Here is a 53806-nt window from a genome sequence, read left to right as displayed (position 1 = left end):
GATCAAGGGCCAGGAGCCGGCCATCCAGTTCTTCGTGGTGTCGGTGTTCGCGCTGGGCGTCTATACCGGTTCGCGCGTCTGTGAACAGGTGCGCGCCGGGATCACGGCCTTGCCGCGCGGCCAGCGTATGGCCGGCCAGGCCATGGGCTTCACCCTGCCGCAGACCTATCGCTACGTGCTGCTGCCCGTGGCCCTGCGCAACATCATCCCGCCGTTGACTTCGGAGTTCCTGATCATCTCCAAGAACTCGGCCGTGGCCTCGACCATAGGCCTGCTGGAGCTCTCGGGCCAGGCGCGCCAACTGGTGGACTACACCTCGCAGCCCTATGAGTCCTTCATCTGCGTGACGCTGGGCTACATCGTGCTGAACTTCCTGATTATTCGCCTGATGAGCTGGGTCCGCAAAACCACTCGCCTGCCAGGCCTGCTCGGAGACTGACATGCTGGAACTCGATTGGAGCGCGCTCTGGGATTCGCGCCATCTGCTGGCCGCCGGCATGTGGATCACGGTGCAGGTCACGGCCGTGGCCATTGTCTGCGGGCTGGCCTGGGGAACGGTGCTGGCGGTGTTCGCCATTTCGGGCAATCGCTGGCTGCGCGGTTTCTCGCAGGCGTATGTGACCTTTTTCCGGTCCATTCCCCTGGTCATGCTGCTGCTGTGGTTCTTCCTGATCGTGCCGCAGGCCCTGAAGGCGGTGTTCGATCTGTCGCCCAGCGTGGACATCCGCCTGGTGTCGGCCATGGTGGCCTTCGCCCTGCTGGAGTCGGCTTTTTTCTGCGAGATCATGCGCGCCGGCATCCAGAGCCTGTCGCGCGGCCAGCTGCATGCGGCGCGGGCGCTGGGCATGACGCCGCTGCAATCCATGCGCTATGTGATCCTGCCGCAGGCCCTGAAGGCCATGACGCCCATCATCATGACCCAATGCATCGTGATCTTTCAGGACACCTCGCTGGTCTCGGTCATCGCGCTGGGCGATTTCTTCCGCCGCGCCACCGCCATCGGCGAGCGCGACGGCACGCTGATCGAAATGCTGGTGTTTGCCGGCGTGACTTATTGGATAATCTGTTCGTTGTTGACGGCCTTCGTCAAACTGATTCAAGCAAGGACGCAGAATGGTTGAGCTCAAGAATGTATCGAAGTGGTATGGCAAGTTCCACGCCCTGAAGGACTGCAGCGTGCGGGTCGAGAAGGGCGAAGTGGTGGTGTTCTGCGGTCCGTCCGGCTCGGGCAAGTCCACGCTGATCAAGACCATCAACGGCCTGGAGGAAATCCAGGAAGGCGAGATCCTGTTCAACGGCCAGTCCATCCATGCCCCCGGACGCAAGATGTCCGAGCTGCGCACCAGGATCGGCATGGTGTTCCAGCATTTCGAGCTGTTTCCCCACCTGACGGTGCTGGACAATCTGTGCATCGCTCAGGTCAAGGTGCTGGGCCGCGACCGCAGGCAGGCCGAGGAGAAGGCCCTGAAGCTGCTCGAGCGAGTCGGCCTGGCAGCCCATGCCCACAAGCATCCCGCCCAGCTGTCCGGGGGCCAGCAGCAGCGCGTGGCCATTGCGCGCGCCCTGTCCATGGACCCGGAGATCATGCTGTTCGACGAACCCACCTCGGCGCTGGATCCGGAGATGATCAACGAAGTGCTGGCCGTGATGGTGGAGCTGGCCCAGGAAGGCATGACCATGCTGGTGGTCACCCATGAAATGGGTTTTGCCAAAAAAGTGGCCGACAAGGTCGTGTTCATGGACCAGGGCTCCATTGTCGAAGTCTCCGACAAGGAGTCCTTCTTCAGCCAGCCCAAGTCCGATCGCGCCCAGGATTTCCTGAAGAAGATCATCCACTGAACGTCGACTGTCCTGCGCTTTGCGGCCCGGCCCGCCTCTGGCGCGCCGGGCCGTTCGTCCAAGAGCGCGTTCAGCGCAGGTGGCGGGCGAAGAACTCCAGGGTGCGTTGCTGGGCCAGCTCGTAGGAAGGCGCGTGGAAGTCGGCGCGCTGCTGGCAGCCGAAACCGTGGCCGGCTTCGTCGTATTCATAGATGTCGGCCTGCGGCTGGGCGGCGCGTATGGCCTGCACGGCGCTGGGCGGAATGGAGTGGTCCTGAACGCCGAAGTGCATTTGCACCGGCACCCGAGGTTTCAGGTCCGCCGCCTGGGCGATCTGGGCGCCGTACCAGCAGCAGGCGGCCTGCAGGCCCTCCAGCTTGCAGGCCGCCTGCCAGCTCAGCGAACCGCCCCAGCAATAGCCCACGATGCCCACGTGGCGCTGGCCCAGCGCATCGATGGCGGCCTGCAGGTCCAGCAGGGTCTTTTCAAGGGGAATGGCGCCGCGCAGGGCCAGGCCGCGCTGCACGTCCCGGGCGGTGTAGCCCATTTCCACGCCGCGCTCCCGGCGGTCGAACAGGGCGGGCGAGATCACCCGGTAGCCTTGCTGCGCAAAGCGCTCGCACGTGGCCCGGATATGGTCGTTCACGCCGAAGATTTCCTGCAGCACGACCAGGCCGCGCGGGGAATGCTCGTCGCCCGTGACATAGGCCTGGAATTCGTGCTGGTCGGCGCTGGTGATGCGCTGTGTGCTCATGGCCCTATTCCTTCATGGCTGAATGAATAAACCCCATTTATAGCAGGCGGCGGGGACTGGCGGCCAGCACGAGCTCTGAACAGTTGCGAGCCGTCTTGCATCGGGGAACGCGTGGAAGGCCGCATCTGCCTTTACAATTGCCCGGACACCAAGCCCATGAATCGACTGCGCCCGCCATGCTCGCGCAGTCGATTCATGGGCTCCCGATGTTGCATGGTCCGTCATGGGGGCGGGCTGTCTGCGGGCCTATGGCTCTTGTTTTGGCGGAAATTTGATGCGTGAAATTTTGACGGATGGTCTGTTCTGGACCATTGTGATGCCCTGGGCGCTGTTCATCGGACTGTTCCTGGTGCCCAGGAATCCCGCCTGGTTGCGGCGCTATGCCTTTCCAGGCTTTTTCTTTGTCATCGGCGCCGTGCTGATCGGCATGGTGGCGGTAGGCGTGGGCATTTTCAGCCTGGTGCTGGGCTTGATCGCTTTCTGGGTGGCGTACGAGCGACCCCGCGCCGCGGTCTGATCTTCCCAAGGAAAAAAAGCCGGCCAGACATAAGCTGGCCGGCTTTCTTCATTGCCCGACTATTTCTCATGCCGCTTGCAATGCATGCACGCCATAGCGCGCCGCCACGTTGCGTTCGCCAATGGCCAGGCCCGTGGTCATGCCCAGGCCCGTGTGCATCACCGTGACCAAGGTGCCGGCGTCGGCCCGCAGCACGGAGAAGGGCGCCGGGCCCTTGGCGCCGTAGACGCCCTGCCAGCGCTGCAGCACCTGTACGCGGCAGCCGAGCACGGTCTGCGCCAGATCCAGCATCAGTTGATCGGTCTCTTCCTGGTTGAAGGGGCTGGCCTGCTGGCCGTAGTCGTGCGAGTCGCCGATGATCAGGTCCCCGGCGGGCGTGGGGCTGATCAGCAGGTGTATGCCCTGGTCCAGCAGCTTGCCATGGCGTTGCTGCACCTGCTCGCGCAGGGCCTGGGCCAGCGGCAAATCGCTGAAGGCGCCGTAGTGCAGGCAGGACAGGCCGGTCAGCAGGGGACGGTCCAGCTGCCAGCCGGCATCCTCGGCGCGCACTTTGAGCATCTGCAGGCGGGTGACCGAGGGCTTGACACTTTGCAGCAGTCCGCGGTGCAGGCTGACGTAGTCATGGCCGGGGCAGACATAGATGCTGTCGGCGGTGAAATCGCCGACGGTGCTCTGAACCCGTCCGTCCTGCGCGGCGTGGACGTGGGCGTTGGTATGGACCGTCACGCCCATGGCCTGCAGGCTGGCCGTGATGGCGGGCAGGGCGTCGCGCGAATAGATCTGCAGATCGTCCAGGCCTTGCAGTGCTCCGTGGTGGTGCGCCAGCCGCCCTTCGAAGAAACCGGCCAGTTCACGGCCATCCAGCAGGCGGCAGGCCACGCCCAGCTCCCGGGCGCGGCCGTGGGCGAACTGCGCCAGCACGTCCAGTTCCTGCCGGTTGCGCGCCAGCACCAGCGAGCCCTTGCTGCGCACGTGGAAGCCGGCCTGGGCGGCCAGTTCCAGCCAGAGGCGGCGGCTCTCGCGCGCCAGCTCCATCATCACGCCCGGGGCCTGGCCGGTGACCAGCACCTGACCGAAATTGCGTATCGTGGCGCCCTGGGCCTGGTGGCTGCGCTCGAGCACGGCCACGCTCAGCTTGCGGCGGGCGGCCGCCCAGGCATGCGCCATGCCCAGGATGCCGCCCCCCACGACGATGACATCGTAGTGTTGAGCCATGATTACTTCTTGGCTTCCGATTTGCCGTCGTAGCGCTTGGTCCATTCCTGGATGACGCGTTCGCGGTTCTCGGCGGCCCACACGAAATTGTTGTCGATCAGGCGCTTGTTCAGGTCGGCCGGCAGGTGGGGGTTGGCCGTGGCGATGGACGGGATGGCCAGCACGGCGAAGTTGGTCTTGTACAGGTGGTTGGCGGCTTCGCTGGCGGAGAAGTCGGCCAGTTTCTGGGCGGCTTCCAGGTTCTTGGTGCCTTTCATGATGGCCGTGGCCTCGATCTCCCAGCCCAGGCCTTCCTTGGGGAACACCAGTTCCAGGGGCGCGCCGTCTTCCTTCAGGCGTGCGCCGCGGTAGTCGAAGGACACCCCGATGGCGTACTCGCCGGCCGCCGCCATGTTGCAAGGCTTGGAGCCGGAGTGCGTGTAGGCGCCGATGTTCTTGTGCAGGCCGTCCATGAAGGCCCAGCCTTTTTCTTCACCGAACAGCTGCAGCCAGGCGCTGACGTCCAGAAAGCCCGTGCCCGAGGAGGCGGGGTTGGGCATGACGATCCTGCCGGCGTACTCGGGCTTGGTCAGGTCCTCCCAGGAGGCGGGCATGGGCAGCTTGTGCTTCTGCAATTCCACGGTGTTCACGCACAGGGCGGCGGCATAGCCGTCCATGCCGACCCAGCTGGGCGGGTTGCCCTGGTCGCGCATCTTGGCGTCGATCCTGTCCAGGCCCTTCGGCGCATAGGGCTGCAGCATGCCCTGGCTGGCCATCAGGCCCAGCGAGGAGCCGGCCAGGCCCCAGATGGCGTCGGCCTTGGGGTTGTTCTTTTCGGCCAGCAACTTGGCGGTGATGATGCCGGTGGAGTCGCGCACCCACTGGATCTTGATGTCGGGGTTCTCTTTCTCGAAAGCGGCCTGGTAGGCCTTGAGCTGGTCGGCTTCCAGGGCCGTGTACACGGTCAGGGTGGTGGCGGCCTGGGCCAGGGAGGCGGCGCCCATCAGGGCGGCGGCCAGGGAACTCAGAACGATGGTCTTCATGCGGAAAGCTCCGTTTTGTGTCGGAAAGGGGTTCAGGATTGGACGGGGTCGGTGGGCAGCGCGCCGGCCGCCAGGCGGTGCTGGATGTCTTGCAGCACGGCGGGCAGGTCGGCCACGGTGTCGATCAGGTAGTGAGGGCGCACGGGGGCGAAGGCGGCGGCGGCCCGTTCGCGGGCGACCTGCCGGGCGGCCTCGTCCAGGGCGTGGAATTCCGCCTCGGTCAGGCCGGCGGCGTTGCCCGAGAGCAGCAGGCCCACCGTCCACATGCCGGCGCCATGGCCTTCCTCTATGCCCACCGGCGTGTCGTCGATCTTCACGCAGCCGGCCACCTGGCTGACTTCCAGGCGGATCACGTTTTCCAGGGCCATGGCCGGCCAGGGGCGCGCCAGGGGCACCTCGTCGAAGGCAACGTGGTGGTCCACGAAGACCTGCTGCCGGTTGGCGTGCTGCAGCAGATTGTTCAGTACGGCGCGCGGGTAGCCCGAGCAGGAACCGATCTTCAGGCCCTGGCGGCGCGCCCAGGAAAGGGTCTCGCGCACGCCGGGGATGGGGGCCGAGAATTCGCCCACGCGCTCGGTCTGCAGCGGCAGGAAGGTGTTGTAGATCCGGTCAACGTCGCTGTCCTCGGGTTCGCGCTGATGCAGGGCGATGAATTGCGCATGGACCTCGGGCAGCGCCAGCATGGCCTTGATGTGGTCCCATTTGCCTATGCCCATGGCGCTGCGGGCCTGCTCCAGGTTCAGCCGCAGGTCGAAGCGGGCGAAGGCCTCGACCAGGATCTGCGTAGGGGCGAAGGAGCCGAAGTCCACCAGCGTGCCGGCCCAGTCGAAGACCAGGGCTTCCAGGCGGACGGCTTGGGTGGAGCGCCCGTCCAGGCGCGTGATGGCGGGGGTCAGGGGTTGCATGGCTATCCTATCGTGTCGGAGAAAATGGGGAAGAAGAGCGCCAGGCCTGGGTGCGGCGCAGGGCGGCGCGGCTCAGCAGGTGGGCCAGCAGGCAGAACACGGCCGAGCTGAGCATGATCAGGGTGCACATGGCGGCGGCAGCACTGATGAAGCCGGCGTCATCCATGTTCAATACGGCCACCGAGGCCAGCACGGTCTGGGGGCTGTACAGGAAGACCACGGCCGACACGGTGGTCATGGCCGAGACGAACAGGTAGCGCGCCACCGACAGCAGGGCGGGCAGGCACAGCGGCACGGTCACGCCGGTCAGGGTGGCCAGGCGCGGCGCCTTGAGGGAGGCGGCCGCCGCTTCCAGCTCGGCGGGGATGGCTTTAAGGGCGGTGACGAAGGTCAGGTGCGCGCTGGTGTACAGGTGCACCACGGTGCACAGCACCAGCAGCGCCATGGAGCCGTACAGGCCGCCCAGCGGGTTGTCCGGATGGTTGAAGAAGAAGATGTAGCCCAGGCCCAGCACCAGGCCGGGAATGGCCATGGGCGTCAGGGCCAGCATGCGCAGCAGGCTGTACAGGCCTTGCTCGGCGCGGCCGCGCGCCGGCAGCTTTTCCAGGATCCAGGCGCCCAGGAAGATCAGGGCGGCGCCCAGCAGGGCGGTGCACAGGCTCATGAACAGGCTGTTGCGCCAGGCCAGCCAGCCGCCGCCGTCCATATTGTCGAAATCGTAGGACTTCAAGGACAGGCTCAGGTTGTAGGGCCAGAACTTGATCAGGGAAGCCCAGACGGCCATGCCCACGATGGCCAGGATGGCCAGCGACACCAGCGTCAGCACGGTGCCGAAGAAGCGGTCGCGGCAGGCGTGCGGCTGGGGGATGTAGGCGCTCAGCTGTCCTTGCGCCTGGGCGCCGGCGCGGGCCCGCAGGTGGCGGTCCAGCAGAAAGGTCAGCACGGCGGGCACCAGCAGCAGCATGCCGATGGCGGCGCCCTTGGAGAACTGCAATTGGCCGACCACGGCCTTGTAGGCCTCCATGGCCAGCACATTGTAGGAGCCGCCCACGACCTTGGGCACGCCGAAGTCGGTCACGGTCAGGGTGAAGACCAGGCAGGCGGCCGAGAATACCGCATAGCGGCTGGCCGGCAGGGTGACGGTCAGGAAGCGGCGCCAGGCGCCGGCGCCCATGGCGCGGGCGGCGTCGTACAGGCGCGCATCGGCCAGCGCCAGGCCGGTGCCCAGGATCATGAGCGCATGGGGAAAGGTATAGAAGGCCTCGCCCAGCACGATGCCCCAGAAGCCGTAGATGGTATGGCCGCCTACCCAGTCGCGCAGCAGCCCCTGGTTGCCGAACAGATAGATCAGCGACAGGCCCGGCATCAGGGACGGCGCCAGCAGCGGCAGCAGGCCCAGGGCGCGGAACAGGCCGGCGCCGCGAATGCAGCAGCGCTGCAGCGCGAAGGCGAAGGCGTAGGCGGCGGGAACGACGATGGCCAGCGTGGTCAGGCCGACCAGGACGCTGCGGCCCACCATGGGCATGAAGCCGGGAGCGCCGACAATGCTCCAGAACTGCGTCAGGCCCGTCAGCTTGCCGTCGCCGTCCTGGACGGCGCGCAACAGGATGAACAGCATGGGCAGGGCCAGGAACAGCACCAGCAGAACGAGCAGGGCCAGCACCAGAGTGCGGCGCGCCGCATACCCCATCCAGGAAGGCAGGGCCTGGCGGGCCAGCTTGCGGGCCGCAACGGGACGCTCCTCGGATTGCATGCGGCTGCGCGCGGCCGCGGCCTGGCACAGCGGTGCGGCGCGGCCGGAGGTGGTCAGTTCAGGCATGGGCATGCAGGGCCTCGCTGGGGAGCTGGACGCGGCAGCGGCGCGCGGCCAGGGGCGCGAGCAGGCGATCGCCTTGTTCAGGGTTGACGATGGCCTGCACGGTCAGCCCGTCCATGCCTTCGGGGCGCAGGATCAGCTTGTAGTGGCGGCCCAGGAATACGCCGTCCACGATGTCGGCCAGAAAGGTGTTGGCGGCTGCGGTCGGGCTGGCGCTATCGAGCACGCGGATGTTCTCGGGGCGGATGAACAGGCGGCCGGGTGCGACGGGCGCGTCCCGATCCAGGTCCAGGCGGGCGCGCTCGACCAGCACGGCCGCGTCCTCCAGGGGCGTGTAGGGCAGCCAGTTCGCTTCGCCGATGAAGCCGGCCACGAAGGGATCGGCGGGCGAGCGGTACAGCGCCTGCGGGCGATCGAACTGCACCAGCCGGCCTTTTTCCATCACGGCGATGCGGTCGGCCATCACCATGGCTTCTTCCTGGTCGTGGGTGACCATCAGCGTGGTGATGGACAACTGTTTCTGCAGGGCGCGCAGCTCGATGCGCAGGCGCTCACGCACCTGGGCGTCCAGGGCCGACATGGGCTCGTCCAGCAGGAGCAGCGAGGGCGAGGGCGCCAGGGCCCGGGCCAGGGCGACGCGCTGCTGCTGGCCCCCGGACAATTGGGCGGGATACTTGTCTTCCGAGCCGGAAAGGCCCACCAGGTCCAGCATCTCGGATACGCGCTGGCGCACCTGGTCGGCCAGGCGGCGGCGCGGCGACAGGCCGTAGGCGATGTTCTGCGCCACGGTCAGGTTGGGGAACAGTGCGTAGGACTGGAACAGGATGCCATAGTCGCGCTGTTGCGGCGGCAGGGGGCTGATGTCGCGTCCGGCCATGACGATGGCGCCGCGGTCGGCCTGCTGCAGGCCGGCAATGCAGCGCAGCAAGGTGGTCTTGCCGCAGCCCGAGGGGCCCAGCAGGCAGACCAGTTCACCCGCCTGTATGTCCAGGCTGACCTGGTCCAGGGCGGTAAAGGAGCCGAACTGCTTGTGCAGTCCTTGTATCGATAGAAAGGCAGGGTTGGCGCTCATCCCGTGGTTCCGACTCGTCATGAATGTCATGGTCGCCAGTATGGGAGCCGCACATGATGGCTCTATGACAGAACATCAAATTTCTGTAATACGAGAATTGGATAATTTGGGCTTCGACTATTGAGGAGGAGAGTCGCGCCATGCTGGCTCTGGAACTGAAGTCCTTTCATGCCATCGCCCACAGCGGCTCCATTACTAAGGCCGCCCAGCAACTGGGCATCAGCCAGCCCACGGTCACCTCGCACCTGCGCCAGCTCGAGGCGCGTTACGGCATCGAATTGTTTTATCGCCAGGGCAAAGGAGTTTATCTGAGCGAGCAGGGCGAGCGCCTGCTTCCCCAGGTCGAGGGACTGATGCAGCAGGCCGCGCAGATCGACTTCAGCCTGCGGGACCTTCGTGACCTGAAGAGCGGCAAGCTGCGCGTGGGCGCCACCGGCCCTTACTACATCATGGATGTGTTGCGGCGGTTCTGCCAAGCCTATCCCGGCGTGGAAATGAAGCTGAGCATCGACAATTCGCAGCGCGTGCTCAGCAGCCTGCTGGACTATCAGCTCGATGTGATCGCCTCGTCCTTCCTGGTGGACGATGAGCGCATCATCCGCGTGCTGCTGGCTTCCGATCCGCTGGTCGTGGTGTTGCGGCGCGATCACCCGCTGGCCGCGCGCAAGCGCGTGCGCATCGCCGAGCTTTGCCGTCATGCCATCCTGATGCGCGAGGCCGGTTCCATGACGCGCGAGCTGTGTCAGCAGGTGTTCCGCCAGGCGGGCCAGGAGCCCGGCCAGGTATTGGAGATCGGCAGCCGGGAAGCGATCTGCTGGGCCATCGTCTGCGGGCTGGGGGCCAGCCTGCTGCCCATGCGCGAGGTGCCCGCGCACCCGGACATCGTCACCCTGTCCATCAGCGACGTGTCCATGCATCTGAACGAATATGTGTATTGCCTGAAGGAACGCGCCCATGGCCACGCCATCCGCGCATTCCTGGACCAGGTCCAGGCGGACTTGCCCGCTCTTTGAGGGCCCGTTCAGCGCCCCGGCGAAGCAAGGGGCGTCATGCGAAGCGCGTGAACGGGGCCCGGGAGCGGGGCAGCGTCAACCCTGCCGGGACAGGGCGGCCTGGAAGGCGTCGCGCGCCTGGCGTACCGCCTGGCGGCGTTCGTCCAACGTCTTGCGTTGGGCCGCGATCTGGTCTTCCTGCTGGGCCAGCTGTTCCGTGAAACGCTGGCCCAGCGTGCTCTGGGCCGTGACCGCGCCCAGGTTGGCGCGTATGCGCTCCTGCTCGGCCACGGTCTCGTCCAGGGCCTGCTGGGCCTGTTGCTGCAGGTCCTGCGCCTGGCTCAGCCGGCGGCGCAGTTCGATCAGCTTGTCCAGCTGTTCGGCCTGCGCCTTGTCCGCGCCGGCGCCGCGCCATTGCGCCAGCAGGTTCTCGTCGATGTCCTCCAGACGCAGCTCCATCTGGTCCTGGAAGCTCAGGTCCGCGGTCACCGTCACGGTCTTGCCCTTGGGCACCTTGACCTTCAGGCGGTGCTCCTGCGCCGTGTCGCTGTCGTGCGCGTCGGACTTCAGGGTCCAGCCTTCCTGGCGGGGCAGCTGGATCATCACGGTGCGGTCCTCGTCCGCCGCTCCCTTGATGTCGAAACGGTGGTGCCGGATGCGGGTCCAGTCCGAGCGGGCGATGCCGTCGCTCACGCGCGTGCGGGACAGGCGGTGCTCCTCGGTCTGCTCGGCGCGGACCTGCACTTTGCTGTCGCGCGCGAAGTAGATCAGACGTTGCTCGCCGGCAGGCAGGCCCGCCAGTTCGGCATCGCCCACGTGGCCGTCGCGCTGGTTGAAGACGGTGATGATGCCCGGCGGCAGCGTTCCGGCCTGCTGGTTGTCCAGCAGGATGGCGGCAGTGGGATGGTCTCCGCTCTGACCGCTTTGGTAGACCGACAGGGATTCGGCCTTGAGCTCGGCGTCGACGAAGGGCACGGATACGGTCTGTCCGGCCGGCACGTCCAGGGCCTGCGGGAGGCTGTAGCGCACCTGGGTCAGGCCTTCCTGGACACGCGCCGCGGGCTCGGGGCTGTAGGGCTGGGCCCAGGCGCGGTCCTCGGCCATTTCAGCCATCACGGGCGCGGCGGCGGGCATGGCCATCCTGGCCACGTTGCCCGCCGCCGCAGTCGCCATGGCGCGGCTCTTGGCCGTGGCCGACTGGGTGTCGGCCGCCGGCGCGCGCGAACTGCCCACCGCGACCGGCAGTTCGGGGCGCTCGTTCCAGTAGCGCTCCAGCAGCCGCTGGCGCAGCACCACGGGCGAGCCGGAGCTGAGGGTGACCTTGACGTTCTTCCAGTCCTCGCCGCTGGTGTTCTCGAAGACGGCCCAGGCCTGCAGACGGGCCTTGCCGCCTTCCATCATCAGGCGATAGGTGCTCTTCCAGACAGGGGCGGGAATCAGGTAGGACAGGCGGGCCGGGCCTTCGCCGCCCTGGCCCAGGACGATATGGATGTCGCGTGTCTGGTCATTGTTCTGGCTGGCCAGCACCTGGGCGGCCTGTTGCAGCTTTTTCTGCAGTTCGCCGTCCAGCAGCTCCAGGTTTGCGTCCGGGCCGAGCTCCAGCGTCTGGATCTGGCCGTTGCCGGCCAGCACGGACAATAGGGTCTGCGCCGGCCTGTCGCGCGTGGGCGGCGAGCTCTGCACGCCCAGCACGGCGCCGCTGACGTTGCGCCCCTGGGAGCTGGCCTTCACCTGCACGCCGCGCAGCGCATGGGCCAGGGCGGCGGGCGAACGCAGGTCCTCGGCGGAGAAGGGCAGGTTGTCGAAGGTCTCCTTGAGCGGCGCAAGGCCCGAAAGAGTGACCGATTCGATGCGGTGCTTGCCGTCGATGGCCATCAGCGTCTTGAGCACGTCGTCGACCTGGTTCAGGGGAACGCGGATCTGCACGGCGCCGTCGCTGCCGGCCTGCACGCTGCGTTCGATCTCGGCCATGCCGGCGGTGGACAGCGTGATGGTCTGGATTTCATCGGCCCAGGCGGCGGCGCTGCCGGCCGCCAGCCAGAGGGCCAGCAGGGCGCGGCTCAGGATGCGCAGGCGGGGAGCATGACGACGGGCTGGCGCGGAGTGGGTCATTGGGCGTTTCCTTGTTCTTGCGTTGGCGAGTGAGGCTGTTGGACGCATTATGCCCAGCCTTGGGCGTGCCTGTCTGTGATACGGGTAACAAAACATGCCCCCACGCTGCGCAGGCCGAAGGCCTGCTTGCTGCCCTCCAAGGGGGCCATTCCTGCCTTGGGGCGGCCCGGCGGCAAGAAATGCCCCCATGCTGCGCAGGCTCCGCCCGCTTGCTGCCCCCCAAGGGGGCCATTCTTGCCTTGGGGCGGCCCGGCGGCAAGAAACGCCCCCACGCTGCGCAGGCTCCGCCTGCTTGCTGCTCCCCAAGGGGGCCATTCTTGCCTTGGGGCGGCCCGGCGGCAAGAAACGCCCCCACGCTGCGCAGGCTGAAAATGGCGCGCCGGTCATCAAAATGCCCTCGGCCTCTGCTAGCATCCCCGTGAGCGGCCGACACCGGGGCTGCAATGCAATTCGAGGAAGGACGAATCATCATGATGTGGACGCAATGGGGCGGGGCCTGGGCGGGATCGGTGGCGGCGGTGGGCATGGCGCTGCTGCTGGCGCGGCCAGCCGGCAGCCTGGCCTGGGCGTTGCCCGTCGAGCTGGAGCCGGAACTGGAGCGGCGGTCGCGCGATCGCCATCGCCGCTGGCGGCTTCTGTTCCAGGCGGCGGCCCTGGTCTTGCTGGTCCTGGCGGGATGGCGGCTGCGCCTGACGCCGGCTCTGCTGGGGGCCTGCCTGTTCATCATAGGCGGCCTGCTGCTGGCCTGGATCGATGCCGAGACCGGCTACCTGCCTGATCGCCTGACCCTGCCCTTACTGTGGCTGGGCCTGCTGACCAATCTGGGCGACACCTTTGCGGCGCTGCCCATGGCGGTCCTGGGGGCGGCGCTGGGCTACACGGCGCTCTGGGCGATCAATCAGGCTTTCCTGCTGTCCACCGGCAGGCATGGCATGGGCTATGGCGACTTCAAGCTGCTGGCGGCGCTGGGGGCCTGGCTGGGGGCGCCGGCTTTGCCCACCGTGGTGCTGGCCGGCTCCCTGCTGGGCCTGCTGGCGGCGCTGGTCCTGCGCCTGACCGGACGCATGCAGGCGGGGCAGGCCTTGCACTTCGGTCCTTATCTGGTGGCGGGCGGGCTGTTTGCCCTGTTTACGTCGACCGATTTTTTGTAAAAAATTGTCTTAATTTTTCAACATATCGACAAAAACATCCATGTGCCCCATTCCCTGCTGGCATAGTGAGCGACTGCGGGAATGTGCATGTCGGGGCCGTGCCCGCGCTCGGACAACTGCCCGCGCCTACAGACACAGTGTCGTTCCGTCAAGACGTGCTGTCCGAAGCCTTCTACCGGCAGTTGATGCGCGAGGAGCTGAGCGCCGAGGAGCGTCTGCGTTTCTTCCATTCGCGGGTGCCCTGGGCGCGCAGCGCGGCCGGCATCGGCTTGCACGTGGAGGCCGGCTATACGGACGGCCTGCGGCGCATGATCGAGCTTTGGACTCGCATGGGGGTCGTGGTAAAAAGGCCGGGGCCTGCGGACCTGGCGGGAGTTCCGGAGCAGTTGTACGTGGAAGTGCAGCGCGGTTCCATGGATATCGTCCCGCCGCTGTCGCAGACCGGGACCTGAGGATTTTTTTCATGATTATTGTTGTAGGCGCCGGCTTGGCCGGCCTGGTGGCGGCGCGCCGTCTGAGCATGCAGGGCCACCGGCCCGTGCTCGTCGCTTGCGGCGGCCCGGCCGCCGCCCTGGGCGAGACCTTGTCCGAGCGCGGTGCGCGCTTCCTGGATGTGCTGGGCTGGGCTGATTGCCTGGACGAGTCCGTGGCCCTGGCCGGCCAGGGCCGTTTTTCCGCCTGGGGCGGAGCGGGCCTGCGTACCGTGCAGGATGAAGACGGGCAGGGTTATCTGGTGGACAAGGCTCGCCTGGAGCAGGTCTTGGCCGAACGCCTGAAGGGTGACGATCTCGAGTGGCGGTCCGCTCGCGTGCTGCGCCTGGAGCACGTGCCGGACGGCGTGCGCGCCATGCTGGACGATGGGGCGGCGCTGGAAGGCCAGGCCCTGATCGATTGCACCGGCAGGGCGGCCCTGTCCGCCGGCGAGCTGGCCGATCGCCGCCGCCTGGACCGGCTGGTCGCCGCCTGGCGCGTGTTCGATCTGCCGGAAGGCGCCGAAACCTTGGCGGCCACCCTGGTGGAAGCGGTGGAACTGGGCTGGTGGTATATGTCGCCCATGCCGGGCCGGCGCATGATGCTGGCGCTGTTTTCCGATTCCGATCTGCTGCCCGATGGCCTGAGCCGGGACGGCCAGGTCTGGGCTGGTCTGGCGGCCTGCACGGATGCGGTGCGGGTGCGGTTGGAGAGCCTGGGATTGGACAAAGCCTTGGATGGTCAGGCTCCCGCCGTGGCGGCGGCGGCGACCTGCCTGGTGTCGCGTTTCATCGAGGGCCGCATTCTGCGCGCCGGCGACGCGGCGGCGGCCATGGACCCCCTGGCCGCCAATGGATTGGCCACGGCGCTGTGGAGCGGCGTGCACGCGGCCGATGCGGCGCTGGCCCTGCTCAAAGGAGATGCCGAGCCGGCGCGCCGCTACGAAAAAGATTATCTGCTGGGGCTGGTGCGGCATCTGAATTCCCAGCATGCCCTGTACGGTGCGGAGCAGCGCTATGCCGCCCAGCCATTCTGGCAACGCCGCCACCGGGCTTTGGACTAGGCTGCAGTCATTCAGCCGGCTGGCGGAAGCGGCGGTACAAGGCCAGCAGCCATGCCGCCAGGCCGGCCAGGAACACTCCCATGCCGATCAGCATGGACGTGGATTCCAGTTGGGCCGGTACGTGCTGGTTGGCGCGCAGCACCAGCCAATGCACGAAAGCCAGCAGGGCCACCACCAGCAGCGACAAGGACTGCAGCCAGCCGGATAGATAGCGCAGGCTCTCGGGCCGGCGTTCCTCGCTCAGCCAGTAGTCGCGCTGCGGGATATTGATGGCCTGCGCAGGCAATTTCTGAAACAACGCACCCAGCAAGGCGGCGCCCAGGGGCAGCGCGGCCATCAGAATCATCATCAGGGTCACATAGACGGAGCGTTCCAGGAAAGCGTCGGGCCGCCCCTGCATATCGAAATGCGAAGCCACGACGGCGGGCAGGGCGTGCTGCGTCCACCATACATACATGATGGCGGCAAAGCTCGGGATCAGGGTCAGGTGCATGGGCGGCTCTCCAAAACCGCAGTGTATCGCCAGCTGCGTCCAGCGTGCGTGAAGAAATATCGACGATCATGCCCGACCTTTCTCGTCCTCGCGCAAGGTGCTCAAGCACCTTGCTTGCTGGGCGGAACAAAGCAAAAAGCCGGCTGTCTTTCGACAACCGGCTTTTCGAGGAATTTGGTGCCCAGGAGAGGACTCGGTCACACGGGCGCGACCCCGGCCGGGCCTGCATGCCCGGCCTTTCTCGTCCTCGCGCAAGGTGCTCAAGCACCTTGCTTGCTGGGCGGATCAAAGCAAAAAGCCGGCTGTCTTTCGACAACCGGCTTTTTGAGGAATTTGGTGCCCAGGAGAGGACTCGAACCTCCACACCTTGCGGCACATGGACCTGAACCATGCGCGTCTACCAATTCCGCCACCTGGGCATTGAGTTTTGATCTGCATCTCGACTCAAGAATTAAATTATAGACTCGAATTTTCATTTTTGGCAAGCGTAGTCTGACCATATTTTTTCTTTTTGAGAAAAAAGTTTGATTTTGAGCTGCATTATGTTTACAGTTATATCGTACGATATAACTTAAGAGGGAAAGCATGGAACTGAATCCGATGGAGGCCGAACGCATGCTGCTCGACTTCGGGCAGGGGCGGAAATACACGGCCAGGGCCATGCAGCTGATGCTCATGGCCATGTTGCGGGACGGGGAGACGCACGGTTATCAATTGATCCGGCGTTTTGCCCAGCTCAGCCACAACAGCTACGTCCCCAGCGCCGGAGCGGTGTATCCGGCCTTGTCCTATTGCGCTGGACAGGGGTGGGTGCATGTGCAGGAACAGGGCCGCCGCAAGCTGTACAGCCTGACCGAAGAGGGCCGCCGTTATCTGCAGGGACAGCAGGACAAGTGCGACTACCTGCTGCAGTCGCTGGCCTATCGCGCCCGCAAGCTGGTGTGGATGCGCCAGATGCTGGCCGAACAGAGCGACCCGGACGACCTCCAGGCCGCGCAGGAGCAGACCGGCTGGCTGCCTGAGTTCGTGCAGATCCGCCATACCTTGAAGAACACTTTGTTTGAACAGTCCACGGCCAGCTTTGAGCGTCAGCGCGAAGTCGTCGCCATCCTGGAGCAGGCCGTGGCGCAGATACGGAATCTACCTAAGGAGTCGTGAAGATGCAGCCCCATGAAGACACGCAAAAAGTGTCGCACCCCTTGAAACTGCGCCTGTTGACCGTGACCGCGCGCCGCATGCTGGGCCCGGATCTGGTGCGCATCACGCTCAGCGGTTCCGATCTGGTCGGCTTCCATTCGCCGGGCTTTGATGACCACGTCAAGTTGATTTTTCCCGATCCGGGTCAGAAAGTTCCGCGCCTGCCGCAGCTGGGCGAACGCGGCGTGGTGTTCCCGGCCGGCCAGCCCAAGCCCGTTATGCGCGACTACACGCCGCGCGCCTGGCGTGCCCATGAGCAGGAACTGGATATCGACTTCGTGCTGCACGGGGAAGGCCCGGCCTGCCAGTGGGCGGCCGCCGCACAGACCGGCGACAAGCTGGGCGTGGCCGGCCCGCGTGGTTCGTTCCTGATCTCCACGACCTTTGACTGGCATGTGCTGATCGGTGATGAAACGGCAGTGCCCGCCATGGCGCGCCGCCTCAAGGAACTGCCGGCCCAGGCCAAGGTGCAGGTGTTTGTGCTGGCGCGCAATCTGTTGACGCTGGGCGCGCTGGAGGCGCCGGAGCATGTGCCCGTCAACTGGGTTCCGTCGCTGGCCGGGCAGGCCGGCTTGCTGGACGCCGTACGCGCCGCGCCGGTCCTGCAAGGGCGGGGCTATGTGTGGATTGCCGCCGAATCAGCGGCAGCCAAGGCGTTGCGCCAGTACTGGGTGCAGGAGCGCGGACACGACAAGAATCTGGTCCGCGCCAGCAGCTATTGGCGTCAGGGCGATGCCGCGGTGCATGAGCACCACGATTAAGCTGCCTGGCGATCCTGGTCGGGCAGGGCGCGCAGTCGCCCGTCCAGGTTCAGGACCGGCTCCAGGTCTGTGTCCAGTTCCGTGTCCACATCGGACAGGCGGTGGCGGTCGATCAGGCGGGCGATGGCGTCCATGTTCAGCAGCAACAGGCTGTCGATCTCGGCGCGGAACGTGGCCCAGTAGCCGCCGCGGCAGCTCGAGCCAAGCCAGCGCGGTTCGTAGGCGCCCAGGACGACGGGCTGGTGTTCCTTGAGAATGGCCAGACGGGAACAGCCAGGACGGGCCTGGATGCGGTAGCGGCGCTGTCCCAGCGTCAGGTGGTAGTAAAACGGTGCAGGCATGAAACGCTCCTGTTTAGCTCTTGGAAGGATTTCCGGGTGAGCAAGTTGGATTAAAAGACCCGTTGGAAGCGCCGGGCGCATCCAATAAAAAAACCCGCCGGCGGCGGGTTGCTGTGCAGATCCCGTGAATTGCCGAAAGGCCGTATCCTGTATCCACCTTGTGCGGGTACACAGGTTGGCATGGGTGGTCCCAACTCTTGATACGGGAATAAGCATAGAAGCGTTTGTGCGCAGGCGCAAGGCATGCTGGTATCCGTATGTGAAAAACTGGAACTCCTGAAAAATAAAGTTTGCTTTCTTTGAAAATCATGTTATAGTTCTTTTCTGCCTAGCTGATTGGCGCTTTTCTTGAAAAGTTGACAAGCAGCGGTCAGAGCCCAGGTGGCGGAATTGGTAGACGCGCATGGTTCAGGTCCATGTGCCGCAAGGTGTGGAGGTTCGAGTCCTCTCCTGGGCACCAAATTCCTCGAAAAGCCGGTTGTCGAAAGACAGCCGGCTTTTTGCTTTATTCGCCCAATGCGTTCACTCAGGCGACGCGGCGGATGCGCGCGCTGGAGGCGCGGCCACGGGTATGGCGAAACACATCCTTGGGGTCGTCATCGACCCAGGGCACCAGTTCGATCTTGACGCCGAAGTTTCGTTTTTCCGCTTGTTCGTTGATATAGCGCAGCGTGGAATAGTCTTCCAGGGCGAAGCCGACCGAATCAAAGATCGTCACCTCGCTCCGGCTGCGGCGGCCCGGCGTCTCTCCCGCCAGAACCCGCCAGAGTTGTTCAACCGCAAAGTCGGCGGGCATCTGCTGCACGTCGCCTTCGATGCGCGTCTGAGGTTCGTATTCGACGAACACGCGGCCTGCCCGCAGGACGTCGGCGTGCAGTTCGGTCTTTCCAGGGCAGTCCCCGCCAACGGCATTGATATGCATGCCCGGCTCGATCATGTCAGGCGTGAGTATCGTGGCGCGGGTCTTGTCGGCGGTTATCGTGGTCACGATGTCGGAGCCTTGCACCGCCTCTGCTATCGATTCGACGCGCCGGATGGACAGGTCGGTGTAGTCGGCCAGATTGCGCATCAGCTTGGCAGTGGCGCCGGGGTCGATGTCGTAGGCCGCGATTTCCCGAATGCCAAGGTGCTTGTGAAAGGCCAGCGCTTGGAATTCGCTTTGTGCGCCGTTGCCGATCAGCGCCATGCGACGGGAGTCGGGGCGCGCCAGCGCGCGCGTCGCCATCAGCGAAGTGGCGGCGGTGCGCAGGGCGGTGGCCACGGTGAGCTCGGACAGCAGTATCGGATAGCCGGTCTCGACCTCCGCCAGGACGCCGAATGCCATGACGGTATGCAAGCCGCGCGCCGTATTGCGGGGATGGCCGTTGACATACTTGAAGGCATAACGGTGGGTATCGGAGACGGGCATCAATTCGATCACGCCTATGTCCGAATGACTGGCGACGCGGGCCGATTTGTCGAATTCCGGCCAGCGGATGAAGTCGCTTTCTATGTTGTCGGCCAGATCGGCGATGAAGGTATCGACGCCGATCGTTTCGATCAGTTGCGACATGGTGGACACATCGATGAAACGCGTCATGGTTTGACTCTCCTTGGAATGAACCCCCGCCTGCCGGACCAGTACGCCGGAGGATCAAGTTGCTGGCGACGAATCCCGCCCGCGTGCTTGCTCCTCGCGCTTCCATGGGCGTACCAGCGTGCTCTTGCCGAACAGGCTTTCCACCAGGTCAACGACAAGTTCGGCGGTCTGGTTGCGGATGTCGAGCGCGGGGTTGAGTTCGACGATGTCGAGCGAGGCCAGCCTGCCCGTGTCCGCGATCATTTCCATGCAGAGCTGCGCTTCGCGGTAGTTGGGTCCGCCCCGCACGGTGGTGCCGGTGCCGGGGGCGATCTCGGGATCGAGAAAATCGATGTCGAAGCTCAGATGCAGGTGCACCTTGTCGGCGTCTTCCCCGTCCAGTCCCGCCAGAGCGCTGCGCATGACCTCGCGCATGCCCAGCTCGTCGATGGCGCGCATGTCGTAGACCTCCAGGCCGAGCTGCTGGATCATGCGTTTCTCGGCTTCATCGACGCTGCGCAAGCCGATCTGGCAGACCTCGCCAGGTTGCAGTGCGGGCTTTGCTCCGGACATGCCGGTGAGCGCCGCCGGTCCCAGCCCATACAGATTGGCCACGGGCATGCCGTGGGCGTTCCCGCTGGGAGAAATTTCGGGCGTATTGGAGTCCGAGTGCGCATCCAGCCAGAGTATGCGCAGGCGCTTGCCTGCCGCGCGGCAATAGCGCGCCACGGCGCTGATCGAACCGGTCGCCAGGGTATGGTCGCCGCCGAGCATGATGGGAACGCGGCCTTCGATCAACTGCGCATGCACGGCGTCGTGCGCGGCCTGGTTCCAGGCTATGCATTCGGCCAGGTTGCGCAGGCCTTGCGCTTGCGGATCCCGCGCGCCCTGCGGATTGGGCGGGCCGGCCAGGTTTCCTAGGTCGCGAACGTCGACGCCGAAGCGTTTCAAGGCGGGCCCAAGCTGCGCGACACGCAGCGCGTCTGGACCCAGGGACGCGCCTAGCCTGGTTGCGCCTACATCGGTGGGCACGCCGATCAGGGTGACTCGGGTCAGGGGTTGGGCTGGGCTGGCGGGAAATTGATGGTCGCTCATTGCTGGACGAGGCTCCTCATGAAAGTACGGACAACATGCGCGCGGCTTCGTTTCCATCCGTACATGCGCATAGCATCCCACGGAAGGGAGACAAACAAAATGGCAAATTCTGCTGCCAAATTGCATAATTATTGTCATTAAGACAGGTTGGGTTGGCAAAATGAATAGTCTTGACAAGATCGACCAGCAATTGATTGCGCTGTTGCGCCACAACGCGCGCGCAAGCGTGGCCATATTGGCCGCCCGCCTGGGCGTGTCGCGGGGCACCGTGACCAACCGCCTGAACAAGCTGGAGAAGCGCGGCGTGATCGTGGGCTACACCGTGCGCTTGCGTCCCGAAACAGAAACCTCCGGCTTGCGTGCATGGATGGGCGTGGCCATCGAAGGAAACGATGCTCGTCGCGTTGCCGCCTCCTTGCTGGGAGAGCCCAGCGTGCTGGCCCTGCATGCCACTAACGGACGCTGGGACCTGCTGGTCGAGCTGCAGGTGGCGACCTTGCCGGAGTTGGCCCATGCGCTTGAGCGGATACGATTGATCAGGGGCATCAGCAATTCGGAAACCAGCATCCACTTGGAAACCCTGCGCGCCGCGCCGAACGCCGGATAGACGCAGGTCTGCTTCCGAAGGCGTGGCTGGCTTGACAGAAAACCGGCTGTCTTTCGACAGCCGGTTTTATCTATGAGCTGCCCAGGCCGGGAGGATCGCCCTGGATGACCCGATCGAAGAAGTCTTCCTGCCCCATCTGCCCGCCTTTGAGAACCAGCTCCAGGCCGTGCAACTCGTCGTCGCTGTGGCATTGGCATAGCGACACGCCGGGACTGACCTGGCCCAGATGGCTCAAGCCCCAGATGCCCAGCGCTTGCGTGCTCAGGCTGGACGTGTCGCCGCCGGCGATGCACAGGCGCGACAGCATGCCCTCGCGCCGCAGGCGTCGCGCCAGGCCGCCCACCAGCCGTGCCGTATCCTGGGCTACAAGGTCAACCGGCAGGGGTGACGAGGCGTCGGCCGTACGCGTCTTCAGCAAGGTGTGGCGGCCTTGCCGCAGCATGCGGCAGACCGTCTCCTGGAGTGCCTGCGCGTAGGCGGGCGACTGGTGCAGTTCCAGCGGGTCCAGGTCCAGCACATCGGCTTGGCGACACCGGACCACCTGCATGGCGGTGACGGGGGACTGGCTGCCCACCACGATCAGGGCCGGCTTGGCCGTTGCCTCAAGCCGGGTGACTGGCAGGGGTCTCAGGTCGCTCTGCCGGCTCAGGTAGGCCTGGGCGACGCTGCTGGCGCCTGTTGCCAACACGGTGCCGGCATGGCTCAGTTCGGACAGCAGGGCGCCGGCGCGGGCGATGTCCTCGTCCCGGCTGATGTCCAGCACCGGATGCAGATGGCCCCGCCGGACGGCGGCCTGCAGCCAGGCGGCCGCCTGCCCGCGGCTTGTCCAGTCCGGCCTGCCGTATTCCGTGTAGGGCATGGCGATCAGGTTCGTCAGCCCTTGCGCCTGCAGGTGCCGCAGCAGGTCCGCTTCCTGCATGGGGGTCACGGGGTGACGGTTCATGGTGGGATGGCGATCCAGCCTGTGCACCTCGCCGTCCTGTCCCGCCCGTGCGAACAGATTCCCGAAAACGCAGTAGCGGCCCAGGCTTGGTTGTCCGCCCAGGATGGGCGTCACCGGAACCCGGGCGGCGGGGCGCAGGCACTCCAGGGCCACGGCGATATTGCCGACCTCCGGGCCGCTGTCGAAGGTGGAACAGATCTTGTAGTGCAGCACCTGCGGCTGCAGCGCGGCGAAGAAACGGGCGGCGGGCTCCAGGACCGCGCGCATGCGGGCCGGCTCCAGTGAACGGGTGGCGCCGGCCAGCCCCACGGCCTGCACGCCGGCCAGCTGCGCCAGGCGCTGCTGAGTCGGCGTGCCCAGCAGCAGGACGGCGCGCAGGCCGCCCTGGCTCAGAGTGGCCAGGGTATCGCTGGCGCCGGTGAAGTCGTCGCCGTACCAGGCGTAGCGCGGGCGTAAGGAACCGGAAGTCATGCGCGTCCGCCTGTTCAGGCCATCTTCGGGCCGAAGAAATCCAGCGCGTGCGCCAGCTCGGGGCAGGTCGCCGCCTTGTCCTGCAGATCCTGGCCCTGGCCGGCCGCTTCCCAGGCCTGGCGCAGGCTCAGCACGCCGGCCTGCGCGCCGTCCGGATGGGCCAGGATGCCGCCGCCGGCCATGAACAGCACATCCGTGCCGCCAGCGGCCTCCCAGGTCGCGGGCACGGTGCCGGCCCATTGGCCCGACGAGACCACGGGCAGCACGCGGTCGTCGCTCTGGTCGTCCAGGCTGCGCAGACAGTGCGCGATGGCTTCGCGCACTTCGGTGTCGGGCTGGGCGAACTTGCCCTCCAGGCCGTGGACGTGGATATGGTCCGCGCCGGTCAGCCTCCAGAGGGTCTGGTAGGCCGAGACGGAAATGCCCAGCAGGGGGTGGCGCGACAGGGCGCCGTAGCCATTGCGATGAGCGTGCAGGGCCAGTCCGGTGTGGCGGCGCAGGGTCTGCAGCGCCGAATACCCCGCCCAGTTCTGGCTGACCATCACGCAGCTGCCGCCTTCGCGCTCGACCAGATCGGCATGACGCTTCATGGCGTCGGTCTCGTCGCTGATGTTGAAGGCGAACATCACATGCTTGCCGCTGCGCTGCTCGTGGTCCCGGATCACGGCCATCACGGCCGGTATGCGTTCGTCCAAGGGGGAATGCGCCGGATCCGCGCAGACCTCGTCGTCCTTGATGAAGTCCACCCCGGCCCGGCACAAGGTTTCCACCAGGCGGACGATGTCCGGAGTACGCAGTCCCACGCTGGGCTTGATGATGGTGCCGACCAGGGCGCCCTGGTCCACGCTTGTGCGCAGGCGCGTGCCCGCAATGCCCAGGGCCGGCGCATCGAAGCGGCGTCTATAGTGGGCGGGCAGCTCCAGGGATTCCAGGCGCAGGCCGGTGACCTCGCCCAGGTCGAACAGATTGCCGGTCACGCAGGCCGCCAGCGTGGGCAGGTTGGCGCCGATGTTGGCGATGGGGAAACGGATGTCCACCTGTGCACGCCGCCAGGGGCCGCGCACGCCGCGCCGCTCCAGCAGGGCGTTGGACAGGCTGGGCTGCGGCGCGCTGTCCAGCTCCCGGATGCGCTCCACGGTGGCGCGGGCCCGTTCGCGCAGTTCGTCGGTCTCGCCGGCCACGCGGGTGAAGGTGCCGCAGGACTGCTCGCCGGCAATCGCTTCGGCGACCTGTTCAGGCGGCAGCGGCGTTTCGATCAGATAGCGCGCAAGAAAAGTGTCGGTATTCATGGCGGCGCCTACAGCGTGGCCAGGTCGGGGAAGGGGCGCACCGGATCGCGGCCGTCCCAGCCTTCGGACGCCCGGCGGATCAGCGAGAACAGCTTGCCTTTGGGGCCGGCCACTTCCGACAGCTCCACCACCGCGCCGGGATGGAATTCGGTGTCGAAGTAGCAGAAGCGGCCGCGCTCGCCGACCTCGCCGCTCATCACGACCTTCAGGCCCTGGTCCAGGGCGCGCTGCAGGTCGGCATCGTAGCTCTCCGTCCAGTAGGCCACGTGCTGCAATCCGAGCTGGCCGGCCAGCAGGAAATCGCGGTACATGGAAGGGACGTCATTGCGGCACTGGATCAGTTCGACCTGGACGGCGCCTGAATTGGCCAGGGCCACCGAGTTGTGCGGCTCGTAGGACTGGCCGCGGTATTGGTAGTTCTTGATCCCCACCTTGGGGTTGTAGTACCAGGGGCCGACGCCCAGGTGGCGGCTCCAGTACTCCATCGCCGCCTCGATGTCGCGCACGACATAGCCGAGCTGACGGATCTCGCCGAATAGGGTGCTCATAAACAGGTTCCTGACTGGTGATGCGGCCGGCGCAAGGCGCAGCCTGTCCCGCGGCGGCCGCAAGGCGCGCCGTCGGGCGGTGTTGAGGGAAAGCCGGACGAGCCGTCCGGCCGGGGTTTACTGGCCGGCGCCCTGGACGATCTCGTCGGGGATGGGCACGCCGGCGTATTTCAGATGGATTTCATTGAGCTTGCCGTTCTGCAGGTTGGCGCGCACCCACTGGTTCACCCAGTCCTTGAGTTCGGGCTCGTTCTGGCGCATGGCAATGCCCAGCTTGTAGGATTCGATGACGAATTTCACCTCGAAGGGCCGAGCGGGATTGCGGTCGGCGATGGCCTTGATGATGGGAGGGGTGATGGCCACGATGTCGGTCTGGCCGCTGGCCGCCGCCGTGATCGAGGCGGCCTCGTCGTCAAAGCGCACGATGTTGGCCTGCGGGGCGCGCTCGCTGACCAGCTTGTCCTGGGGGCCGCCGCGGGTCACGGCCACGCGCTTGCCGGCCAGGTCGGCCATGCCGGCGATGGCGATGTCCTTGGGCGCGCCCACCGCCGCCTGGATGGCGCCATAGGGGATGGAAAAATCCACCGCCTTGGCGCGTTCGGGCGTGATGGACAGCGAGGAGATGATCAGGTCGGCCTTGTTGGACAGCAGATTGGGTATGCGGGCCGAATTGGTGGTCTGGACGATTTCCAGCTCCACGCCCAGGTCCTGGGCGAGCAGGCGTGCGGCCTCCACGTCCGAGCCCACGGGCTGCATCTTGTCGTCGATGTAGCCGTAGAAGGGCGCGCCCAGGTCTATGCCTACGCGTATCTTCTTGGCGGCCTTGATGTCCTCCAGCGCATTGGTCATGGCGGCGGCGGAAAGGCCGGTCAGGCCCAGCGCCAGCAGCGTGGCGCGCATCAGGGTGTGGATCTTCATGGTGTCGTCTCCGTGGATGTGTGCTTTATGAAGTCATGGGGTGTTCAAAGGCCGTGGGCCAGGAATTCCTGCAGCTCGGGCGTGGACGGATTGCGCAGCATCTCGCCCGGTCCGGTCTCCCAGACCCGGCCCTGGTGCATGAAGATCACCACGTCGGCCACGCGCGCGGCGAACTCCATTTCATGGGTCACCAGCACCATGGTCATCCCATCGGCGGCCAGGCGTTCGATGACGCGCAGCACTTCGCCGGTCAGTTGCGGATCCAGCGCGGAAGTGACTTCGTCGAACAGCATGACCTTGGGTTCCATGGCCAGCGAGCGGGCGATGGCCACGCGCTGCTGCTGGCCGCCGGACAGTTGCTCGGGGTAGGCCTGGGCCTTGTCCGACAGGCCGACCTGCGCCAGTGTGCGGCGGCAGATCTCGCGGGCCTGCTCGCGGCTGCGGCCGCGCACCACCTGCGGGGCCAGCATGATGTTGCGCTCCACCGTCAGGTGCGGGAACAGGTTGTAGCTCTGGAAGACGATGCCCACGTCGGTGCGCAGCGAGCGCAGGCACACGTCGGGATCATGCACCTTGTGGCCGCAGACCTCGATCTGGCCGCGGTCTATGATCTCCAGCCTGTCTATGCAGCGCAGCGCCGTGCTCTTGCCCGAGCCGCTGCGGCCGATGATGGCCGTCACCTGGCCCTTGGGAATGGCGAAGGACACGCCGTTCAGGACGGCATTGCTGCCGAAGCTTTTGTATACGTCTTTGAGTTCGACCACGATGGACATGGAGGCTCCTTGGCGGCGTAGGTTCATTTCTGCAACGGGCGATGGCCGAAATGCAGGCGTATCTCCAGTCGGCGGCTCCAGGCCGACAGCGGATAGCACATGGCGAAGTACAGCGCCGCGATCAGCATGTAGATCAGGAAAGGCTGGAAGATGGAGTTGTTGATCAACTGGCCGGCCCGCACCAGTTCGACGAATCCCACGATGGAGGCCAGCGAGGTGTTCTTGACGATCTGGACCATGAATCCCACGGTGGGCGGGGTGGCGATGCGCACGGCCTGGGGCAGGACCACCAGCCGCAGGCGCTGCCAGCGGGACAGGGCCAGGCATTCGGCCGCTTCCCATTGGGTGCGCGCCACGGACTGTATGCTGCCGCGCCAGATCTCTCCCAGGTAGGCGCTCACATAGATGGTCATGGACAGGCCGGCGGCCACCAGCGGCGGCAGCGTGAAGCCCATGATGCTCAGACCGAAGTAGGACAGGAACAGAATCACCAGCAGCGGCGTGCCCTGGATGACCTGGATATAAGCGATGGCCAGCCAGCGCAGCGGTCTCCAGCGGCTGATGCGCGCCAGCGCCACCAGCGCGCCGGCGGCTCCGCCTCCCAGGAAGGAAATCAGGGACAGGCAGACCGTCCACAAGGCGCCTTCCAGCAGGAAGCTCAGATGATTGGCATTGAATCCGCTCGTGAACATGGCTCAGCTCCTGGCGCGCAGCGCGCGCTGCCGGGTGAAGACGAGCCGCCCGCCCAGCCACAGCGCCAGGCGCATCAGCAGGGACAGGGCCAGGTAGAGCACGGCCACCAGGATGTAGGCCTCGAAGGGGCGGAACGTCTCGGCCTGGATGTGATTGGCCATGGCGGTCAGCTCCTCCACGGAGATCTGCGAGGTCACCGAGGAGGCCAGCATCAGCAGCACATACTGGCTGGTCAGGGCCGGGAAGACGCGTTCCAGGGCCGGCAGCAGGATCACGTGCCAGTAGGTCTGGGCGCGGGTCAGCCCCAGGCATTCGGCGGCTTCGAGCTGCCCCTTGTGGATGGAGTCCATGCCGGCGCGCATGATCTCGCAGGTGTAGGCCGCGACGTTGATCACCAGCGCGGCCAGGGCCGCGCCGAAAGCCGATACTTTCCAGCCCAGGGTGGCCAGGCCGAAGAAGACCAGGAATATCTGCACCAGCAGCGGCGTGTTGCGGATGATCTCCACATAGAAGCCGCACAGGCGCGCCAGCAGGCGGTTCGGGCTGCGCCGTCCCACGGCCAGCAGGGTGCCGGCCGCAAAGCCCAGCACGGTGGCCGGCGCCGACAGCTTGATGGTCATCCAGGCCCCTTGCAGCAGTTGCGGCCATTGCGCCAGCACGCTGGAGAAATCAAAGGTGTAAGTCATGATTCAGCATGATGAAGGTGTCGGCAGCCGGCCGGAGCCGGGCATGTCGGTCCGCGTTCGAGCGGTCTTGTCTCCGTGTGGTTTACGTGTTTTTATGATGTTTTTTGCTGTGCTTTCGCTTCAGCGTTTTTGTATGGTATAGAAGCGCGGCAAAGCCTGTCCAGATAATCCAATGATGGTTTTTGATTGATCAAGAAAGCCCCCCGCATCCTCGATATCGCCCGTCTGGCCGGCGTTTCCACCGCCACGGTCGACCGCGTCCTGAACCGGCGCGCCGGCGTGCGTCCCGCGACCGTGCAGCGCGTGCTCAAGGCGGCGCGGCGCGTGGAGTACATCAGTGAATCCGACCTGGACACCGGCATGCGCGCCAAGCCCATGCGCATCACCTTCCTGCTGCCGGCCGGCCGCAACCGCGTGATCCACATGTTCGGCGATGCCATCGATTATTCCCAGGCGCAGTTGCAGCCTTTCAATGTGGCCTGTCGCACCGAAGTGTTCGAAGGCTTCGATCCCGAACGTCTGGCCCAGGCCTTGCTGAAGCTGCGCGGACGCACGGACGGCGTGGTGTTCATGGCGCTGGAGCATCCGCTGGTGCGCGAGGCCGTGGATGCCCTGGTGCATGACGGCATCCCCGTGGTCACCCTGATCTCGGACCTGTCCGCGTCGCTGCGCAGCGCCTATGTGGGCCTGGACAACGTGGCCACGGGACGGCTGGCGGCCTTTTTGCTCAGCCGGCTCAGCGGCGGCCAGACCGGCACCTTCGGCCTGATCGCCGGCAGTCTCAGCTATCGCGCGCATTGCGACCGTGAAACGGGGTTTCTGCAGCTGATGCAGGAGAAGGGCTGGGAAGACCGGGTGATGGGGGTGCGCGAAGGACGCGACGACCCGGAGAACAATTACCGGCAAGCCTTGCTGTTGCTGGAACAGCATCCGGACCTGATCGGCATCTACAACATCGGCGGCGCGCCCGAGGGCGTGGCCCGCGCCTTGAAAGAACATCGGCGCGACAAGAAGGTCGTGTTCGTGGGCCACGGCCTGACCTCGGACGTGCGCGCCTTGCTGATCGAAGGCACGCTGGACGCCATCATCATGCAGGATCCGCAACTGTCCATCCTGAATTGCGTGCGTGTGCTGACCGGACTCAGACAGGGCGGGGAGGGCGTGGAGGCGGGCTTGCGGCTCAAGCCCATGAACAGCATCGTAGTGTTCCGGGAGAACCTGCCGTAGCGGCAGCCGGCTGCTGCGATCGCCAATCCATCCATGCAAAGGCCTGAGCAGCTTGCCTGGCTGATAAGATGTATTTAATATGCATCTTTAAGGACGGCAAGGGCGCCGTCCAACGTTTACATCACGTAAAAGGACGAAAGGATGCAAGTCGGATTGCTCAAACTCGCAGGTCTCAAGAATGAAGGTTGCGCCGGCAAGGTGGAGGCCGCCCTGGCGGCCCTCAAGGGCGTGGACGCCGCCCAGGTTTCCTTCGAAAACGCCAAGGCGTCGGTTCGTTTCGACGAAGCCCTGGTCTCGTTGCAGGGCCTGCACGCGGCGGTCGAGGATGCCGGTTACCGCATCGCCCAGCCCGCGCATGGCGAAGACGGCGCCTGCTGCGGCGGCTGCGGAGGGTAATGGCTTTTCCGTCGCGGAAGCGAAGACCGGCTGCCTGCGGCAGCCGTTTCTTTTTGGGCGAATAAAGCAAAAAGCCGGCTGTCTTTCGACAACCGGCTTTTCGAGGAATCTGGTGCCCAGGAGAGGTCTCGGTCACACAGGCGCGACCCCGGCCGGGCCTGCATGCCCGGCCCTTCTCGTCCTCGCGCAAGGTGCTCAAGCACCTTGCTTCCTGGGCGAATAAAGCAAAAAGCCGGCTGTCTTTCGACAACCGGCTTTTCGAGGAATTTGGTGCCCAGGAGAGGACTCGAACCTCCACACCTTGCGGCACATGGACCTGAACCATGCGCGTCTACCAATTCCGCCACCTGGGCATAACGTTGTATGCTTATGTCTGTGCCAAAAGCCTGCAACGTCTTGCTGCATGAGCAGCAAAGAAAAGGATTATAGGCATAATTTTTTAATAATGGAAGTGTCCTTTTGATCAAAAAATTCCAGAACAGTACCGAGGACCTGATTGAACCAACGGGTCGTTACGAATTGCCGCCTGATTTCGACCCCGATACCCCCTCTCGGGAGCGTATTCTGGCGGTGGTGCGGGATTCCTCGGAAGCCCAGGACATCCAAAGCCTGGCTCTCAAGCTGGGCCTTGCGCTGCCGGTTTCGGTGGGGTTCGAGCGGCGCGTGCGCGCCATGGAGCGCGACGGCCAGCTGCTGTTGGGGGCCGACGGCAAGATCCGCAAGAACACGCAGACCGGCTTCATCGCCGGCCGGGTGCTGGGTCACCGCGACGGCTTCGGCTTCCTGCAGCGCGACGACGGTCAGCCCGACCTGTTCCTGTCGCCCCGGGAAATGGCCAAGGTGTTGCATGGCGACCGCGTCCTGGTACGCATCGACGGCGAATACCGCGGCAAGCCCGACGCCTCCATCGTCGAGGTCACCGAGCGCCATACCAGCAAGCTGGTGGGGCGCTTCCTGCGCGAGCGCGGCGCCTTCATCGTGGTGCCCGAGGACCAGCGCATCAAGCACGACATCCTGATCCCGCCCGGCGAGCAGGGCGAGGCCGAGTCCGGCCAGGTCGTGACCGTACAGATCACGCAGCAGCCCGAGCGCCATCGTCAGCCGCTGGGCCGCGTGATCGAAGTGCTGGGGGAAATCGACGATCCCGGCATGGAAATCGAGATCGCCGTGCGCAAGTTCGAGGTGCCGGTGGATTTCTCCGAGGCCGCCCTCAAGCAGGCCGCCCGCATCCCGGCCAAGGTCAAGCCGGCCGAATACAAGGGTCGCGTGGACCTGCGCGACGTGCCGTTCATCACCATCGACGGCGAGGACGCGCGCGACTTCGACGACGCCGTGTATTGCGAGCAGGTGGACATAGGCACCGGCAAGCGCGGCCGCCTGGCCTGGCGCCTGCTGGTCGCCATTGCGGACGTCAGCCACTACGTGCGCTCGGGCGACGCCCTGGATGCCGACGCCCTGGAGCGCGGCACCAGCGTGTACTTCCCGCGCCGCGTGATCCCCATGCTGCCCGAGAGCCTGTCCAACGGCATCTGTTCGCTCAACCCGGCGGTGGACCGCCTGGTCATGGTGTGCGACATGGTGGTGCTGGCCGACGGGCCCAAGTCGGGCACGGTGTCGGCCTACCAGTTCTATGAGGCCGTCATCCATTCGCATGCGCGTACCACCTATACCGACATCTGGAGCGCGCTGCAGCAGCCCTCCGGGCCGGCCGCCCAGCAGATCCAGCACGTGCTCGAGCCCGTGCAGAATCTCTACGCCCTGTATCGCCTGCTGGCCGAGCGTCGCACGGCGCGCGGCGCCATCGACTTCGACACGGTCGAGACCAAGATCATCTGCAATCCGCTGGGCCGCATCGAGCGCATCGAACCGCTGGTGCGCAACGACGCGCACAAGCTCATCGAAGAATGCATGCTGGCGGCCAACACCTGCGCGGCGGATTTCATCGCCCGCAACCGCCGCAACGGCCTGTACCGGCTGCACGACGGCCCCACGCCGCCCAAGCTGGAAGCGCTGCGCGAGTACTTGCGCAGCCTGGGCCTCACGCTGGAAGGCGGCGACGAGCCCACATCGGCCGACTACGCCAAGGTGGTGGCCGCCGCGCGCGGACGGCCGGACTTCGCGGTGATCCAGACCATGTGCCTGCGTTCCATGCAGCAGGCCATCTACAGCCCGGAAAAGACCGGCCACTTCGGCCTGGCCTATCCGCTGTATGCACATTTCACTTCGCCCATCCGGCGCTATCCGGATCTGCTGGTGCATCGCGTCATCAAGTCCATCCTGAAGGAGGAGCGCTACGTGCCGGCCATCGAGGACGAGCCGGGCGATGCGGCCCTGCCGGCCAGCAAGCGCGACTTCGCCCGCTGGGAGCGGCTCGGCGCCTTGCTGTCGGCGCGCGAGCGCCGAGCCGACGAAGCCTCCAAGGATGTGGAAGCCTGGCTCAAGTGCTGGTTCGTCAAGGAGCATGTGGGCGAGGAGTATTCCGGCAAGGTCAGCGGCGTCACCAGCTTCGGCCTGTTCGTCACGCTGGATACCTTGTACGTGGAGGGGCTGGTGCACGTGTCCGAGCTGGGCGCCGATTATTTCCAGTACAACGAGACCTTGAACGAGCTGCGCGGCGAGCGCACCGGGATACGCTATCGTCTGACCGATCCGGTGCAGGTGCAGGTTGCGCGCGTGGACCTGGAAGCGCGCCGCATCGAGTTCCGTCTGGTCAAGGGCACGGGCTATAAGGCCTTGAAGGCGGCGGCCGCCGCGCCCGAGCAGCCCGAGCGCCACATCAAGAAGGCCGCGCCCGCCAAGCCGGAAGCCTTGAAGGGCACGACCGCTTCGCAGCGGCGCGCCACCCAGAAGCAGACTGCCCGCGACGAGAAGCGCGCCACCGAGAAAGCCGCCAAGGCCGCCAAGTCCACGCGCAGCCCCAGGGGCCGGCGCCGATAGGCGTACAATACAGGGCCGGACGCACATGTCCGGCCCTGTCTTTGCCCTCCGTTTCTTCAAGGATTGTTATGCCCCAGCAGGTTTTGGCCGGCTTTCATGCCGTAGTAGCCCGAGTTCGTCACGCCGCCTCGTCGGTGCGCGAGGTATACGTGGACGAGACCCGGCGCGACAAGCGCATGCTGTCCTTCATCGACCAGATCCAGCAGGCGGGGCTGAAAGTCATCCCTGTGCATGCGGAACGTCTGAACGGTCTTTCCAAGGGCACCCGCCACCAGGGCGTGGTGGCGTTGGCCGACGAGCAGGAACTGGCGGTGGACGTCAATGAACTGCTGGACGATCTGGAGGAGGCCGGACAGGTTCCTTTCCTGCTGATCCTGGACGGCGTCACGGATCCGCATAATCTGGGTGCCTGTCTGCGTACCGCCAATGCGGCCGGCGCGCACGCCGTGATCGCCCCGCGCGATCGCGCCGTCGGCCTGAACGCCACGGTCTCGCGCGTGGCCTGCGGCGGCGCGGAGTCCACGCCTTACATCACCGTGACCAATCTGGCGCGCACCATGCGCCAGTTGCGCGAACGCGACGTCTGGCTGGTGGGTACGGACGACCAGGCCACGCATTCGCTGCACCAGGTCGACGCGCGCCGACCCATGGCCTGGGTCATGGGGGCGGAGGGCGAGGGCATGCGCCGCCTGACCCGCGAAACCTGTGATGAACTGGTCTCCATCCCCATGATGGGCGCCGTGGAGAGCCTGAATGTCAGCGTGGCCAGCGCCGTGTGCCTGTACGAAACGCTGCGCCAGCGCAGCTCGGCTTAGGGCGGCCAGTTCGCTACATAACTTATTTGTATAAAAAACTCAGGCTGACCGTCTGCGCTTCGCAAGATAATAGATAGTCAGCCGCCACAAACGCGAAGCCAGGCTTCGCTTTCTTGTCGCCGGACCACCCCAAGACAAAAAAACCCCCTCTGGGGATAGGCACGGACACGTTGCAGCCCCCGCGGACTGTGGCGCGCCTGGCCGACCGGAGCGGCATACAGGCCGCGAGGCGGGCGGCAAGCAGGCATGGCCTGCACGGCGTGGGGGCATTGTTCATCTGGCGCACGCAAACTTAGGTTTTGAACACGATCATGGACGAAAACGGCTTTACCACTTCCACCCTGCATTCCGACCGCCGCCTGGGCACTCAGCACGGCGCCATCCACCAGCCGCTGCATCCGTCCACCGAATATGGTTTCAGCGACGCCCGCGAGCTAGCGGCCGTTTTCCAGGGCAAGGCCGGCTTTACCTATTCCCGCCAGGGCACGCCCACCACGGCGGCGCTGGAGGCCAAGGTCACGCGCATGGAGAAAGGCGTGGGCAGCGTCAGCTTCGCCACCGGCATGGCGGCCTTGACCGCGACCTTCTTCACCCTGCTGCGCCAGGGCGACCACCTGATCACCAGCAAGTACATCTTCGGCAACACCAACAGCCTGCTGGGCACGCTGCGCGAGCTGGGCGTGCAGATCACGCTGGTGGACGCCACCGACCTGGCACAGGTGCAGGCCGCCCGGCAGCCCAACACCCGCATGGTGTTCGTGGAGACCATCGCCAATCCGGGCACGCAGATCGCCGATCTGCAGGGCGTGGGCCAGTGGTGCGAAGAGCAGGGCCTGGTCTATGTGGTGGACGCCACGCTGTCCTCGCCCTACCTGCGCCCGTCGCGCGACTTCAAGGCCTCCCTGGTGGTCAACTCCCTGTCCAAGCACATCGGCGGCCATGGCAACGCCCTGGGCGGCATGGTCACGGACACGGGTCTGTTCGACTGGAGCGACTATCCCAATATTGCCGAGGTCTACCGCAACGGCAATCCGCGCTCCTGGGGGCTGACCCAGATCAAGAAAAAAGGCCTGCGCGACATGGGCGGCACCTTGTCCTCGGACGTGGCCCATCGCCTGGCCGTGGGTTCCGAGACCTTGCCTTTGCGCATGGAGCGCATCTGTGCCAACGCCCTGGCGCTGGCGCGCTTCCTGCAGGCGCACCCGCGCGTGCGCAAGGTGCAGTATCCCGGCCTGGAAGATCATCCCCAGCACGAGCGCGCCGCCGATTTGTTCGGCAATCGTTTCGGTGGGTTGATGAGCGTGGTGCTGGCCGAGGACGTGGAGGTGTTCGATTTTCTGAATCGCCTGAACGTGTTCATCCTGGCCACGCACCTGGGCGACAACCGCAGCCTGGTGCTGCCGGTGGCCCACACCATCTATTACGAGATGGGCGCCGAACAGCGCGCCATCATGGGCATTGCCGACAATCAGCTGCGCATTTCCGTCGGCATCGAGGATATCGCCGACCTGACCGGCGACTTTGATCAGGCGCTGGCCCGGTCCTGATCACAGGCCGGGCGGCACGCTTCAGGTGATGGCGCGCTGCACGGCTCCCAGCAGTTTCATGGCCTGGCGGATTTCGGCGCATTCCAGGCGGGCGTAGCCGAACAGCAGATGGCGGGGATCCGTCGCGTCGGACTCCCGGCTGGCCGCCTGGGCCAGCGGATAGAGCCGAATGCCGTGGCGCAGCGCCGCATTGGCCAGGATGTGGGCGCCGGGGCTGTGGTCTGGAAGACGGAAGGCCAGGTGCATGCCGGCATTCCGGCCGCTGACCGTTCCGGCATCGCCCCAGATGTCGGCCAGCCCTTGCAGCAGGGCGTCGCGCTGTTCCAGGTAGCGGCGCCGCAGGATCTGCAGATGGCGGGCGAAACTGTATTCGTCGAAGTAGCGCGCCAGCACGGCCTGGGCCAGCCAGGGCGAGCCATTGTTCAGCAGCGCCTTGCGCTCGATGAAGTCTTGCGCCAGCGCCGGCGGACAGACCATGTAGCCCAGCCTCAGGCCTGGCCCCAGCGTCTTGGAAAAGGAACCCAGGTAGATGATCTGCCGCGGGCTCATGGCCGCCAGCGGCGGAGGCAGGGCGGGGCCGTAGCAGAAGTCCCCGTCGTAATCGTCCTCGATGATGATGGCGCCCGTGCGCCCGGCCCACTCCAGCAGTTGCCGGCGCCGCTCCATGGACAGGGTGTGGCCCAGCGGGTATTGGTGGGACGGCGTGACGAACGCCAGGCGCACCGGCGCGTCGGGCAGGAGATCCGTGCGCAGGCCCTGTTCGTCCACGGGCACGGGACAGGCCTGCGCCCCGTGGCGGCGCAACAGGTTGTAGAAGCCGGTGTAACCGGGCGATTCGTGCACGGCGGCGCTGTTGTGATCCAGGAAGTGAGAGGCGATCAGGCTGAGCGCCTCCTGGCTGCCCGCCGTGACGATGACGTGTTCAGGATCGGCCTTGATCCCCTTGGTGGCGGCCAGGTAGTCGGCGATCTGCAGCCGCAGGCCCCACAGGCCTTCGGGCGGCGTGTAATCGGCCATGGCCGAGCCGGCATGGCGCAGCAACTGGTTGGACAGGTGGATGAACTGGCGCAGCGGAAAAGCATGCACGGACGGGCGGCCCACCTTGAAGTCGAACCGTATGGGCACGGGCGGCGGCGGGACGTGCACGCCGCTGGCCCTGGCCAGATTCACCGGATCCGTATGGACGGAGGCCGGCCCATCCTGCACGAAATCAGGATCCGCGCTCTTGGAAGGCCCGCGTCTATGCGCTGTGACGAAGAAGCCGCGGCTGGGCTCGCTGTGGATCAGGTTGGAGTCGATGAGCAGGTCGTACGCTCCCATGACGGTGTTCTTGGAGACCTGGAGCAGGGAGGCCATGCGGGTGATGGAGGGCAGGCGGTTGCCGTCCTGCAGGCGGCCGGAGCAGATGAGGGTTTCGATCTGGCGCGCGATCTGCCGCTTGTAGGGCGAGCCGTGCGCATGAGTCAGGGTGATGGGCAATGAGAACATGGCATGGAACGGGAAAATCGGAGGCTGTCTGCAATCGAGCCGTACCCGACGACTATAGGCCCGAGGCAGGCATTCGGGCCTTGCGCTGCATCAAGCAGTCATTCGTTCGTGATAAATATGTCCAGCCTGCCTCAAGACCGTTGAATACGGCCTGAGCGCCCAGGCAGCCTGCGGTTTGGACCCGAGGCCATCCGTAACCAGCGGCGATTCCGTATCTGTACCTTTTCAAGGAAAAATCACAATCGTTATAGTGCAGTCGGCCTTGCCGTTCTGCAGGGCGATTGTTGGAGGTACTAGGATGTACAGAAAGCTCTTGACTCTGGCGCTCCTGTCGGCCGCGGTCGGTTCGGCCCTGGCCGCAACGACCGAGGAGCAGGTTCGGGTCGATCATTTGTTTCAACAGAATTGCGCTGTTTGTCACGGCGCTGACCGGGGCGGCTATATCGCTCCCGCCCTGACCAGCGACAGGCTGGTGCAGAGCGAGATCGCCCTGCGGGGCACCATCATGACCGGCATACCGGACACTTTGATGCCGCCATTCGCCGGACGCCTGTCCGACGAGGACATCCGCGCGCTGGCGCACCTGATCAAGACGGAGCCGGCGGCGGATCTCAAATGGGGCATGGACGAAATCCGCGCCAGCGTCAAAGTGCTGGTGGACGAGGCCACGCTGCCCGCCAAGCCTGCCTATGCCATCGATTCGGTCTACGACCTGATGGTGGTCATGGCGCGCGGCCGCTACGGCCGCGGCGACGAAGGCAACAATGCCCGCACGGTGTTCCTGGACGGCAAGACCAACCAGGTGGTGGGCGAGATCGCCACGCCCAGCGCGCCGCACATCATGGACTTCAGCCCGGCCAGCGAACGCTGGGCCTGGCTCAAGAGCGATGACGGTCACGTCTACAAGATCGACCTCTACACGCTGCAGATCGTGCGCCAGGCCAAGGTCGGCCTGACGGGGCCGGGCATCGCCGTTTCCAAGGATGGAAAGTGGCTTGCCATCAGCTCCTTCGTGCCGCGCAGCGTCGCCATCCTGAAGGCCGACACGCTCGAACCGGTCAAGTACATGGACCTGGAGGGCGAGGATCCCGATGGCAAGTTCGTCAAGTCCGCGGGCGGGCCCGTCATCGGCAGCCGCATCAACAACAAGTTCGCCCTGACGCTGCGCCAGGCCGGACAGATCTGGATCATCGATCCGGACAAGCCCGGCATGCCGGTGACCAAGCTCAAGAAGGTGGGCCGCCTGCTGCACGATACCTTCCTGACGCCCGACGGCCGCTACTCCATGGTGGCGTCCTACGACGACAACAAGTTCGTTGCCATCGACCTGAAGGAAGACAAGGTGGTGCGCGACATACCGGCGGGCTGCCAGCCGCATGTAGGCTCGGGCTCGGTAACCGAGATCAATGGCCGCATGCTGGCGTTCGGCACCAATATGGGCACGTGCAAGAAAGGCTCCGTGGTCACGGTCTGGGACACCAAGGATTTCTCGGTGGTCAAGCAGATCCCGGTGGCCGGCGCCACCGAGTCGCCGGCCGCGCACCCGAATGCGCCGTACGTGGCGGTGGACATCGTGGACAAGGACAAGCGCGCCGCCTGGATCCAGCTCATCGACAAAAACACACTGGAAGTCGCCAAGACCCTGGACGTGGGCGGCCATTCCTTCTTCCCGAACTACAACCGTACGGGCGATTTCCTGTACGTCAGTTCCGGCTACTGGGGAGACCGCCTCAAGATCTACGACAGCCGCACGCTGGAACTGGTGGCCGAACACAAGATGGAAAGCCCCTCCGGGATATTCTCCCGGGCCCGTACGCGCTGGCTGACCATAGGCCAGCCTGAAACCCAGAAATTCTGATGAAGGGGAAACCATGAAATCGATGCTTGGAACCGCCATCGTGCTGTGCGGCCTTGGCCTGGGCCAGGCCTGGGCGACGGACGCGAAGCCCGAACTGGTCGGCAAGACGCCGCAGACCGATCTTTCCGTACAGGCGGGCTCGCTATTGCCCATGTGCGCTTCGTGCCATGGGGGCGATGGAATCAGCAGCGTGGGCCTGTACCCCAATCTTGCGGGGCAGAAGGCGGAATACCTGGTCAAGCAGTTGCATGCGTTCAAGACCCGCGAGCGCAACGACCCTGTCATGAGCTCGATGGCGGAGCCGCTCAGCGATGAAATCATCCGCGAGCTGGCAGAGTATTTCGCCGGCCTGAAGTAATTCTCGTACCGGCGCCGGGCCATCCCGGCGCCGCAAGGATAGTGTGAAATGAACCTGTTTCCTTTGTTCTTCGACCTGGCGGGCAAAGCGGTCACCGTAGTGGGCGGCGGCGTGGTGGCCGAACGCAAGGTCAGGCTGCTGCTGCGCTCGGGCGCCAACGTCACCGTGGTGGCGCCCGAGCAGACGCCCTGGCTGCGGGCAGGCGCCCAGGCGGGCGCTTTGCGCAGCGTATTCGCCTTGTTTGCGCCCGCCCACCTGGAAGGCAGTTGGCTGGCGATCGCCGCCACCGGTCGGCGCGACGCCAACCAGGCCGTGGCGAGGGCGGCCCATCAGTTGCGCATGCCGTGCAATGTTGTCGACGATGCGCAATTGTCTTCCGTCCAGGTGCCGGCCATCATCGATCGTTCGCCCCTCATGGTAGCCGTGTCGTCGGCCGGTTCGGCGCCCGTACTGGCGCGCCGAACCAGGGAGCGCATCGAAGGCGTGCTGGAGGAATCACTAGGCCTGCTTGCCAAGCTGGCCGCGCGCTACCGGCGCGATATCAAGCTGGCGTTTCCCGACGTGAACGCCCGGCGCCGCTTCTTCGACTGGCTGCTGGACAGCGAGGCGCAGGCGCTCCTTGCCGCCGGCAGGACAGACAAGGCCGCGGCCTTGCTGGAATCCGCCTTGCAGGTCCGCACGCAGCTCGGACAGGCGCAGGTCAGCATCGCCGCCATTGCGGATCTGCCGGCGGCCGATCTGTTGACCCTGCGTGCATTGCGCGCCTTGAACCAGGCGGATCGGGTCCTGTACTTGCCCCAGACCTTGCCGGAAATAATCGAGAAGGCCAGGCGCGACGCCGGCTTGCTGGCGCTGGACGAAGCCGGCGGGGTCCTGCAGGGGGAATTGCTGGATGCGCCGTTCTGGCAGGGCCTGTGCCGATCCTGGGCGCGGGGCGAGCGCATTGTCATCACATGGAAGTCCACTTGGGACACCCAGGCGCTGGCCGCGCTGTTGGCGCAACAGGGCGTACGTTGCACAGTGATCTGAGCCTCGCAAGCTGATTCTTCAGGTTTAAGCCAGATTTTCGTGGCGATTTGCAATGTCGTGGCTTCCCAGGCCTTCGTGCCGGGGAAGCATCTTGATGGGCGTCCGAAAGGCTTATTTCTTTTTCGTGCTGCTGCTGCTGCTGCTGCTGCTGCTGCTGCTGCTGCTGCTGCTGCTGCTGCTGCGCTCAGCCTGGCTCAGGCCGTGCCGGGCGCAGCAATCTCCTGTTCCGTAAGGTAGCAGCCGGGATCTTCCGCCCAGAGGTCGCCTGTTTTCTTCTGGGCGCGGGTGCGCGTGTTGCCATTGCAGATGGGCAGGTAGGCGCAGCGGGCGCAACGGCCTTTGACGGGGCGGGGGCGTTGGCGCAGCTGGGCCAGAAGCGGTTCGGACGTGTCTGCCCAGATGGCCGAGAATGGGCGCGACAGGACGTTGCCCAGCTTGTGGTGCCACCACATGGTGTCGGGGTGTACATTGCCGCGATTGTCGATGTTGGCCACATTGACGCCCGAAGCATTGCCGCCCCACTGGAGCAGCCTGGCCTGGATCCGGGCTGCCTGTTCGGGATAGTGGCGTCGCACCCAGTGCAGGAAGAATACGCCGTCGGCATCGTTGTTGCCGGAGGTGAATTCCTTGGGCTGACCGGCCTGCATGTAGGCCAGGCAGGCTTCGAAGACCTGCTCCATGGCTTGCCGGGTCATCTGGTGGTGGCTGTCCTGCCGATGGTGCCGCGCGCCCCGGCCGGCGTAGTTCAGGTGGGACAGATAAAAGCGGTCTATGCCCTCATCGCCCAGCAAGGCCAGCAGGCCGGGCAGATCGATGGCGTTTTCCTGCGTCAGGGTGAAGCGTATGCCGACTTTCAATTGCCGGTCGCGGCATAGCCTCAGCCCCTTCAGGGAGGCAGCATAGGCGCCGTCCTGGCCCCGGATGCGATCGTGGCGCGCTTGGAGTCCGTCCAGGGAAATGCCTACGTAATCGAAGCCGCTGTCCGCGATGGCGTCGATGTTGTCCTCCTTGATCAGGGTGCCGTTGGAGGACAGGCCCACGTACAGCCCCAGGCTGCGGGCGCGGCGGGCGATGTCAAAGACATCGGGACGCAGCAGGGGTTCGCCGCCGGACAGGATCAGGGCGCGCACTCCGAAGGCATGCAGGTCGTCCATGACGGAACAGATCTGGGCGAATGAGAGTTCGCCCGGGAAGTCCTTGTCCACGGAGGCGGAATAGCAGTGGCTGCAATGCAGGTTGCAGCGCCGGATCAGGTTCCAGATCACGACCGGGCCGGAACGCGGGGGCGCCGGGGGCGTGGGGTTCTGCAATTGGGCGATGAAACTGGAAATGCGAAACATGATCAGTCGCTCCGTAGGCGCAAGCCGGTTTTCTTCAGGATGGCGGTCGAGAAAAGAATCTCGCGCTCCCGCAGGGCGCCGGGCAATGCCGCGTGCAGCATTTCAGTGATGGCGTTTGCGCGGGCGCGCACGGCTCCGTGATCCGTGCCGTGCAGCATGGCGAAGAGGTTGTAGGGCCACAGCGGGCGGTGCCGGGGCCGGCGATAGCAGTGGCTGACGTCGGGCAATGCGCCCAGCAGTTGGCCGGCCTGGTCGACATGGCCGTCATCCACGTCCCATACGCACATGCCGTTGGCAACGAAACCCAGGGCGTAGTGGTTGGGCACTGCGCCGATGCGGCGTATCAGGCCTTGTTCAAGCATGGCCTGCAGCCGGGCCAGCACCTGGGCCTGGGGCACGCCAAGTTGCAGAGCCAGGGCTTCGTAGGGAGCCGGCACCATGGGCAAACCGGCCTGCGCGGCGCGTATCAGCGCTGCGTCGGCAGGGGCAAGACGGCGCGAAGTCATTGTCAAAGCTCCAGTTTCAAGTGCAGGAAATATTCGCGTTCCTTGGGAAAGGCCAGCACGGGCAGCCCGGTCTCCTGTTCGATGGCGCGCAGGCAGGACTGGATGCCGGCTATGGAGTCGGCGGCCAGCACGAACCACATGTTCAGCGCGTGGTCCCGCCTGTAGTTGTGGGCGACCTCCTCGTGCCGGTTGACGGCTTGCACGGCGGTTTCCCACTGGGCGTCGGGCACGGCCATGGCGGCCAGGCAGTATGCGCCGCCCGTGGCTTCGATCTGGAACAAGGGACCGAAGCGGGTCAGGACGCCGGCCTGGCGCAGGCGCGCGAGGCGGGCGATCAGTTTGGTTTCCGTCAGGTTCAGCGTGGGTGCAGCCTGGGCGAAAGGGCGAGGGCAGATCGGGAAGCCGCTTTGCAAGGCGTTGATCACGCGGCGGTCCGTATCGTCCAGTGTCAGGGGAGTGAAGGCAGAGTGCCTGGGCTGTTCAGTCATGATGGACCTGTGCGGGAGTCAACAGGGCTCCGCGTTGCTTGAAGCAGCGGGTCGAGAACAGCACGGCGTGGGGAAAGGCTTCCAGACCCAGGCGCCGGGACAGCCGCTCGTGCTGCTGAAGTACCTGTGCGCGGTCCTTGCCATGGATCATGCAGAACAGATTGTGGGTCCATTGGGGAGGGTGGGGGCGGCGCCGGTAGCACAGCGTCACGCCGGGCTCGCGTCCGAGCTGCGTTCCCACCGAATCCACGATGTCATCGGGTATGGTCCAGACGCACATGGCATTGGCCGTGTATCCCAGGGAGCGATGGCGCAGGACGACGCCGAAGCGGCGGAACAGGCCTTGTTCCAGCCAGGCGCCTAATTGATCCAGCACCTGTTTTTCCGTCATGGCCGCATGACGTGCCAGCTCCTGGTAGGGTTCCGGGTGCAGTTCCAGTCCGTGCTGCACGGCGTGCAGCAGGGCCTGTTGCGGGCTGCCTTCGGCCGGCAGAGGACAGCAGGGCGGCATGGCGGCAGCGGTTTTCCAAAAGGAAGGCGCCAGGTTGAATCCCAGGTCTATGTGGTAGGCCGACTGCATGGGCAGGGACAGGGGGTGCAGGCCTGTCTGGCCGGCCAGTTCATCCAGCCGGGCCTGCAACGCCTGCGGGTGGGGGCAAGCCATGACGAACCAGAGATTGACGGGGTGTTCGCGTTCGTAGTTGTGGTTGACTTCGGGCATGGCGCTGACTTGCGCCGCTACGTCCTCCAGACGCGAGGAAGGCACTTGCAGGCCGACCAGCGTGCTGCTCATGCAGGACGGGTTCAGCACGGGGCCGATCCGGCTGAGCAGCCCGCTCATGCGCCATTGCCGGAAATAGTCCAGCACGATTTGCTCGCTGAGCCCCACGCTCAGCCCCAGCTTGCGGAAAGGGCGGGAAATGAGCGGGAATCCGTGTTGCCAGGCATTGAGCAGTTGGAAGGCGGATGGGGACAGATCAGAAACCAATGCGATTGCTCCGATGGGTGAAGAAGATGCCGCTTGGCTGGGGGATGGTCAGAGAGCTGATGCGGGTCAGCGTGCGTGTGTCGTAGACGGCCACGGCGTCGTCGTCGCGGGCGGAAATCCATACGGCTTCCCCCCGGGGGGTGAACTCCATGTGCAGCACCGCCTTGCCGGGGGCCAGCGTCTGCGCGACCTGCAGCGTGTCCACATCTATGACCTGCACCAGGCCGTTGTCAGGAAAGGCGAAGTTGACCCAGACCCTTCGGCCGTCAGGCTGGGCCATGACGAAGACCGGCTGGCCCAGGACGGGGATGCGGCCTGTTTCGCGCCAGCTTGCGGTGTCCGCGACCAAGACTTCATGGCGGCCGATGGCGGGCAGGAACAACTGCCGGCCGGCAAGCGCCCAGCCGCGCAGGTGGGGCATCTTGTAGACCGGCAGAGCCTGTTTGCCGCGCCCGTAGCCCGACAGAATCCTGCGCACGCCGGCTTCGGGATGCCACAGGTCCAGCATGGCCAGGGCGTCCTCGCCGAACAGCCCGGCGATGTAATGGCGTCCGTCAGGGGTGACCATGGCGTCGTAGGGCTGGCGGCCCGCCTGGTAGCGTTGCGTGACCGGACGCAGCGGATCGGACAGGTCCGTGACCCAGATCTCGCCGGCCTCGAACAGGGCGTAGGCGAACCTCTGGCCGGGCAGGTCCGCCAGTCCGACCACTTTGGAGCGTTTGCCGGGCAGGTACTCGGCGGGTACCTCGCTGATGAAGTCCAGCGTATCCGCGTCGAAGACCTTGATGCCGCCCGGCTCGTAGTTCTGCACGACGATCAGCCTGCCATCCTGGGAGATAGCGCCTCCTATGGCGTTGCCTGACTGGATGAGGCGGCGCTCGATGCGTTGGCGCAGCAGGTCGACCTTGCTCAGGCCGCCGTCGCGGCCGAATACGTAGCCGTAGCGGCCGTCGCGGGAATAGGCGACGTGGGCGTGGGACAGATCGCCCAGCCCTTCGATGCGGGCCAGTCGACGGTGGTGGCTGGTTTCCACCACGGAAACGCTGCCTGTTCCGCGTTCGATGACGAGGCCCAGATCGTTCGTGCCTCTGGGCAGGGGAGTGCAGGCGTGCAGCAGAATGGCAAGAAGGAAGATGAGCGGTTTCATGGCTTGGAGGTCAAGGCGTTGCCGTCCAGCAGGAGCTGGGCCAGCCATCGGGCTTCGGCAGGTTCGAGAAAAGTGCGCCACGCCGGCATGGCAGTGCCGGGCCGGCCCTCCAGGATGGTGCGGGTCAGTTCTTGTGCCGAACGTCCGGCCAGCGCGGAGCGGGTCAGGGCGGGCCCCAGCCCGCCTTTCAGATGCAAACCATGGCAGGATCCGCAATCCTGGCGCAGCAGATGGATCAGGACGCGCTGGCGTTCGGGGGAGGGTTGGAGATCCTGCGCCGCGGACCGAAGGGGAAATGCCAGGACTGCGCCGAGAAGCAGGCTCGCGACGACGCGGCGCATGGTCATGCCTGCGGACATGGCTGGGACATGGAGCGGGCGTGCCGGGAGGGCTGACCGGCGGATGTGTAGTCGGGGTGAAGCCGCACGACGTCGCCGATGATGAGCAGGGCGGGCGGATGAAATTGCCCAATGGCCGCGGGTATCTGTTCCAGGGTGGTGAGGACCCAGCGCTGCCGGGACAGCGTGGCATCCTGGACCAGGGCGGCCGGCGTGCAGGCAGGCCGGCCGTGGTCGATCAGGGAGGAGGCGATGTGCGCGCTGTTTGCGATCGCCATGTAGAAGACCAGCGTACAGGATGGGTCGACCAGGGAGCGCCAGTCCAGTTGCAGGCCGTGGTTGTCGCGCAGGTGGCCCGTAACGAAGCGCACGCTGGTGGCAAGCCCCCGGTGGGTCAGCGGAATGCCGAGCGACGCCGCGCAACCGGTGGCCGCGGTAATGCCCGGCACGACCTCCGCGCGGATGTTGTGATGATTCAGGTAGAGCAGCTCTTCGCCTCCTCGGCCGAAGATGAACGGGTCGCCGCCCTTGAGCCGCACCACGCACGGGTGGGTGGCGGCCAGCGAGCGCAGCATGCCGTGGATGACATCCTGCATGAGGGAACTGCACCCCGCGATCTTGCCGACGTCATGGGTGATGGCGCGGGGGTTGATGCAGTCCAGGATGGCTTTGCCCACAAGCCGGTCGTAGACGACGGCATCAGCGTTCTGCAACAGCCGCAATGCCCGCAGGGTGAGAAGTTCGGGGTCGCCGGGGCCGGCGCCGACCAGATAGACTTTGCCGTTCAAGGCCGTGCTCCTTGGCAGCCCTGGGCTGCTGAATCAGAAAAACGGATGAAAAAATTGTAAGCGGCCATATCCATGAAACATGGGTATGGTTGGCGCTCGCGCCATGGGTGCGCGTATCCGTTTTGGCCATGGGGAGACGGCGGAACACTTCAGCAGTTGCGGGCAGCTTGAAGCTTAAGTGGCCTGATGACGGCCTGGGCAGCGGTCAAATAGCATATTTTCGGAATCGTGTTAAGGGCGGCGTCCAAAAAAGTGAAAAGACCGGCAAGAATTGTGAAAAGTGAGCAATGATGCGGGTTACAGGCGCTTTTTTGCTTGACACGCCTTTTAATCATAGGCTTAATACGCGGTAGCCATCCGGGCCGTCATGACGCCTGGTTGCAAAGGCAGTCGGCGGTGGTTAGGTCCCTGTCGCCTGCCCGGTTAATGTGGCAGTAACAGACCGGCTTCCGTTGGGGGCCGGTTAAAATAATTTTCAGGGGTATTTTCTCAATGAATAAAACCGAGCTTATCGAATTCATTTCCACCAAAGCCGATCTGTCCAAGGCTGACGCCGGTCGTGCACTGGATGCGTTTATCGATGCCGTGACCACCACGCTGAAAGAAAAAGATACGGTTACTCTGGTTGGTTTCGGCACTTTCGCCGTTTCCGAGCGTGCTGCCCGTTCGGGTCGTAACCCACGCACCGGCGAAACCATCGAGATCGAAGGCGCCAATGTGCCCAAGTTCCGTCCCGGCAAGGCTCTGAAAGACGCTGTGAATTAATCAAAAAATTACAGCGCAAGGCTTGCAAAAGAATCTGTATGCTCCTATAATTTTCTTTCTTCACAGGAAGAGTGGCATCACAGAAATGGGTGCTTAGCTCAGCTGGTAGAGCGGCGCCCTTACAAGGCGTAGGTCGGGGGTTCGAACCCCTCAGCACCCACCACTTCTTTTGTGATCCAAATCAAGCACTTAGCATAAGCTAGGTGCTTTTTTTATGCCTGCTTGTTCCCTTTGCGGGCCGCCTGAGCCATTTGAAATCGGCGTGCTGCCGGTCGTGAAATAACGTTGTACCGATACGCAAAAGACCAAGGTATACGACAAGAACTCTGAAATTCGAAGCCTGCCTCCAGGGCCGGCTGTTGCGCAACGCAAGGCCGGCCGCTGTTTGAAACCACGCTACTGGAGCGGTTTCTGGTGCGTTGGACCCCGCATGATTCTCTGGGTTTCAGCAGGGTCGGGAGATTTGTACGGCTTGCGTCCGCTGGAACGATATTCAGTCAGATCGCCTGTCCAAAGCTTGAAGCCCAGGCAGGACTGCCACTTGTCCTTCTGGTAAAGCCAATGCGTATGGCAGACTGAACAGCGATAAAGGCTTTGGGCGCCTTCTTCCCCGAAATCCTCCAGACGCGTGACCGGGTGCATATGCACATGCCCGGGCGTGTGAGGTTTGGATAGCGGTAATGTTTGGCACAGCGTACACATGGTGCCGTGGTCTAGCCTTCCCATACGACTCCTCCTGTCGGTGTGTTAATCAAGTACCCAACACGATGCTGCCAGAATTTTTTAAAACAAACAACAAAAAAATAAATAGTGTATTCAATATAAAATTATTTATTCTCAGCTAAGTTTGGATTTTTCACCTTATTGGTGAGTTTGAGCTTCAGCTTAATGCATGATTTTCAGCCTGAACATAAGCCTGTACGCTGGTTTTGGTTCTTAGGTAATTTTTCATATTTGATTTTTTATTTGACCAAAATCGAGCTTGTGTATCCTGTAATTCGGCAATCCCGTTTTCATTGGAATGGTTTTGTAGCAACTGGTTATTTTCTTTGCCTCGGAAGAGGTAGAGTTCACCTGTTGCAACGAACAGGAGATCGTCATGGCTAAAGATACTCGACCTGCGAAGCCCGATGCCTTCGAGCAGGAGCAGTCCGCACCGGTCGATCCGCCTTTTGTGGAACCGTGCGAGCCCCATACGCTGGACGGCTTCTTCGATCGCTTCGCCAAATGCGTCACGCGCTTTGCGGGTTCGCCCATCATGTTCGGCGTTGCGGTGCTTGCGGTTTTGATCTGGGCTTGCTCAGGTCCTTATTTCAAGTTTTCCGAAACCTGGCAATTGATCATCAATACGGGAACGACCATCGTTACGTTTTTGATGGTATTCTTGATTCAGCAGAATCAGAATAAAGACAGCAAGGCCATTCACGTCAAGCTTGATGAGCTGATTATTTCTTTGACGAATGCCAATGAGCGATTGATTGATGTGGAAGAGCTTGACGAAAAACAATTGCAAAGCCTGGAAGAATATTATTCCGCCGTTGCGCTGAATGCGCGCCGCAAGCGAGAAAGAAAATCCTGAAAAAAGAAGGGCCGCCAGGGCCCTTTTTCTTTTACAGCAGCTTGTCGCGCTGCTGTTCCGCCCGGGCTGCGCCGATGGCGGTTTCGACCTGCTTCTGTTCTTCGGGCGGGGGCAGAACGGCTGGGTAGCCCAGGGATTCTATCCACAGTTCACGCGACCAGCCTTGGGTGTGGTAGAGGTGGTGGCCCTCGTCAGGCGCCACCGCGTCGTAGGCCTGTTTCAGGATGCCGGCCAGGTCCTTGTCTTTGGTCTTGCCAGCCGCCACGCCGATAAGATCCCAGTTCATGTGGTCTTTGGTTTCGGCCAGGACCACGCATTCGGCGGCAACCAGTTGCGCTGCCTGAGGATCTCCGGCCTGGGCCGCCATTTCCATGGCCTTGACCAGCGAATTCGCGATGTGGGAGAGTACCTTGCGGCCTGGCGTCTGAGCGGCGGGATCCAGTTTCAACTGTTCGAGCACCGAGGTCAGCACGCGTTGATGGGTCTGGGTTTCTTCCAGGTAGCCCTCCCACTCCTCGCGCAGGTCGTCGTTGACCGCACAGTCGATGGCCGCCTTGTAGATCAGTTCGCCCCCCAGTTCAGTTTCCAGGGCTTGATAGAGTAGTTCCTGCAACTGCTGGGCATTGTCTTGTGCTTTCGCCATGACGCCTCCTGATTCGTTGTGAAAAGAAGAGGCTTCACCCTAGCGCGACTCTTGCGTGCGAGTCTGGCGCTTTGCAAACGGGTGCAACGAAGTGTTGGAAGTGCAACAGATCGAGTTTGAGCGTCCTGTGACACCGGTTCTCCGGTTCGGGCGATGTGTTTGGAAATACACGGTTTTTTGAGAGGTCGAGCGCTCATCGCCGGCAATTCGCCCGGGCGACGCCGACGCACGTGCAGCCAGTGTGTTTTGGCTACCGATTGACGCGTTTTGTGCGATTTGGCACACCCGCGCCGGCCTTAAGATGGGACTCATTCATCGCACTTGTCCAGGGGGCGCGCCATGCTCGATTGGGAAACCTATCGCCAGCAGCTTGCTGGCCGTATCAAGGAATTCGGCACCTTGAGTCCGGACGCGGTAAAAGGCTATGCCAGCCTGTCCAGGGCGGGGTCGGGACAGGGGCATCTGGATGCCAAGACGCGCCAGTTGATCGCCATGGCCGTAGCCGTCACCACGCGCTGTGACGGCTGTATCGCGGTGCATGCCAAGGAGGCCGTCAAGGCGGGCGCCAGCCGGCAGGAGCTGGCCGATGCGCTGAGCGTAGCCGTCGCCCTGAATGCCGGGGCCGCCATGGTCTACAGCGCGCGCGCCGTGGATGCGTTCGAAGGCCTGCTGCCCGACCAGGACGCACCGGCCGGTGGCTGAACGCATTTCGTCCTGGGCCGCGCGCACTGTAGTGAGCGCGCGCTATATCTAATCAAGGAATCGGTATTTCGTCGCCCGAAAGCCGCTTGCTAGACTCGTTTCCACTGTCTCAACATAGTTTTACTGGGGATTGGAAGCGATGTCGGTATTACAAAAAATGAAGATGTTTCGCAGCGCGGCGTTGCTGACGATGGTCGTGGCGGCGGCGTCCGCCGTGGCTGCCGAGGTCAGCATCCTGAATGTGTCCTATGATCCGACGCGCGAGCTGTATGTTGAATTCAACAAGGCGTTCCAGGAACACTACAAGAAAGAAACGGGCGATACCGTCACCATCCGCACTTCGCACGGCGGTTCCAGCAAGCAGGCGCGCACCGTCATCGACGGCGCGCCCGCCGACGTGGTGACCTTGGGCATTTCTTCAGACATCGACCAGATCGCCCAATCGGGCCTGATCGACACCCATTGGCAAAGCCGCCTGGCCGACAACAGCACGCCGTACACCTCCACCATCGTGCTGCTGGTGCGCAAGGGCAATCCCAAGGGCATCAAGGACTGGGACGACCTGATCAAGCCCGGCATCAATGTGGTCACGCCCAATCCCAAGACCTCGGCCGGCGCGCGCTGGAACTACCTGGCAGCCTGGCTCTACGCCCTGAAGCAGCCGGGCGGCGATGAGTCCAAGGCGCGCGAGTTCGTGCAGGCCTTGTACAAGAACGTGGGCGTGCTCGATTCGGGCGCACGCGGCTCCACCACCACTTTCGTGGAACGCGGCATCGGCGACGTGCTGATCGCCTGGGAAAACGAGGCCTTGCTGTCGGTCAAGGACCTGGGTCCGGACAAGTTCGACATTGTGGTGCCTTCCAGCAGCATCCTGGCCGAGCCGCCCGTGGCTGTGGTGGACAAGAACGCTGCCAAGCACGGCACGGAGAAGGTGGCCAAGGCCTATCTGGATTATCTCTACAGTCCCGAAGGCCAGGAGATCGCTGCCAAGCATTTCTATCGCCCGCGTCTGGAGTCGGTGGCCGCCAAGTATCGCGACCAGTATCCGCAGCTCAAGCTCTACACCGTGGACCAGGAGCTGGGCGGCTGGACCAAGGTGCAGGCCGAGCATTTCGCCGACGGCGGCGTGTTCGACAGCATCTACCTGAAGAAATAAATCCGGTACCGGCAAGGAGTTTCCATGGCTTCGCAAGCAAGTCTGGTCCGCTTCTTTCCCGCACGGGGGGCCAAGGGCCCCCTGCCGGGTTTCGGGCTGACCTTCGGTTTCACGGTGACCTACCTGAGCCTGATCGTCCTGATTCCGCTGGCGGCGGTGTTCCTGAAGACGACCGCGCTCAGCTGGGAACAGTTCTGGGCGACGGTCACCGCGCCGCGCGTGTTGGCTTCCCTGAAGCTGACCTTCGGCACGGCGGTGGCTGCCGCATTGATCAATGGCGTGTTCGGCGCGATCCTGGCCTGGGTGCTGGTGCGCTACCGCTTCCCGGGCCGCCGCATCGTCGACGCCCTGATCGATCTTCCCTTCGCGCTGCCCACGTCGGTGGCCGGCATTTCCCTGGCCGCCATCTATGCGCCCAACGGCTGGATAGGCGCCTGGGCCGAACCATACGTCGGGCGCATCGCCTTCACGCCCTGGGGCGTGCTGATCGCGCTGACCTTCATCGGGCTGCCCTTCGTGGTGCGCACCTTGCAGCCCGTGCTGGAAGAGTTCGAGAAAGAGCAGGAGGAAGCGTCCGCCTGCCTGGGCGCCAGCCGCTGGCAGACCATACGCAAGGTCATCGTGCCTTCGCTGTTGCCCGCGTGGCTGACGGGCGTGGCGCTGGCCTTCGCCCGCGGCGTGGGCGAATACGGCTCGGTCATCTTCATCGCCGGCAATGTGCCGCTGGTGTCGGAGATCACGTCCCTGCTGATCGTCATCAAGCTCGAGCAGTTCGACTATGCGGGGGCGGCGGCCCTGGCCGTGGTCATGCTGGTCCTGTCCTTTGTCATCCTGCTGCTGATCAATCTGCTGCAGTGGTGGCTGCAGACCCGCCATTCGGGCCGCGCATCGGCCGGCGGACGGGTTCCCGCCACTTCCGTCCTGTCCGCCGGGAGCGTCTCATGAGCGATACCCTGACCTTGCGCCCCGAGGCCTTCGTGCCGGCCCGCATCCAGCCGGCGCGCGACAATGCGCGTGACGAGAGGATCGAAGTCAAGATCGTGCTGATCGGCGTGGCCTTGTTGTTTTTTGTCCTGTTCCTGCTGCTGCCGCTGGTACTGGTCTTTGCCACGGCGTTCAGCAAGGGCATCGCGCCGTACCTGTCCGCCTTGCAGGATGCCGACACCTTGCACGCGGTGCGCCTGACCATTCTGGTGGCTCTGATCGCCGTGCCGCTGAATATAGTTTTCGGATTGGCGGCGTCCTGGGCGATCGCGCGTTTCGAGTTTCGAGGCAAAAGTCTGCTCACAACCCTGATAGACTTGCCATTCTCGGTCTCGCCGGTGATCGCGGGTCTGGTGTTCCTGCTGATTTTCGGACGGCAGGGGCCGCTGTGGGACTGGCTGGATGCGAATAATATACGTATTGTGTTCGCTTTGCCGGGCCTGGTGCTGGCAACCTTGTTCGTCACCTTTCCCTTCGTTGCGCGTGAATTGATCCCCTTGATGCAGGCGCAGGGCAGCGAAGAAGAGGAGGCGGCCCGCGTGCTGGGGGCGAGCGGTTTCCAGTTGTTCTGGCGCGTGACCCTGCCCAAGATCAAGTGGGGCCTGCTGTACGGCGTGATCCTGTGCAATGCGCGGGCCATGGGCGAGTTCGGCGCCGTGTCGGTGCTGTCGGGCCATATCCGCGGCCAGACCAATACGCTGCCCCTGCACGTCGAGATCGAATACAACGATTACCACACCGTGGGCGCGTTCGCGTCGGCCTCCGTGCTGGCCTGCCTGGCCCTGGTGACCCTGGCCCTGAAGCTGTGGGCCGAACGAAAAATGGTTCAAGACGGCGATCGCTGATCGCTGCTTTCGGAGTTCGCAATGAGTATCGAAGTTCGTCATCTGGTCAAACGCTTCGGCGCCTTCACCGCGCTGGGCGACGTCACCCTGGATTTCCCGCCCGGCGAGCTGGTGGCCCTGCTGGGGCCCTCGGGCTGCGGCAAGACCACCTTGCTGCGCATCGTGGCGGGCCTGGAGCATGCAGACTCGGGCCAGGTGCTCATCAACGGCAAGGACGTGGCCGCCGTGGGTACGCGCGACCGCCAGGTCGGCTTCGTGTTCCAGCATTACGCCTTGTTCCGTCACATGACGGTGTTCGAGAACGTGGCCTTCGGTCTGCGCATCAAGCCGCGCAAGCAGCGCCTGCCCGAGGCCGAGATCCGGCGACGCGTGCATGAGCTGCTGGAACTGGTGCAGCTGGACTGGCTGGCGGACCGTTATCCGGCGGCGCTGTCCGGAGGGCAGCGCCAGCGCATCGCCCTGGCGCGCGCCCTGGCGGTCGAGCCGGGCGTGCTGCTCCTGGACGAGCCCTTCGGCGCCCTGGACGCCAAGGTGCGCAAGGAGCTGCGGTCCTGGTTGCGCCGCCTGCACGATGATCTGCACATCAGCACGCTGTTCGTCACTCATGACCAGGAAGAGGCCATCGAGGTGGCCGACCGCATCGTCGTGCTGAACAAGGGCAGGGTGGAGCAGCAGGGCGCGCCGCAGGAGGTGTATGACCATCCGGCCAGTCCTTTTGTATACGAGTTCCTGGGCGCCGCCAATCGCCTGCCCGGCCAGTTCGCCCGCGGCGGCTTCGTGGCCGACCCGCAACTGGGCCAGTTCGAATCGGCCGAGGCGCTCAACGGCCGCCCCGCGGGGCAGGGCGAGGCAGTGGGTTACGTGCGTCCGCATGACCTGGACCTGCAGCGCAAGCTGGACGGCCAGGGCATCGCGGTGGCGGTGCAGCGCATCATTCCGCTGGGCGCCACGGTGCGCGTGGAATTGGCCCTGAACGAAGGCGACACGCCCTGGGAGGCCGAATTCGACCACCAGAGCTGGTCCCGGCTGGACCTGCGCCCCGGCGAGCGCGCCCTGGCCCTGCCGCGCAAGTTCAGCGCCTTTCCCATCGAGGCCAAGCCGGACGCCATTGCGGTGTGAGTGAAGCAGAACGCAAAGACCGGGCCGGGCCCGGTCTTTTTTGTTTCGTGACGGTTCCAGTTCGATGGAGCGAGACTGGGACTTTCGTAGATGGATGATCAATCAGGGAAGGCTCGATTGCCCCACCGGCTGCTGGCCAGGTAATCGCGCAATCGGGTCTTCAGGTACGGCAATACGGCAACTTGACCAATTTATTGTATTGAGAATCGTTCCTATTTCTGTTAAGATTCGAAGCCTTACTGGGCATCCTGTCCAGCCCCGTCATGATCCATGCGGGTTGCGGAATGTGTAGAACGGATTATGACCCGTATTGCCTCTGAAACGAATACCCGTCGGATGCTGGCCCTCAAGGTGACGGGCCTGGCGCTGGCCTTGGGACTGCACGTGGGCGTGTTCGCCACGCTCTTGTGGACCGAACAGCCCAAGATGGTCGGGGAGCCGGCGCCCATGGATGTCATCGGCGTCACCTTGCTGGAGCAGGACGAGCCTCAGGTGCAGGAGGAGCCAGCGACGGCGCCTCCTCAGGAGACGGTCGCCGAGCCTCAGCCCGAGCCCGAGCCGGAAATCGAGCCTGAACCGGAGCCCGAGCCGGTGGTCGAGCCGGAACCCGAGCCCGAACCGGTAGTGGAAAAACCACCGGTGCCGGAGCCGCCCAAGCCCAAACCAAAGCCCAAGCCTAAACCCAAGCCCCGGCCTCAGCCGGAAAAGCCGGTGGAAACGCCGCCGCAGCCGGTTCAGCCCGCCGCGCCCGTCGCTCCTCCCGGTCCGGCCACCGACAGGCCCGCGCAATCCGCGGCCGCGGCCCGTTCCACCGAAGGCGACCAGCCCAAGGTGATCGGACGCGTGGACTATCTGGGACGGCGTCCCGTGCCGGTCTATCCTCGCGCCTCGGAGCGCCGCCGCGAGCAGGGCCGGGTGGTGGTCCGGGTCCTGATTTCCACCCAGGGAACGGTGCTGGAAGCCAAAGTGCAGCGTTCATCGGGTTACGAGCGTCTGGATGAGTCCGCCCTGAAAGCGGTGCGTACGGCGCGTTTCAAACCTTATACGGAAAATGGCGTGGCCTATCGAGCCATGGCTGATATTCCTTTCGACTTCGTTTACTAGGATATTTCAATGATGCAGGAAATACTTCAAAGCGCATGGGTAGGCCTGGCACAGGTCGCTGGGCCTGTCGCCGACCAGGCAGCCGCCGCGAGCGCTGCCGCCGCCCAGGAGGCCACCGGCGTGCTGCACTTCATCCAGCAAAGCGATGCCGTGGGCAAGACGCTGTTCGTGATCCTGGCCCTGATGTCGGTGGCGAGCTGGTACCTGATCATCGTCAAGGGGATTCTGTCCTTCCGCCTGAAGCGACGCTCGCAGAATTTCGTGCGCGAGTTCTGGTCGGCCAGCTCGCTGGAGCAGGTCGAGAACGAAATCGCCACGCATGGCGCGCGCGATCCGTTCAGCCACCTGGCCAGCCATGCCATTCACGCCCAGAAGCAT

56 protein-coding genes, 4 tRNA genes and 1 riboswitch (2 of these 61 only partly in view) are annotated in these 53806 nt (G+C 64.6%); of the genes, 31 read left to right on the top strand and 29 right to left on the bottom strand.

All coding sequences use genetic code 11. From position 1 onward, the window contains the following. The 3 genes in view from ACF3ND_RS10765 to ACF3ND_RS10755 are tightly spaced (at most 1 nt apart) and all read left to right on the top strand, a layout consistent with a single transcriptional unit that may run on beyond the window. Positions 1-439: the 3' portion of an amino acid ABC transporter permease gene (locus ACF3ND_RS10765; RefSeq protein ID WP_394060275.1), read on the top strand. 299 nt of this gene lie to the left of the window's left edge; only the last 439 of its 738 coding nucleotides appear in the window; the start codon falls outside the window, past its left edge; the stop codon is at positions 437-439. Between the two features lies 1 nt (position 440). Next, positions 441-1121: an ABC transporter permease subunit gene (locus ACF3ND_RS10760; protein WP_394060273.1), complete on the top strand. Its 681-nt coding sequence runs from the start codon at positions 441-443 to the stop codon at positions 1119-1121. Next, positions 1114-1839: an amino acid ABC transporter ATP-binding protein gene (locus ACF3ND_RS10755; RefSeq protein ID WP_394060271.1), complete on the top strand. Its 726-nt coding sequence runs from the start codon at positions 1114-1116 to the stop codon at positions 1837-1839. The genes ACF3ND_RS10760 and ACF3ND_RS10755 overlap by 8 nt, the downstream gene beginning before the upstream one ends. 70 nt (positions 1840-1909) lie before the next feature. Here ACF3ND_RS10755 and ACF3ND_RS10750 read toward each other — a convergent pair whose 3' ends face one another. Beyond that, complete coding sequence (locus ACF3ND_RS10750) at positions 1910-2572, bottom strand: dienelactone hydrolase family protein (protein WP_394060269.1); 663 nt, start codon at positions 2570-2572, stop codon at positions 1910-1912. A 274-nt stretch (positions 2573-2846) separates the two neighbouring features. On the opposite strand from ACF3ND_RS10750, the gene ACF3ND_RS10745 reads away from it, so the two are divergent. Continuing rightward, positions 2847-3089: a hypothetical protein gene (locus ACF3ND_RS10745; protein WP_394060267.1), complete on the top strand. Its 243-nt coding sequence runs from the start codon at positions 2847-2849 to the stop codon at positions 3087-3089. A 66-nt stretch (positions 3090-3155) separates the two neighbouring features. Here the strand turns inward: ACF3ND_RS10745 and ACF3ND_RS10740 are convergent, their stop codons facing one another. From ACF3ND_RS10740 to ACF3ND_RS10720, 5 genes are read right to left on the bottom strand one after another with little or no spacing between them, the layout of a single operon-like run. After that, positions 3156-4304, bottom strand: a complete 1149-nt coding sequence (locus tag ACF3ND_RS10740) for a TIGR03364 family FAD-dependent oxidoreductase (RefSeq protein ID WP_394060265.1) — start codon at positions 4302-4304, stop codon at positions 3156-3158. Positions 4305-4306: 2 nt separating this feature from the next. Beyond that, the gene (locus ACF3ND_RS10735) at positions 4307-5326 is read right to left on the bottom strand and encodes a putative 2-aminoethylphosphonate ABC transporter substrate-binding protein (protein WP_394060263.1); all 1020 of its coding nucleotides are present in this window, start codon (positions 5324-5326) and stop codon (positions 4307-4309) included. A gap of 32 nt (positions 5327-5358) precedes the next feature. Beyond that, positions 5359-6231 carry a phosphonoacetaldehyde hydrolase gene (gene phnX / locus ACF3ND_RS10730; protein WP_394060261.1) on the bottom strand — a complete coding sequence of 291 codons (873 nt, stop codon included), beginning with the start codon at positions 6229-6231 and terminating at the stop codon, positions 5359-5361. Between the two features lie 7 nt (positions 6232-6238). Further along, positions 6239-7984 carry a putative 2-aminoethylphosphonate ABC transporter permease subunit gene (locus ACF3ND_RS10725; protein WP_394065823.1) on the bottom strand — a complete coding sequence of 582 codons (1746 nt, stop codon included), beginning with the start codon at positions 7982-7984 and terminating at the stop codon, positions 6239-6241. 58 nt (positions 7985-8042) lie between these two features. Next, complete coding sequence (locus ACF3ND_RS10720; protein ID WP_394060259.1) at positions 8043-9119, bottom strand: putative 2-aminoethylphosphonate ABC transporter ATP-binding protein; 1077 nt, start codon at positions 9117-9119, stop codon at positions 8043-8045. 140 nt (positions 9120-9259) lie between these two features. Here ACF3ND_RS10720 and ACF3ND_RS10715 point away from each other — a divergent pair, with 140 nt between their 5' ends. Continuing rightward, positions 9260-10132: a LysR substrate-binding domain-containing protein gene (locus ACF3ND_RS10715; protein ID WP_394060257.1), complete on the top strand. Its 873-nt coding sequence runs from the start codon at positions 9260-9262 to the stop codon at positions 10130-10132. 75 nt (positions 10133-10207) lie between these two features. Here the strand turns inward: ACF3ND_RS10715 and ACF3ND_RS10710 are convergent, their stop codons facing one another. Beyond that, positions 10208-12223 (bottom strand): DUF4139 domain-containing protein, encoded by a 2016-nt coding sequence (locus ACF3ND_RS10710; RefSeq protein WP_394060255.1) that lies wholly within the window; start codon positions 12221-12223, stop codon positions 10208-10210. A gap of 470 nt (positions 12224-12693) precedes the next feature. Between ACF3ND_RS10710 and ACF3ND_RS10705 the strand changes: the two genes are divergently transcribed. The 3 genes from ACF3ND_RS10705 (at position 12694) to ACF3ND_RS10695 (ending at position 14908) form a co-directional block, all read left to right on the top strand. Continuing rightward, positions 12694-13374 carry a prepilin peptidase gene (locus ACF3ND_RS10705; RefSeq protein WP_394060253.1) on the top strand — a complete coding sequence of 227 codons (681 nt, stop codon included), beginning with the start codon at positions 12694-12696 and terminating at the stop codon, positions 13372-13374. A 137-nt stretch (positions 13375-13511) separates the two neighbouring features. Next, positions 13512-13826, top strand: a complete 315-nt coding sequence (locus tag ACF3ND_RS10700) for a hypothetical protein (protein ID WP_394060252.1) — start codon at positions 13512-13514, stop codon at positions 13824-13826. 11 nt (positions 13827-13837) lie between these two features. Beyond that, positions 13838-14908: an NAD(P)/FAD-dependent oxidoreductase gene (locus tag ACF3ND_RS10695; protein ID WP_394060250.1), complete on the top strand. Its 1071-nt coding sequence runs from the start codon at positions 13838-13840 to the stop codon at positions 14906-14908. 7 nt (positions 14909-14915) lie between these two features. Here ACF3ND_RS10695 and ACF3ND_RS10690 read toward each other — a convergent pair whose 3' ends face one another. Then, a complete protein-coding gene (locus ACF3ND_RS10690) occupies positions 14916-15401 on the bottom strand; it encodes a hypothetical protein (RefSeq protein WP_394060248.1) in 486 nt (161 codons plus the stop codon). 334 nt (positions 15402-15735) lie between these two features. Beyond that, positions 15736-15820: transfer RNA gene (locus tag ACF3ND_RS10685), tRNA-Leu, on the bottom strand. 166 nt (positions 15821-15986) lie between these two features. Between ACF3ND_RS10685 and ACF3ND_RS10680 the strand changes: the two genes are divergently transcribed. Both ACF3ND_RS10680 and ACF3ND_RS10675 read left to right on the top strand, forming a co-directional pair. Continuing rightward, complete coding sequence (locus tag ACF3ND_RS10680; RefSeq protein ID WP_394060247.1) at positions 15987-16559, top strand: PadR family transcriptional regulator; 573 nt, start codon at positions 15987-15989, stop codon at positions 16557-16559. Positions 16560-16561: 2 nt separating this feature from the next. After that, positions 16562-17359 carry a siderophore-interacting protein gene (locus ACF3ND_RS10675; protein ID WP_394060245.1) on the top strand — a complete coding sequence of 266 codons (798 nt, stop codon included), beginning with the start codon at positions 16562-16564 and terminating at the stop codon, positions 17357-17359. Here the strand turns inward: ACF3ND_RS10675 and ACF3ND_RS10670 are convergent. Continuing rightward, positions 17356-17700 carry a hypothetical protein gene (locus ACF3ND_RS10670; protein WP_394060243.1) on the bottom strand — a complete coding sequence of 115 codons (345 nt, stop codon included), beginning with the start codon at positions 17698-17700 and terminating at the stop codon, positions 17356-17358. The genes ACF3ND_RS10675 and ACF3ND_RS10670 overlap by 4 nt on opposite strands. A 115-nt stretch (positions 17701-17815) precedes the next feature. Further along, positions 17816-17909, bottom strand: a riboswitch (SAM-I-IV-variant riboswitch). Between the two features lie 166 nt (positions 17910-18075). Between ACF3ND_RS10670 and ACF3ND_RS10665 the strand changes: the two genes are divergently transcribed. Continuing rightward, positions 18076-18160 (top strand) — tRNA-Leu (locus tag ACF3ND_RS10665). Positions 18161-18226: 66 nt separating this feature from the next. Here the strand turns inward: ACF3ND_RS10665 and ACF3ND_RS10660 are convergent. Both ACF3ND_RS10660 and rocF read right to left on the bottom strand, forming a co-directional pair. Further along, on the bottom strand, positions 18227-19279 hold the full coding sequence (locus ACF3ND_RS10660) for an ornithine cyclodeaminase (RefSeq protein WP_394060241.1): 1053 nt from the start codon (positions 19277-19279) through the stop codon (positions 18227-18229). Positions 19280-19333: 54 nt separating this feature from the next. Then, the gene (gene rocF, locus ACF3ND_RS10655; protein ID WP_394060239.1) at positions 19334-20353 is read right to left on the bottom strand and encodes an arginase; all 1020 of its coding nucleotides are present in this window, start codon (positions 20351-20353) and stop codon (positions 19334-19336) included. Positions 20354-20513: 160 nt separating this feature from the next. Between rocF and ACF3ND_RS10650 the strand changes: the two genes are divergently transcribed. Continuing rightward, positions 20514-20960: an Lrp/AsnC family transcriptional regulator gene (locus ACF3ND_RS10650; protein ID WP_394060237.1), complete on the top strand. Its 447-nt coding sequence runs from the start codon at positions 20514-20516 to the stop codon at positions 20958-20960. A 70-nt stretch (positions 20961-21030) separates the two neighbouring features. Here the strand turns inward: ACF3ND_RS10650 and ACF3ND_RS10645 are convergent, their stop codons facing one another. The 7 genes from ACF3ND_RS10645 to ACF3ND_RS10615 all read right to left on the bottom strand — a co-directional run bounded on the left by ACF3ND_RS10645 (position 21031) and on the right by ACF3ND_RS10615 (position 27281). Then, positions 21031-22374, bottom strand: coding sequence for a four-carbon acid sugar kinase family protein (locus tag ACF3ND_RS10645; protein ID WP_394060235.1), 1344 nt, complete (start codon positions 22372-22374; stop codon positions 21031-21033). Positions 22375-22388: 14 nt separating this feature from the next. Next, entirely contained in the window at positions 22389-23663 is a 1275-nt protein-coding gene (locus ACF3ND_RS10640; RefSeq protein WP_394060233.1) for a ribulose-bisphosphate carboxylase large subunit family protein, read from the bottom strand. Positions 23664-23671: 8 nt separating this feature from the next. Then, complete coding sequence (locus ACF3ND_RS10635) at positions 23672-24211, bottom strand: VOC family protein (RefSeq protein ID WP_394060231.1); 540 nt, start codon at positions 24209-24211, stop codon at positions 23672-23674. A gap of 117 nt (positions 24212-24328) precedes the next feature. Beyond that, complete coding sequence (locus tag ACF3ND_RS10630) at positions 24329-25129, bottom strand: transporter substrate-binding domain-containing protein (protein WP_394060229.1); 801 nt, start codon at positions 25127-25129, stop codon at positions 24329-24331. Positions 25130-25173: 44 nt separating this feature from the next. After that, positions 25174-25902 carry an amino acid ABC transporter ATP-binding protein gene (locus ACF3ND_RS10625; RefSeq protein ID WP_394060227.1) on the bottom strand — a complete coding sequence of 243 codons (729 nt, stop codon included), beginning with the start codon at positions 25900-25902 and terminating at the stop codon, positions 25174-25176. 23 nt (positions 25903-25925) lie between these two features. Then, positions 25926-26594, bottom strand: a complete 669-nt coding sequence (locus ACF3ND_RS10620; RefSeq protein WP_394060225.1) for an amino acid ABC transporter permease — start codon at positions 26592-26594, stop codon at positions 25926-25928. Between the two features lie 3 nt (positions 26595-26597). Further along, positions 26598-27281 (bottom strand): amino acid ABC transporter permease, encoded by a 684-nt coding sequence (locus ACF3ND_RS10615; protein ID WP_394060223.1) that lies wholly within the window; start codon positions 27279-27281, stop codon positions 26598-26600. A 189-nt stretch (positions 27282-27470) separates the two neighbouring features. Between ACF3ND_RS10615 and ACF3ND_RS10610 the strand changes: the two genes are divergently transcribed. Together ACF3ND_RS10610 and ACF3ND_RS10605 are read left to right on the top strand one after the other, a co-directional pair. Then, positions 27471-28508 carry a LacI family DNA-binding transcriptional regulator gene (locus ACF3ND_RS10610; protein WP_394065822.1) on the top strand — a complete coding sequence of 346 codons (1038 nt, stop codon included), beginning with the start codon at positions 27471-27473 and terminating at the stop codon, positions 28506-28508. A gap of 141 nt (positions 28509-28649) precedes the next feature. Continuing rightward, entirely contained in the window at positions 28650-28904 is a 255-nt protein-coding gene (locus ACF3ND_RS10605; protein WP_394060221.1) for a heavy-metal-associated domain-containing protein, read from the top strand. Between the two features lie 268 nt (positions 28905-29172). Here the strand turns inward: ACF3ND_RS10605 and ACF3ND_RS10600 are convergent. Beyond that, positions 29173-29257, bottom strand: a tRNA-Leu gene (locus tag ACF3ND_RS10600). 106 nt (positions 29258-29363) lie between these two features. Here ACF3ND_RS10600 and rnr point away from each other — a divergent pair. The 3 genes from rnr (at position 29364) to ACF3ND_RS10585 (ending at position 34203) form a co-directional block, all read left to right on the top strand. After that, positions 29364-31841: a ribonuclease R gene (gene rnr / locus ACF3ND_RS10595; protein WP_394060219.1), complete on the top strand. Its 2478-nt coding sequence runs from the start codon at positions 29364-29366 to the stop codon at positions 31839-31841. 68 nt (positions 31842-31909) lie between these two features. Continuing rightward, a complete protein-coding gene (rlmB, locus tag ACF3ND_RS10590) occupies positions 31910-32656 on the top strand; it encodes a 23S rRNA (guanosine(2251)-2'-O)-methyltransferase RlmB (protein WP_394060217.1) in 747 nt (248 codons plus the stop codon). A 311-nt stretch (positions 32657-32967) separates the two neighbouring features. After that, entirely contained in the window at positions 32968-34203 is a 1236-nt protein-coding gene (locus ACF3ND_RS10585) for a cystathionine gamma-synthase family protein (RefSeq protein WP_394065821.1), read from the top strand. Positions 34204-34224: 21 nt separating this feature from the next. On the opposite strand, the gene ACF3ND_RS10580 is transcribed toward ACF3ND_RS10585, so the two are convergent. Further along, positions 34225-35691 carry a PLP-dependent aminotransferase family protein gene (locus tag ACF3ND_RS10580; RefSeq protein ID WP_394060215.1) on the bottom strand — a complete coding sequence of 489 codons (1467 nt, stop codon included), beginning with the start codon at positions 35689-35691 and terminating at the stop codon, positions 34225-34227. A 298-nt stretch (positions 35692-35989) separates the two neighbouring features. On the opposite strand from ACF3ND_RS10580, the gene ACF3ND_RS10575 reads away from it, so the two are divergent. From ACF3ND_RS10575 to ACF3ND_RS10560, 4 genes are all read left to right on the top strand, one after another. Further along, positions 35990-37549, top strand: a complete 1560-nt coding sequence (locus ACF3ND_RS10575; RefSeq protein ID WP_394060213.1) for a cytochrome D1 domain-containing protein — start codon at positions 35990-35992, stop codon at positions 37547-37549. A 13-nt stretch (positions 37550-37562) separates the two neighbouring features. Next, complete coding sequence (locus ACF3ND_RS10570; RefSeq protein WP_394060211.1) at positions 37563-37907, top strand: c-type cytochrome; 345 nt, start codon at positions 37563-37565, stop codon at positions 37905-37907. Between the two features lie 48 nt (positions 37908-37955). Beyond that, positions 37956-38936 (top strand): bifunctional precorrin-2 dehydrogenase/sirohydrochlorin ferrochelatase, encoded by a 981-nt coding sequence (locus tag ACF3ND_RS10565; protein ID WP_394060209.1) that lies wholly within the window; start codon positions 37956-37958, stop codon positions 38934-38936. Between the two features lie 94 nt (positions 38937-39030). Beyond that, entirely contained in the window at positions 39031-39168 is a 138-nt protein-coding gene (locus ACF3ND_RS10560) for a hypothetical protein (RefSeq protein WP_394060207.1), read from the top strand. Here ACF3ND_RS10560 and nirJ read toward each other — a convergent pair. From nirJ to cobA, 7 genes are read right to left on the bottom strand one after another with little or no spacing between them, the layout of a single operon-like run. Continuing rightward, a complete protein-coding gene (nirJ, locus tag ACF3ND_RS10555; protein ID WP_394060205.1) occupies positions 39131-40276 on the bottom strand; it encodes a heme d1 biosynthesis radical SAM protein NirJ in 1146 nt (381 codons plus the stop codon). The genes ACF3ND_RS10560 and nirJ overlap by 38 nt on opposite strands. A 2-nt stretch (positions 40277-40278) precedes the next feature. Then, positions 40279-40782: an Lrp/AsnC family transcriptional regulator gene (locus tag ACF3ND_RS10550; protein WP_394060203.1), complete on the bottom strand. Its 504-nt coding sequence runs from the start codon at positions 40780-40782 to the stop codon at positions 40279-40281. Positions 40783-40784: 2 nt separating this feature from the next. Further along, complete coding sequence (locus ACF3ND_RS10545; RefSeq protein ID WP_394060201.1) at positions 40785-41270, bottom strand: Lrp/AsnC family transcriptional regulator; 486 nt, start codon at positions 41268-41270, stop codon at positions 40785-40787. Next, on the bottom strand, positions 41263-42258 hold the full coding sequence (locus tag ACF3ND_RS10540) for an Lrp/AsnC family transcriptional regulator (protein ID WP_394060199.1): 996 nt from the start codon (positions 42256-42258) through the stop codon (positions 41263-41265). The genes ACF3ND_RS10545 and ACF3ND_RS10540 overlap by 8 nt, the downstream gene beginning before the upstream one ends. Next, the gene (locus ACF3ND_RS10535; RefSeq protein WP_394060197.1) at positions 42248-43405 is read right to left on the bottom strand and encodes a cytochrome D1 domain-containing protein; all 1158 of its coding nucleotides are present in this window, start codon (positions 43403-43405) and stop codon (positions 42248-42250) included. The genes ACF3ND_RS10540 and ACF3ND_RS10535 overlap by 11 nt, the downstream gene beginning before the upstream one ends. Then, positions 43402-43746, bottom strand: coding sequence for a c-type cytochrome (locus ACF3ND_RS10530; protein WP_394060195.1), 345 nt, complete (start codon positions 43744-43746; stop codon positions 43402-43404). Before ACF3ND_RS10530 ends, ACF3ND_RS10535 begins: the two co-directional genes overlap by 4 nt. Positions 43747-43748: 2 nt before the next feature. Next, a complete protein-coding gene (gene cobA, locus ACF3ND_RS10525; RefSeq protein ID WP_394060193.1) occupies positions 43749-44531 on the bottom strand; it encodes a uroporphyrinogen-III C-methyltransferase in 783 nt (260 codons plus the stop codon). Between the two features lie 492 nt (positions 44532-45023). On the opposite strand from cobA, the gene ACF3ND_RS10520 reads away from it, so the two are divergent. From ACF3ND_RS10520 to ACF3ND_RS10510, 3 genes are all read left to right on the top strand, one after another. Next, positions 45024-45296: an HU family DNA-binding protein gene (locus ACF3ND_RS10520; protein ID WP_003799450.1), complete on the top strand. Its 273-nt coding sequence runs from the start codon at positions 45024-45026 to the stop codon at positions 45294-45296. 87 nt (positions 45297-45383) lie between these two features. After that, a tRNA-Val gene (locus ACF3ND_RS10515) sits at positions 45384-45459 on the top strand. A 936-nt stretch (positions 45460-46395) separates the two neighbouring features. Next, positions 46396-46875 (top strand): low affinity iron permease family protein, encoded by a 480-nt coding sequence (locus ACF3ND_RS10510; protein WP_394060190.1) that lies wholly within the window; start codon positions 46396-46398, stop codon positions 46873-46875. 31 nt (positions 46876-46906) lie between these two features. Here the strand turns inward: ACF3ND_RS10510 and ACF3ND_RS10505 are convergent, their stop codons facing one another. Next, complete coding sequence (locus ACF3ND_RS10505; protein WP_394060188.1) at positions 46907-47518, bottom strand: hypothetical protein; 612 nt, start codon at positions 47516-47518, stop codon at positions 46907-46909. 339 nt (positions 47519-47857) lie between these two features. On the opposite strand from ACF3ND_RS10505, the gene ACF3ND_RS10500 reads away from it, so the two are divergent. From ACF3ND_RS10500 to ACF3ND_RS10470, 7 genes are all read left to right on the top strand, one after another. Continuing rightward, a complete protein-coding gene (locus ACF3ND_RS10500; RefSeq protein WP_394060186.1) occupies positions 47858-48220 on the top strand; it encodes a carboxymuconolactone decarboxylase family protein in 363 nt (120 codons plus the stop codon). Positions 48221-48377: 157 nt separating this feature from the next. Then, positions 48378-49376, top strand: coding sequence for a sulfate ABC transporter substrate-binding protein (locus ACF3ND_RS10495; RefSeq protein WP_394060184.1), 999 nt, complete (start codon positions 48378-48380; stop codon positions 49374-49376). 24 nt (positions 49377-49400) lie between these two features. Next, complete coding sequence (gene cysT, locus ACF3ND_RS10490; RefSeq protein ID WP_394060182.1) at positions 49401-50321, top strand: sulfate ABC transporter permease subunit CysT; 921 nt, start codon at positions 49401-49403, stop codon at positions 50319-50321. Beyond that, positions 50318-51205 carry a sulfate ABC transporter permease subunit CysW gene (gene cysW, locus ACF3ND_RS10485; protein ID WP_394060180.1) on the top strand — a complete coding sequence of 296 codons (888 nt, stop codon included), beginning with the start codon at positions 50318-50320 and terminating at the stop codon, positions 51203-51205. The genes cysT and cysW overlap by 4 nt, the downstream gene beginning before the upstream one ends. A gap of 21 nt (positions 51206-51226) precedes the next feature. Continuing rightward, the gene (locus tag ACF3ND_RS10480) at positions 51227-52324 is read left to right on the top strand and encodes a sulfate/molybdate ABC transporter ATP-binding protein (RefSeq protein WP_394060178.1); all 1098 of its coding nucleotides are present in this window, start codon (positions 51227-51229) and stop codon (positions 52322-52324) included. Between the two features lie 336 nt (positions 52325-52660). Beyond that, positions 52661-53428 (top strand): energy transducer TonB, encoded by a 768-nt coding sequence (locus tag ACF3ND_RS10475; RefSeq protein ID WP_394060177.1) that lies wholly within the window; start codon positions 52661-52663, stop codon positions 53426-53428. A 9-nt stretch (positions 53429-53437) separates the two neighbouring features. Beyond that, a protein-coding gene (locus tag ACF3ND_RS10470; RefSeq protein WP_394060175.1) for a MotA/TolQ/ExbB proton channel family protein crosses the window boundary here: on the top strand, positions 53438-53806 show its 5' portion. It continues 492 nt past the right edge of the window; 369 of the gene's 861 nt are visible here — the first part of the coding sequence; its start codon is at positions 53438-53440; its stop codon lies beyond the right edge, outside the window.

Origin of the sequence: Alcaligenes sp. WGS1538 (assembly GCF_043187505.1) — a bacterium.
Classification (GTDB): Bacteria; Pseudomonadota; Gammaproteobacteria; order Burkholderiales; family Burkholderiaceae_B; genus Alcaligenes.
Note: the sequence above shows the minus strand (reverse complement) of the source record. Positions and strands in the feature narration are given on the sequence as shown.

Excerpts from the sequence above, each read along its gene's own strand:
- ACF3ND_RS10670 (WP_394060243.1), bottom strand. The coding sequence starts at position 17,700 with ATGCCTGCACCGTTTTACTACCACCTGACGCTGGGACAGCGCCGCTAC.
- ACF3ND_RS10750 (WP_394060269.1), bottom strand. The coding sequence starts at position 2,572 with ATGAGCACACAGCGCATCACCAGCGCCGACCAGCACGAATTCCAGGCC.
- ACF3ND_RS10735 (WP_394060263.1), bottom strand. The coding sequence starts at position 5,326 with ATGAAGACCATCGTTCTGAGTTCCCTGGCCGCCGCCCTGATGGGCGCC.
- ACF3ND_RS10630 (WP_394060229.1), bottom strand. The coding sequence starts at position 25,129 with ATGAAGATCCACACCCTGATGCGCGCCACGCTGCTGGCGCTGGGCCTG.
- ACF3ND_RS10740 (WP_394060265.1), bottom strand. The coding sequence starts at position 4,304 with ATGGCTCAACACTACGATGTCATCGTCGTGGGGGGCGGCATCCTGGGC.
- ACF3ND_RS10680 (WP_394060247.1), top strand. The coding sequence starts at position 15,987 with ATGGAACTGAATCCGATGGAGGCCGAACGCATGCTGCTCGACTTCGGG.
- ACF3ND_RS10505 (WP_394060188.1), bottom strand. The coding sequence starts at position 47,518 with ATGGCGAAAGCACAAGACAATGCCCAGCAGTTGCAGGAACTACTCTAT.
- ACF3ND_RS10620 (WP_394060225.1), bottom strand. The coding sequence starts at position 26,594 with ATGTTCACGAGCGGATTCAATGCCAATCATCTGAGCTTCCTGCTGGAA.
- ACF3ND_RS10565 (WP_394060209.1), top strand. The coding sequence starts at position 37,956 with ATGAACCTGTTTCCTTTGTTCTTCGACCTGGCGGGCAAAGCGGTCACC.
- ACF3ND_RS10560 (WP_394060207.1), top strand. The coding sequence starts at position 39,031 with ATGGGCGTCCGAAAGGCTTATTTCTTTTTCGTGCTGCTGCTGCTGCTG.
- phnX (WP_394060261.1), bottom strand. The coding sequence starts at position 6,231 with ATGCAACCCCTGACCCCCGCCATCACGCGCCTGGACGGGCGCTCCACC.
- ACF3ND_RS10720 (WP_394060259.1), bottom strand. The coding sequence starts at position 9,119 with ATGAGCGCCAACCCTGCCTTTCTATCGATACAAGGACTGCACAAGCAG.
- ACF3ND_RS10715 (WP_394060257.1), top strand. The coding sequence starts at position 9,260 with ATGCTGGCTCTGGAACTGAAGTCCTTTCATGCCATCGCCCACAGCGGC.
- ACF3ND_RS10615 (WP_394060223.1), bottom strand. The coding sequence starts at position 27,281 with ATGACTTACACCTTTGATTTCTCCAGCGTGCTGGCGCAATGGCCGCAA.
- ACF3ND_RS10570 (WP_394060211.1), top strand. The coding sequence starts at position 37,563 with ATGAAATCGATGCTTGGAACCGCCATCGTGCTGTGCGGCCTTGGCCTG.
- cysW (WP_394060180.1), top strand. The coding sequence starts at position 50,318 with ATGAGCGATACCCTGACCTTGCGCCCCGAGGCCTTCGTGCCGGCCCGC.
- nirJ (WP_394060205.1), bottom strand. The coding sequence starts at position 40,276 with ATGTTTCGCATTTCCAGTTTCATCGCCCAATTGCAGAACCCCACGCCC.
- cysT (WP_394060182.1), top strand. The coding sequence starts at position 49,401 with ATGGCTTCGCAAGCAAGTCTGGTCCGCTTCTTTCCCGCACGGGGGGCC.
- ACF3ND_RS10635 (WP_394060231.1), bottom strand. The coding sequence starts at position 24,211 with ATGAGCACCCTATTCGGCGAGATCCGTCAGCTCGGCTATGTCGTGCGC.
- ACF3ND_RS10545 (WP_394060201.1), bottom strand. The coding sequence starts at position 41,270 with ATGACTGAACAGCCCAGGCACTCTGCCTTCACTCCCCTGACACTGGAC.
- ACF3ND_RS10760 (WP_394060273.1), top strand. The coding sequence starts at position 441 with ATGCTGGAACTCGATTGGAGCGCGCTCTGGGATTCGCGCCATCTGCTG.
- ACF3ND_RS10695 (WP_394060250.1), top strand. The coding sequence starts at position 13,838 with ATGATTATTGTTGTAGGCGCCGGCTTGGCCGGCCTGGTGGCGGCGCGC.
- ACF3ND_RS10535 (WP_394060197.1), bottom strand. The coding sequence starts at position 43,405 with ATGAAACCGCTCATCTTCCTTCTTGCCATTCTGCTGCACGCCTGCACT.
- ACF3ND_RS10585 (WP_394065821.1), top strand. The coding sequence starts at position 32,968 with ATGGACGAAAACGGCTTTACCACTTCCACCCTGCATTCCGACCGCCGC.
- ACF3ND_RS10605 (WP_394060221.1), top strand. The coding sequence starts at position 28,650 with ATGCAAGTCGGATTGCTCAAACTCGCAGGTCTCAAGAATGAAGGTTGC.
- rocF (WP_394060239.1), bottom strand. The coding sequence starts at position 20,353 with ATGAGCGACCATCAATTTCCCGCCAGCCCAGCCCAACCCCTGACCCGA.
- ACF3ND_RS10705 (WP_394060253.1), top strand. The coding sequence starts at position 12,694 with ATGATGTGGACGCAATGGGGCGGGGCCTGGGCGGGATCGGTGGCGGCG.
- ACF3ND_RS10530 (WP_394060195.1), bottom strand. The coding sequence starts at position 43,746 with ATGCGCCGCGTCGTCGCGAGCCTGCTTCTCGGCGCAGTCCTGGCATTT.
- ACF3ND_RS10495 (WP_394060184.1), top strand. The coding sequence starts at position 48,378 with ATGAAGATGTTTCGCAGCGCGGCGTTGCTGACGATGGTCGTGGCGGCG.
- ACF3ND_RS10625 (WP_394060227.1), bottom strand. The coding sequence starts at position 25,902 with ATGTCCATCGTGGTCGAACTCAAAGACGTATACAAAAGCTTCGGCAGC.
- ACF3ND_RS10520 (WP_003799450.1), top strand. The coding sequence starts at position 45,024 with ATGAATAAAACCGAGCTTATCGAATTCATTTCCACCAAAGCCGATCTG.
- ACF3ND_RS10475 (WP_394060177.1), top strand. The coding sequence starts at position 52,661 with ATGCTGGCCCTCAAGGTGACGGGCCTGGCGCTGGCCTTGGGACTGCAC.
- ACF3ND_RS10660 (WP_394060241.1), bottom strand. The coding sequence starts at position 19,279 with ATGACGCGTTTCATCGATGTGTCCACCATGTCGCAACTGATCGAAACG.
- ACF3ND_RS10550 (WP_394060203.1), bottom strand. The coding sequence starts at position 40,782 with ATGACTTCGCGCCGTCTTGCCCCTGCCGACGCAGCGCTGATACGCGCC.
- ACF3ND_RS10675 (WP_394060245.1), top strand. The coding sequence starts at position 16,562 with ATGCAGCCCCATGAAGACACGCAAAAAGTGTCGCACCCCTTGAAACTG.
- ACF3ND_RS10640 (WP_394060233.1), bottom strand. The coding sequence starts at position 23,663 with ATGAATACCGACACTTTTCTTGCGCGCTATCTGATCGAAACGCCGCTG.
- ACF3ND_RS10580 (WP_394060215.1), bottom strand. The coding sequence starts at position 35,691 with ATGTTCTCATTGCCCATCACCCTGACTCATGCGCACGGCTCGCCCTAC.
- ACF3ND_RS10745 (WP_394060267.1), top strand. The coding sequence starts at position 2,847 with ATGCGTGAAATTTTGACGGATGGTCTGTTCTGGACCATTGTGATGCCC.
- ACF3ND_RS10755 (WP_394060271.1), top strand. The coding sequence starts at position 1,114 with ATGGTTGAGCTCAAGAATGTATCGAAGTGGTATGGCAAGTTCCACGCC.
- ACF3ND_RS10650 (WP_394060237.1), top strand. The coding sequence starts at position 20,514 with ATGAATAGTCTTGACAAGATCGACCAGCAATTGATTGCGCTGTTGCGC.
- rlmB (WP_394060217.1), top strand. The coding sequence starts at position 31,910 with ATGCCCCAGCAGGTTTTGGCCGGCTTTCATGCCGTAGTAGCCCGAGTT.
- ACF3ND_RS10725 (WP_394065823.1), bottom strand. The coding sequence starts at position 7,984 with ATGCAATCCGAGGAGCGTCCCGTTGCGGCCCGCAAGCTGGCCCGCCAG.
- ACF3ND_RS10510 (WP_394060190.1), top strand. The coding sequence starts at position 46,396 with ATGGCTAAAGATACTCGACCTGCGAAGCCCGATGCCTTCGAGCAGGAG.
- ACF3ND_RS10500 (WP_394060186.1), top strand. The coding sequence starts at position 47,858 with ATGCTCGATTGGGAAACCTATCGCCAGCAGCTTGCTGGCCGTATCAAG.
- ACF3ND_RS10480 (WP_394060178.1), top strand. The coding sequence starts at position 51,227 with ATGAGTATCGAAGTTCGTCATCTGGTCAAACGCTTCGGCGCCTTCACC.
- ACF3ND_RS10645 (WP_394060235.1), bottom strand. The coding sequence starts at position 22,374 with ATGACTTCCGGTTCCTTACGCCCGCGCTACGCCTGGTACGGCGACGAC.
- ACF3ND_RS10710 (WP_394060255.1), bottom strand. The coding sequence starts at position 12,223 with ATGACCCACTCCGCGCCAGCCCGTCGTCATGCTCCCCGCCTGCGCATC.
- ACF3ND_RS10690 (WP_394060248.1), bottom strand. The coding sequence starts at position 15,401 with ATGCACCTGACCCTGATCCCGAGCTTTGCCGCCATCATGTATGTATGG.
- ACF3ND_RS10575 (WP_394060213.1), top strand. The coding sequence starts at position 35,990 with ATGTACAGAAAGCTCTTGACTCTGGCGCTCCTGTCGGCCGCGGTCGGT.